Genomic DNA, 55,597 nt, shown 5'->3' with positions numbered 1-55,597 from the left:
GTCCTGGCCGCCTATCCGGCCGAAGTCCGGATCCCTGCAGCACTGGTGGCTGACGCCGTCGCTGCGTCCAGCGCCGAATCTCCCCGCATGCTGGTGGTGCTCGACGACGACCCCACCGGGACCCAGTCGGTTGCGGATCTGCCCGTCCTGACCCGCTGGGAAATCGAAGACTTCGTATGGGCCTTTGGACAGGCCAAGCCCGCTGTCTACGTCCTCACCAATACCCGCAGCCTGGACCCAGCCGAAGCGGCAGCCCGGAACGAGGAAGTGGTCCGCAATGCCCTCGCCGCCGCCGGGTCGGACGATTCCGGCCTGCGCCTAGGGTTCGTGAGCCGCAGTGACTCCACCCTCCGCGGCCACTACCCGCTGGAACCCGATGTCATCGCCGCCACCGTGGCCAAGGTCAGCGGAGAAGCCACCGACGGAGTGGTGCTCGTCCCGGCCTTCCCCGACGCCGGACGCGTGACCATCGGCGGCGTGCATTACATGCGCGGCACCGGGGAGGACGCCGGCAAGCTCACGCCGGTAGCCGAGACCGAATTCGCCAGGGACGCCACCTTCGGCTTCGCCAACTCGGACATGTCCAAGTATGTGGAGGAGAAGTCGCAGGGACGCTTTGCGGCAGATTCCGTCATTGTCCTGGACCTGAACATCATCCGCGCCTCCACCGATCCGCGGGCCACTGCGAACGCCATCGCGGATGCCATTGAACCCGCCACCAACTCCACCCCGATCGTGGCGGACATTGTTACCGAAAACGACCTCCGCGCCCTGTCCCTGGGCCTGGACGAAGCCGAACGGCGGGGCAAGAAGCTGCTTTACCGCGTAGGCCCGCCGTTTGGCCGTGCCCGGATCGGCCAGGAAATCCGCGCCGAGCTCAGTGGCGCCGAAGCCTACGCCGGCAACACCCCGTCCCTCGCCGGCGGACTGATCGTTGTTGGCTCCCACGTGGGGGTCACCACCCGGCAGCTGAAGGCCCTCACCGAGCAGCACAGCGCCGCGCACATCGCCGAGATCGACGTCGAGAAACTGCTGGCCGCCGAAACCGAAACAGCCGCGGACGCCTACTTGGACCAGACGGTGGACAGAGTCGTGGACGCACTCCGCACCCGCGACGTCATCGTCCACACCAGCCGGTTGCTGATCAAAACCGACAGCCCGGCCGAAAGCCTCCGGATCGCACGCACGGTGTCTTCCGCCGTCGTCGCGGTGGTGAACCGGACCCTGAAGACCTTCCCGCCGCGGTTCGTCATCGCCAAGGGCGGCATCACGTCCTCCGATGTTGCCGCCCACGGCCTGGAAATCCGCCACGCTATTGTCCGCGGACCCATGCTGCCGGGCATCGTCTCCCTCTGGGAACCGGTGGATGGGCCCGCCAAGGGCATCCCGTACATCGTCTTCGCCGGCAACGTGGGCGATGACCAGTCCCTCGCCGACGTCACCCGCAAACTCAGCAACACCTTCTAGCCCCCGCTTACGCCCGCCGGCTCCACCGATACCGCACACATTCAACGGAGAACACCATGACCAGCAACTACACCGTCACCGTCCTGGGCCTCGGAGCCATGGGACTGCCCATGGCCACGCGTCTCGCGTCCCAGCTGACCGTCCACGGCTTCGACATCGCCGAACCCCGCCTGAAGCTCGCCGAAGAAGCAGGCATCGCCACATTCGCCACCGCCCGCGAAGCTGCCAAGGGCGCCGACGCCGTGCTCCTGGCGGTCCGCAACGGTGAACAACTCAATGACGTCCTGTTCGGCGAGAACGGTGTGGCCTCGGTGCTGGAGCCGGGCGCCGTCGTGATCCTGGGCAGCACCGTCGGCACCGAAGCCATCCCGGCCACCGTCGCGCAGCTGGCCGAGTACGGCGTGGAACTGGTGGACGCACCGCTGTCCGGCGGCCCCAAGCGTGCCGGCGAAGGCGACCTGCTGATCGTTGTTGGCGCGTCCCCGGAAGCCCGCGAAAAAGCCGCCCCGGCCTTGGAACTCCTGGCCTCAACCCTGACCGTGGTGGGCGACAAGCCCGGCGATGGACAGGCCCTTAAGACCGTCAACCAGCTCCTCTGCGGCGTCCACATCGCTGCCGCCGCGGAGGCCATGGCCCTCGCCGACGCCCTCGGCCTGGACCAGGCCAAGACCCTCGCCGCCCTTGAAGCCGGCGCCGCAGGTTCCTTTATGCTCTCCAACCGCGGCCCCCGGATCCTGGAGGCCTACACCGAGGAAGGCGCCGAGGTCCTGTCCCGCCTGGACATCTTCGTCAAGGACATGGGCATCGTGGGCAAGGCCACGCGCGCCGCCGGCCTGGCTGCGCCGGTCGCTGCCGCTGCCGAACAGCTCTACCTTCTCGGCCAGGCCCAGGGCCTAGCCGCTTCCGACGACTCCGCCGTCATCAAGGTTGTTGCGCCCACCAAGCGCACCGCCTAGGCACCCAACTTCACAACCGCCAAAGTACCTCCCCTCAAGCCCGACGACGGCGGTCCCCCCTCCGCCGTCGTCGAACCTCCCAGCGTTCCCCCGACAGAAATAATTAGCGCCTGATCGCCCGTCTTCTGGAAGACTGGCTCGTCAAAGGAGACACCGTCATGAACCACCTGATGAACCCCCTGATACTGCGGGCGGCTGACGCCCCAGCTATCAAACCGGCAGTAGAGCTTGGCACCCCGCTGCTCCTCACCATCGCCGCCGTTGGCATCGCCATCCTGCTCGTGATGATCATCCGCTTCAAAATCCAGGCCTTCGTGGCGCTGCTGACCGTGAGCATCCTGGTGGCCGTGGCCGCACAGATCCCGCTCAAGGACGTCTTCACCGTTGTGGCCAATGGCGTGGGCGGCACCATGGGCAAAGTGGCCCTGCTGATCGCCCTCGGTGCGGTCCTGGGCCGGATGATCGAGGTCTCCGGCGGTGTCCAGTCCCTGGCTTCGCACTTCACCGAGAAGCTGGGTGCCAAGCGCGTGGCGGTGGCCCTCACCGCCGTCGGCTTCCTGGTGGCCATTCCCGTGTTCTTCGAGGTGGGCATCATCGTGCTGGTCCCCATCGTCTACGCCTTCGCCAAGATCGCCAACGTCCACCCCGTCAAGTTCGGCCTGCCGATGGCCGGCATCATGCTGGCCATCCATGTGGCCGTGCCTCCGCACCCGGGCATCGTCGCCGGTGCCGGTGTGTTCGGGGCCGACATCGGGCTCATTACCCTCATCTCGCTGCTGATCTGCATCCCGCTCGGCTTCCTGTCCTACTGGGTTGCCAGCATCATGAACCGCAAGGACTACGAGCTGCTGCCTTCGGTCAAAGCCCAGGTGGACGAGTTCGGTTCCGATTCCCTCGTGAAGGTTGGCCATGATGGCCCCGGCGCCGCGGCTATCGCCCCGCCGCGCCCGGCCCTGATCATCTTCCTCATCGCCGCGCCGATCGTGCAGATCCTGATCGGCACCATGGGTACCCTCACCATCCCCAAGGACAACTCCTGGTACGGCCTCGCGGCCTTCATCGGCAACCCGTTCTTCGCCCTCCTGGTGGCTGTTGCGCTGTCCTTCTTCCTGCTGGCTGTCCGCCGCAACTGGTCGCTGAAGGAGACCGGCGAAATCTTCGAAGGCGCGCTGCCTCCCATCGCCTCCATCCTGATGGTTGTCGCCGCCGGCGGCGTCTTCGGCGAAGTCCTCCGCACTTCCGGAATCGGCGCCGCGCTGTCCCAGACCCTTGACCACCTGGGCCTGCCGGTCATCGTGCTCGGCTTTGTCATCTCCCTCGCCCTGCGCGCAGCCCAGGGTTCGGCGACCGTCGCCATCGTCACCACCACCGGCCTGCTGACCTCCGCCGTGATGGAAGGCGGCTACTCCCCGGCGCAGATCGCCGTCATCGTGATCGCTATCGGCTTCGGCTCGCTCGGCCTGTCCCACGTGACCGACGCCGGCTTCTGGACCGTAGTGCGTTACTACGGACTCACCGTTTCCGACGGCCTGCGCACCTGGACCGTGCTCACCACCATCCTGGGACTGGCAGGCTTCCTCCTGACCTTCGTGGCCTGGATCCTGGTGGGGGGCCTGGGCGTCTAATGCGCACCCGACTCGACCATCTGGTCACCTCCGCCCTGCAGCGGCGATCGGCTGTCCCCGCGTTCACCTGCTACGACTTCACCACCGCCCTGGCTGTTGTGGGCGCGGCCGAAGACGCGGGCCACGGGGTCATCCTGCTGGTGGCCCCCAAGACCGCGGGCACGTCCAACGGCCTGCGCCTGATCACCGCGCTCCGCGGCTTGGCTGATGGTGCGTCCGTTCCGGTGGCGGTCCAACTGGACCACGCCTCGGACCTGTCGGTGATGGCCGACGCCGTCGCCGCGGGGGCGGATTCGGTCCTCGCGGACGGCTCCTCCCTTCCGTACGAGGACAACATTGCGCTGGTCCGGGCGGCACGCGCATTGGTGGGTGCCGACGTCGTGCTCGAAGCCGAACTCGGTGGCCTGGCCGGCGACGAGGACCGGGCCTTCGGCGCGGACGAAGCGGGCGTGGCTGTGGCTGGCCTGACGGACTCCGCCCAGGTGGAGGACTTTGTGGCCCGGACCGGCGCGCAATTGCTGGCCGTCGCCGTGGGTAACGTCCATGGCAAGTACAAGGGCGAGCCGCAGCTGCGCTGGGACGTCCTCCAGGACATCGCCGTGCGGACACACATCCCGCTGGTGCTCCACGGCGCCTCCGGCATTCCGGCGGGGGAGCTGGTGAAGGCCGCCGCCATGAACGTGGGCAAGGTGAACTTCAATACCGAACTCCGGACCGGCGTGCTGGCCACCCTGCAGGAGCAGTTGCCGGTGCACCGGGCCGACGGCGAGAACCTGCAGGGCCTGCTGGGCCACTGGAACTCCTCCGCCAGGGAGTTCGCGACGTCGGCGCTGGGCATGCTCAGCCGCTGAGAGTTCCTGCGGGGCCCCAGCCGTGTTTTGAGGGAACGGGAGGCTAGGATCATGCCATGATCCTGGCCTCCCTCCTTTTTGCGTTCATCGCCGCAGCCCTGCACGTCTACATCTTCACCATGGAATCCTTCACCTGGACCAAACCGGCCACCTGGAAGCGCTTCGGGCTTGCGTCCCAGGCCGACGCCGAGACCACCAGGCCGCTCGCGTACAACCAGGGTTTCTATAACCTGTTCCTGGCCATCGGCGCGTTCATCGGCATCGGCTGCGCAGCCTTCGCTGCCGAGGGGTCGGCGCAGTCCGTAGTGGGGTGGACCCTGGTCTTCAGCTGCTGCGGATCCATGCTGCTGGCCGCCGTGGTGCTCGCCTTGAGCGGGAAAAAGTACCTCCGTGCCGCCGCCATACAGGGCGCCACTCCGCTGCTCGCCGTCGTACTGGGACTTCTGGCCGTGGTTTCCTGACGCGCCGCCAGGCGCCGATCAGCCGCCAAGCTACCCATACAGGCGCAGAATGTAGGTAGTAGCAACTTCGGGAGTTTCAGGACCGGACGTGAGTGGTGTGAAGGAGCAGGGGGCATCCCCGCAACACGAGCCCGCGAACACGCGCGACCTCGGCATCGACCTCGTCCGCTTCTTCTGCCTGGCCCTGGTGGTGGTGGGCCACTGCATGATGGTCAGTCCGGTCCTGCACCGCGACGGCACCGTTACCACCGAGAACACCCTCGGGGAGCAGACCTGGTTCGTGCCCGTCATCTGGATCTTCATGGTGATGCCGCTGTTCTTCGTCACGGGCGGGACCACGGGCCTGCAGTCCTGGCGGCGGCTCAAGGCCCGGGGCGGCACCGGCTTCGAGTTCGCCCAGTCCCGCCTGCTCCGCCTGGTCCGGCCGGCGACCGCGTTGTTGGCCTGCATGTTCCTGGGGCTTTGGGCGGCACTGCTCCTGGGTGTGGACCCCCAGGTGATCCAGTTGATGACCGCCGGCGCGGGCATGCCGCTGTGGTTCCTGGCCGCCTATCTGGCTGCACAGCTGAACATTCCCCTGCTGGCCCGCTTCCATGACCGGGCGCCGTGGCTGACGCTGGTTGGCCTGACGGCCCTGGTGGTGGCGGTTGATTGCTTCCGCGGCGTCCTGCCTTCGCTGGCATATGCAAACTTGGTGTTCCTGTGGTGCGCCGTGCAGCAGTTGGGCTTCCTGATGGCGGACGGCCACTTCGCCAAGCTGTCCCGCTCCTCCCTGATGGGCCTGATCGTTGCGGCCAACCTGGTGCTGGGGGTCCTCACTGGACTGGGGCTTTATTCCGGAAACATGCTGGTGAACCTCAATCCACCCAACCTTTGCCTGCTCCTGCTGGGCGTAGCCCAGGCTGCCTTCCTTGAGATGGTCCGTCCCGGGCTCCACTGGGTGGCAGGGGTTCGCTGGGTGCGTGCCCTGGTGTCTGTTGCCGGGCGCCGGTCCATGACCGTCTACCTCTGGCACCTGCCCCTTCTCGTGGGCATGTCGGGCCTGCTCCTGCTTACCGACTTCCCCAAGCCGGCTGCGGGGACCGCCGCGTGGTGGTGGGCGCGGCCGCTGGTACTCCTGGGCGTCGTTACCCTGCTGCTTCCGGTCATGGGCGCCTTCGGCCGCCTTGAGGAACGTCCGACGGCGTCTGTCCACACGCGCGGCCGGCCCGCCGCAGCGGTGGTGACGGCCGCCGTCGTGGTCTTCATTCCGGTGGCCGACGCCGCGTTCAACGGCCTCACGCTGGGCCTCCTCGGCGGGGGAGCGGCGTGCTTCGCGCTCGCCGTGCTGCTGCTCGGCAGGATGCCGGAACGGGTGCCCGCCGGTGCGGCGGAGCGTGGCGGATTGTCCGGCGGATTAACCGGCGGATTGACCAGTGGGTCGTCCGATGGGTCGTCCGATGGGTCGTCCGGAGGGTTGTCCGGCGGGCAGCCGGGCGGGCCATTGCCAGCAGGGCCAAGTAGTGCCAGTGTCGAACCATGACGGAGAACATGATTTCCACCGAGGACGAATTCAGCCCCGACGTTTCGCTTGCACGGAACGACGCCCACCACTGCTATGAGCTGCGGGTCGGCGGGAAGGTAGCTGTGCAGTCCTTTTTCCGGGACCGGCCAGGGCACATTGACTTCACACACACGGAGACCGCAGAGGAGTTCAAAGGCCAGGGGCTTGGCAAAGTGCTGGCGCATTTCGCACTGGATGACGTGGTGGCCTCCGGCAAACGGATCATCCCGCATTGCCCGTTCATCGCCGGCTATCTCCGCCAGCATGAGGGTTACGAACAATACATCGACTGGCCCGAGGACGCTTAGCCACGGGACGTCAGGTGGCACGGCGCGTACTTGAGTTTGCGCCCGATCGATCCTGCGCTTAGTGGAAATGCGTGACCGGAGCCTCATGGGCGACTGCCGCCACCAACTGCTCGGCTATGGTGCGGAGCTTCTGGTTGCGGCTGCTGGAAGCCCTGACCAGAATGGCCATCGCCTCCTCCTGGGAACAGCGGTTCTGTCCCATGATGATTCCGGCCGCGAGGTCGATTGCCGTCCGGGACTCCATGGCCGCCCTGAGATCCGCCGCCAGCTGTTGGCCGGCGGCAACCCGGACAGCAAGCCGGAGCGAGCTCTGGGCATGGGCGGCAAAGAGCTCGGCATCTTCGATGGCGGCTGAGCCGAACGCGTTCACGTCCGGGGCGAAAATATTCAGGGCAGCCTTGGAATCACCGTCCAGAGTCAACGGAACGGCGAGCACACTGAGCTGGCCAAGCTGCGCGATGGCCTGGCCATACTCCGGCCAGCGCTTGTCATGCCGGGTGTCAGGGACAAGGACAGTGATGCCGGCGTTCATGGCATGGAGGCATGGTCCGGCGCCATGGTTGTGCTGGATTTCGTCCATCACCTTGGCCCGAGGGTCGCTCCAGGCAGCCGTGGTGGTCCGGTGCCGCCTGCTCAGCGTCACAGCGCAGACCACCGGAAGGTCCATGGACTCCGAAATGGCGCGGGCCGCGTAGTCGCACAGTTCGTGCAGGAATTCGTTCACGTCCCTGCTGTCGATGACGATGTTCTGGAGCTGTTCCACCACGGCGTCGTCGCCGTGACGGAGCGCCTTCAGCGCTGATGGGTCCATAGTCCAGTTTAGGCCCCGTCCGGCACTAAAGAACCGACACTATTGGGGCGTTGGCTACGGCTTGTCCACCCGACGCACCGTAATGGGGAGGCGCAATATTGTGACCTGCGCGACATCTTTGTAGAGTCGATGGTGGGCCATGCAGCCGGCCCCCGGCACCTATGCGGAGACCGCCATGAGCCACAAACTGTCCCATCACAAGCTTCGAATTGTTGTCCACGTTGATGTGGACCCGGGAAACATCAGCGTAGATGTTGGCGGCTGCCTGACACAGAGTAATTTTCCGGCACTGCTTCACCTGCTCCTCCGGGCGCAGCGCCTGGCCTCCGCCCCCGAGATAGCCCTGGATCTGCGGCATGCCATCCACCTGGATGCCAGTGTCCTGGCGCACCTTCGCCACATCGCCAGTCCGGGCTCGCATAAGTCAGGGCAGCATGCGGCCATTCATCACGCGATGGGGCTCGCCGCGGCTGCGGCCCTCGAAGAGGCCGATGACTTCCGCCTGACACTCCTGGAGCCGGTCTACCTGCCGGTGTGCCCCATCCACTCCGCAGCCGACAGTGCTGCGGCCCGGCGTGACGCCGCCAAGGCGGCCATGGTGGAGCATCCCAACCAGCCCACGGACCCCGCCCATCCGGTGCGCCCCTCCCGCGCCGCCTCGGCCAAGCGTTCCACGCGCGAACGTGCAGGCAAGGCCCTTCACGTCCACCTCTGAGCAAGGTGCCCGCCAGTTCGAGCGGGGAGTATTTTGCCCCTGTTGGCCAAGGTCTGCCAGTCAATGACGCACTCCGGTCCCTGAAAGTCCCTGGATTGGCGAGGTTTCGATAAATAGGTCACAAAAGTTTGACGAAAAGGCATGCCTAAGTAAGGCTTACCTTGCTAAAGACCCCCCCAACGTCGACTTAAGGATGACCACCGTGCCGCTGCTGCCCCGTGTTGATGAGATGTACGTGGACGAGAACCAGGTGAGCCACGCCCTGCCCGGACAGGATTTCGGCTCCCGCGTGGAGCTTGCCCTCGCTGCCACCAACCATCTGTTCAACAAGCGGAACTCCACGCGCTACGTGGCGCAGGTACTGCAGGGTGTCAATGCCGTGGCCACCAAACTGGACCGCACCACACGGCCGTTCACCGGCGTCGGACCTGCCGAAATGGAAGCCCGCATCGGCGCCGTCGACCTGGACCGGCCGCTCCCGGACACTGCCGCCGCCCTGGAGGAGCTGGAGTCCGTTTACCTTCGGGACGCCATCTACTTCCACGATGCGAAGTATGCTGCCCACCTGAACTGTCCCGTGGTGATCCCGGCGCTGGTAGGCGAAGCCATCCTTTCCGCGGTGAACTCCTCGATGGACACCTGGGACCAGAGCGCTGGCGCCACGATGATCGAGCGCAGGCTCATCGACTGGACGGCCGAGCGGCTGCAGCTGGGGGCTGCTGCCGACGGCGTGTTTACCTCCGGCGGCAGCCAGTCCAACCTGCAGGCCCTGCTGATCGCCCGCAACCACGCCGTTGCCGGCCTGCGCCAGGAGCCGGCCAACACCGGGCTCCGGCTGCCCGCGCTACTGGAGAAGCTGCGTATTTTCACGTCTGCCGACAGCCATTTCAGCATCCAGAAGTCAGCGTCGATGCTGGGCCTGGGGTTCGACGCCGTCACTTCCGTCGCATGCGCCGCGGACCACAAGATGGACCCCGCCGCCCTCGCCGAGGCCATGGCGGAAGCGCACGACGCCGGGCTGGTGCCGATGGCGGTGGTGGCCACCGCCGGGACCACTGATTTCGGTGCCGTGGATCCGCTCGCAGAACTCGCCGCGCTGGCCCGCGCCTACGGGGCCTGGTTCCACGTTGATGCTGCCTATGGCGGCGGGCTGATGGTCTCGAACCGCTACCGCCACCTGCTGGACGGGACGCGCCTGGCCGATTCCGTCACCGTGGACTTCCACAAGACGTTCTTCCAGCCGGTCAGCTCCAGCGCCCTGTTGGTCCGGGACCGCACCATGCTGCAGCACGTCACCTACTACGCGGACTACCTGAACCCCGAAAGCGCGGCCCTGGCCGAGATCCCCAACCAGGTGGACAAGAGCATCCAGACCACGCGCCGCTTTGACGCGCTCAAGCTCTGGCTGACCCTGCGCATCATGGGCGCGGACGCGATCGGCGCCCTGTTTGACGAAGCGATCGACCTCGCCACCCGGGTTGGCTCCGTCTTGGCGGCCGACGACGACTTTGAGCTCGCCGCCAACCCGCAGCTCAGCACGCTGGTCTTCCGGTACCGGCCGCTGGTGCCGGGCGCTGCCGCTGGTGCTGGTGCTGGTGCTGGTGCTGGCGGAGGGGAGCGGCTCTCCGAGGATGCTGCTGATGCCCTCAATCCGGCCATCCGCGCGGCAGTCTTCGCCTCGGGGCAGGCCGTGGTGGCCGGCACCAAGGTGGGCGGCAGACACTACCTGAAGTTCACGCTCCTCAACGCGGAGGCCACCCTGGGGGACATCTGCGAGATCGTCGAACTGCTTCGCGGCACGGGCGCGCAGCTATTGGCCAACGCTGCCACCAACACCAGCACTGCGGGAGCTTCCGCATGAGCGCCATTGACAACCCGCGTACTGACCCGCGCATCTACGACTTCGCCGGCATCGGCGTCGGACCTTTCAACCTTGGCCTCGCCGCCCTCAGCGAACCGGTGGACGGGCTGGATGGTGTCTTCCTGGAACAGCGCGAGTCCTTCGACTGGCACCCGGGGATGATGCTGGAGCCGGCCCACCTGCAGGTGCCGTTCATGGCGGACCTGGTAACGCTGGCCGATCCCACTTCGCCGTATTCTTTCCTGAACTTCCTCAAGCAGACCGGGCGGCTGTACCGGTTCTACATTCGCGAGAACTTCTATCCTCTGCGCGCCGAGTACAACCAGTACTGCCAGTGGGTGGCCGGCCAGCTGCGGTCCGTGCGTTTTAGCACGACTGTGCTGGATATAACGTACGACGGCGGCGTGTACAGGCTTTCGGTGCAAGGTCCGGACGGGCCTGAGGTGCTGCTGGCGCGGCGGCTGGTGCTCGGCACGGGCACCTCGCCGTACGTACCGTCGTCATGTGACGGAATAGTTTCAGCCGCGGCCAGGGAAGGCGGGGGACTTGTCCTCCACAACGCCGACTACCTGTTGAAGAAGAGTGAACTGCAGGCCAGGCGCAGCATCACCATCGTGGGCAGTGGCCAGAGCGCCGCGGAAATCTACTACGAGCTCCTGCAGGAGATCGATGTCCACGGCTACCAGCTGAACTGGGTCACCCGGTCCGGGCGGTTTTTCCCGCTGGAGTACACCAAGCTCACGCTGGAGATGACTTCGCCGGAATATGTGGATTATTTCCATGGGTTGCCGCAGGGCCAGCGCGACGGCCTCATCAAGAGCCAGAAGAACCTGTACAAGGGCATCAACTCCGAGCTGATCGACGCCATCTACGACCTCCTCTACACCAAGAGCCTTTCCGGCATGGTGGACACACAGCTACTGACCCATTCATCGCTGACGGGTGCGGCCTGGGATCCGGCCGCCGGCTCCCACACGTTGCACCTCAGGCACGAGGAACAGGGCGCCGAGTACGTGTTGGACAGCGAGGCCGTGGTCCTGGCCACCGGCTACACCTACAGGGAGCCGGGCTTCCTTGCCGGCATCCAGGACCGGATCGCCCGTGACTCCGCCGGCCGGTTCGCCGTGGCACGCAACTACAGCACCGGCGTCGAACCCGGCGAAATCTTTGTCCAGAATGCCGAGCTGCACACGCACGGCTTTGTCACCCCGGACCTGGGCATGGCCGCCTACCGGAACTCGTGCATCCTGCGCGAAATGACGGGCCGCGAGGTCTACCCGGTGGAGCGCAGCATCGCTTTCCAGCAGTTCGGCGCCCCGGCTAGCCTGCCCGAACCTGCCGGCGTGCCCGCAGCAGGCAAAGCAGGGGTGTCCGCATGAGATTCACGTTCCGCTGTGTTGACGCCGTCGCCGATGCACCCCTCCTGCACAGCTGGGTTACCCAGCCCTACGCATCGTTCTGGGGGATGCTGTCCTCCACAGTCGAGGGCGTTGTGGAGGAGTACTCGAAGATTCAGTCCAGCGGGCACCACCACGCCTTGCTGGGGCTCGACGCCGGTGTTCCCGCGTTCCTGATGGAGGAGTACCGTCCGTCGTCCTCGCCCCTGGCCGCCGCCTATGCCGTCCAGGAGGGCGACATCGGCATGCACCTGCTGGTGGCGCCGCCGTCGGGAGGTCCCACACCGGGGTATACCGCCTCCGTGATGGACGCCGTCCTGGACCGGCTGTTCCAGAAGCCCGGCGTGGAGCGCGTGGTGGTGGAGCCCGATGCCCGGAACACCAAAATCCACGTCCTCAATGAGCGGCTGGGCTTCCAACCGGCTGGCGTGGTGACGCTGCCGGACAAGGAAGCGCTCCTGAGCTTCTGCACCCGCCAGGACTACTCCGCTGCCCGCGCAGCGCTCCACAACCCCCAAGACCTTTCCGCCCCGATCCCCCAGGGAGCCACACTGTGACCACCATCGAGCTGGACAACGCCGCTGCCAGCGGCCCAACCGCTGATATCGGCCTCGCCGCACGAGAGGCCGCCTTTGGGCCCGAGGCAGTGAACACCGCCAACACCGTGCCGCACCTCGCTCCGCAGCGCTGGGCTGTGGCCAACCGACACCTTGTCCGGAAGGCACTCGCCGAATTCCTGCACGAACGCATCCTGGAGCCGCAGCGGCTGGGCGCCGGCTCCGGCTCCGGCGCCCGCCCTGCAGAACCGGCTGAGCCCGCGGCCTACGTGGTCCGCAGTGACGACGGTTCAACCTCCTACTCTTTCACCGCACGCGTCCTGGAGCTGGAGCACTGGTCGGTGGACGCCGCCTCCATTCGCTGCACCCGCAGTGGCGCGGACGCTGCCCCGGATGCGCTGCGCTTCATCACCGAGTTCAAGGACACCCTGGGGATCCGCGAGGAGATGCTCCCGGTCTACCTGGAGGAGATCAGCAGCACCCTCGCCGGCCACTCCTACAAGCAGTGGCTGGGACAGCCCTCGGCGCGGGAGCTGGTTGCCGGAGTCACTGGCGGAACCGATCCAGCAGCCGATTTCCAGGCTATCGAGCGCAGCATGACCGAAGGCCATCCGTGCTTCGTGGCCAACAATGGCCGGCTGGGCTTTGGCATCAGCGACTACCGGGCCTTTGCCCCTGAGACAGGGGCGCCCGTCCGGCTGGAATGGATCGGGGTCCACCGCAGCCAGGCGGTCTTCACGTCCAGCGCCGGGCTGGACTACCGCGTCCACCTGGAGGCCGAACTTGGCACAGGTGCCTTGCAGTCCTTCGACGCCGAATTCCGTGCCCAGGGCGTTGACCCCGCCGAGTATCTCCTGATGCCCGTGCATCCGTGGCAGTGGGAGAACAAGCTCACCGTCACGTTCGCTGCCGAGATCGCCCAGCAGCACATCATCCACCTGGGGACGGGAACTGACAGCTACCAGGCCCAGCAGTCCATCCGCACGTTTTTCAACACGAGCGCCCCGGAACAGAGTTACGTCAAGACCGCGATGTCCGTCCTGAATATGGGCTTCATGCGCGGGCTCTCACCGCAGTACATGAAGGCCACCCCCGCCATCAACGACTGGTTGCAGGACCTGATCTGTTCAGACGAGGCCCTGCAAAAGCGGGGCCTGGCCATGATCAGCGAGATCGCTGCCATTGGTTACCACAACAGCTACTACGAGGCCGCGTCCGCCAAGGGCTCGCCTTACCGGAAGATGCTGTCCGCACTGTGGAGGGAAAGTCCGCTCCCGCTGCTCGACGACGGCCAGCAGCTCGCCACCATGGCCTCGCTCCTGCACGTCGACTCCGGCGGCCGGCCCATGGTGTCTGCCCTGATCGAACGTTCAGGCTTGGAACCCGTCGAATGGCTGCGCCGTTACTTCGAGGCCTACCTCGTCCCGCTGGTCCACTGCCTCTATCAGTACGAACTCGCCTTTATGCCGCACGGCGAGAATGTGATCCTGGTGCTTGAGGACGGTGTGCCCATCCGGGCGGTCATGAAGGACATCGCCGAGGAAATCGTGGTGATGGGCGACCGGCTGGACCTCCCCGAGGAAGTGTCGCGGATCCGCGCGGACATCCCCGACGGCGAAAAAGTCCTGGCCATCTTCACCGACGTCTTCGACTGCATCTTCCGGTTCCTCGGTGCACTGCTGGTGGAGGACGGGAAGCTCAACGAGGAGGAGTTCTGGGGCACGGCCGCCCGCGTCATTCAGGACTACCAGGCCGAAAACCCCGAACTCGCGGACCAGTTCGCCCGCCACGACCTGTTCGCCGCCGACTTTGAACTGTCATGCCTGAACCGGCTGCAGCTGCGGAACAACCAGCAGATGCTTGACCTGGCCGACCCGTCCGGCGGGCTCCAGATGGCAGGCCGGCTCGCCAACCCGCTGGCTCGGTTCGCATAGCGTCGGATTCTGCACCATCATTCGAGGGCTTCGGCCGGCCCGCCCAGCATTTCCGGGCGGTGTCCGGGGCCAGGCGGGAATGATGGTGCAAAATCCGTCGGGATAGTCTCAAAGGATGGCGACGAAAACCACCACGGCCCTGATCACCGGAGCCAGCGCAGGCCTGGGCGCCGAATTCGCCCGGCAGTTGGCGGCCCAAGGCCACAACCTCGTGCTGGTGGCCCGGGATAGGGCCCGGCTCCAGGAAACAGCGGCAGGCCTGGAACGGCGGTACGGGATCAGGGCTGAGGTGTTGCCCGCGGACCTGACGGACGACGCCGGTGTGGCCGCCGTCGTCGGCCGCCTCACCGCCGTGGAAAGCCCGGTGGGCGTCCTGGTTAACAACGCGGGAACCGGCCTGCTGCACAAGTTCGAGGAGAGCCACATCTCGGCGGAGAAGCAGCATCTGAAGCTGCACGTGGAGTCCGCCATGGAACTGACCCACGCCGCGCTTCAGGGCATGCTCGAACGCGGTTCCGGCCGGATCATCAACGTATCCAGTATTGCCGCATTCCTCCCGCGCGGAACCTACGCGGCTGCGAAGGCGTGGCTGCTCAGCTTCAGCCGCTCGGCAAACGTGGCCTACGGACCGCGCGGTGTGAAGGTCACGGCGGTGTGCCCGGGCTTCACGCACACCGAGTTCCACGACCGGATGGGGGCGGACAAATCGGTGACGCCGGCCTGGACCTGGCTGACAGCCGAGCGGGTAGTGCGTGAAGGATTGGCGGACAACCTCCGCGGCAAGGCGGTGTCCATCCCGTCGAAACGCTATAAGGCCGTGGCTGTGGCGGCGCGGGTGCTGCCGGACAGGCTACTCACGGGCCCGGCGCGCAAGGCTAAATAGCGGAGCAACTCCGGCTGGTCGGGTCCTCACCGCCACCACCACCAGAATGCCTACAAGCGCGCCCACGAACGTTTCCACTCCGCGCTCCAGGATGAGCAGGGAGGGGTCGATAGGCGCTGCCAGCTGCGTCATCAGGAGGATCACCGGCGTGAAGGAGACCATGGCCAGGCCGTAGTGCCGCGCCATAAAAAGCTCAGTACTGAACTGGAATACGATCACCAGGATGGCCAGGACAGCCACTTGGTGGGCAACGAAAAGCGGTGCGAAGGACCAGGGCGCCGGAACAAGGACGACGGCGGTGACGGCCAGCCCGAGGAATGTCCCCACAATGCGGTGGATGCCGCGCCGGACCCGGCTCGGGAGGTCGGCACCGGCCAATGGGACGGCAGCAGCCGCCATGGCCCAATGCGGGTGCCCGCTGCCACTCATCACCCCGAGGGTTCCGGCCAGCCCGACTGCCAGCGTGTACCTGGCCGCATGGACGGCAGCCGCACGGCCGGCAGCACCGCGGAGGGAGACGACGTCCCGTGCGGCGCCCGCCTGCCAGGCCCGGCCGAGGACCCACCCGGCGAAGCCCACCATCATGGAGAAAGTTGCTGCTCCTGCCGCAATCAGCAGGGGGGCATACCAGGGGACCGCCAGGGGGACCGATGCGCAGGCGCCCAGGGCCAGGATGCCAAAGAATGGGCCGTTGGGTTTGAGCTTCACGCGGTCCGAATACACTGATCCGACTCCCGCGAGCACCGCCTCGACAGCCACCAACCACCAGGACTGGAGCTGGTTGACGGACAGGAAAACGCCTACGGCTACGCCGCTGAGGAGTACCAGGGCCGCTTGGGACTGGTGCCGAAGGCGCAGTTGGTGCGATTCGGACCGTCCATACATTCCCGTCAAGGCGCCGAAAACCGCGTAGATGATCAGGTCCGCACGGCCCAGGGCCAGGAGGAGGAGGGACGGGACGGCGACGCTCAGGGCAACGCGGAGCGCGGCCAGGTGGTCGTTGTTCGCGGGTTCCAGCCGGTGGAGGGCGCGAACCTGCCGGACTACGGACTTCACGGCACCCTCCTCTTGTTGTTTGCCTTGGACCGGCGGCATCTCAGAATTATCTCCCGGGGCACGGCTAAGGCCCGCCCCGCGTGCTTCCCCCAAGGAAAGCGCGCGGGACGGGCCTTTGAGCGGGCTGCAAAGACGGCGGCTACAAGACGGCCAGGAAAGGCCGGTTAGTGTTGCTGTGCTGAGATTGTTGCCTAGACTCCGGCCGTAACCTTGTCCGCCGAGGCATCGGTAATGTCCTGGGTTTCGAATGGCATGTCGTCCAGGTCGATCAGCGGGTTATCGTCCTGGGTGGCCACCAGTTCCCTGGCCTCAGCCTGGGTGTCCACGCTGGGCATGGAGCCGGGCAGCGGACGCTGGGCTGATTCCTTCAGGAAGTAAATCGCGACGGCGCCAATCAGGGAGGTGCCCATCAGGTAGTAGGCGGGCATCATGTCGTCACCGGTCGCGGTGATCAGAGCTGCCACGATGAACGGGGTGGTGCCCCCGAAGATGGCCACGGCGAAGTTGTAGGCAATGCCCATCGCGCCGTACCTGTTGGCTGTCGGGAACTGCGCCGGCAGCGCCGAGGCAAGGTTCGCAACATAGAACGTCACCGGGAAGGCGATCAGGGAAAGGCCGGCCAGTGTCGACCAGACCTCGCCGATGCCGATCAGCAGGAACGCCGGGGTTGCCAGCACCACGGTGCTGATGGCACCGATCCACAGCACAGGGCGGCGGCCGATCCGGTCAGACAGCTTTCCTGTCAGGGGAATGCAGAGGCTCATGATGACCAGCACGGGGATGGTCAGCAGCGTTCCGTGGACGGGGTCGTAGCCCTTGGATTCAGTGAGGTACGTCGGCATGTAGGACGTCAGGGCGTAGCCGGCGGTGTTGGCGGCGGCCACAAGGATCATGGCCACGATAAGCGAACGCCAGTAGGCCTTCACGATCCCAACAGGACCCTTAGCGGCGTCGACGTCAGCTGCGGCCGCGTGCTGGCCGAGGGATTCCTGGGCGTCCAGGGTTGCCTGGAACTGGGGGGATTCCTCGATCTTGTTCCGGAAGTAGATAGCGATCAGGCCCAGCGGACCAGCGATCAGGAACGGAATGCGCCAGCCCCATTCCTCCATGGCGGTCTGGCCAAGGGTCAGCTGCAGGACAGACACCAGCGCGGCACCCAGGGCGAAGCCAAGGTAGCTGCCCATGTCCAGGAAGCTTGCAAAGAACCCGCGGCGCTTATCCGGGGCGTATTCGCTCACAAACGTGGTGGCACCGGCGTATTCACCGCCGGTGGAGAAGCCCTGCACGAGCTTGAGGATCACCAGCAGCGCAGCGGCCCAGATGCCGATCTGCGCATAGCCGGGAAGCAGTCCGACGGCGAAGGTGCTCGCCGCCATGAGCATCAGTGTTGCGGCGAGTACTTTTTGCCGCCCCACCTTGTCGCCGAGCCAGCCGAAGACCACACCGCCGAGTGGACGGGCGATGAAGGTGGCGGCGAACGTTCCCAGCAGGAACAGCGTCTGGACGGACTTGTCGGCCTCGGGGAGGAAGACTGGCCCCATGGTGGTGATCAGGTAGCCAAATACGCCGACGTCGAACCATTCCATGGTGTTACCCACGATGGTTCCGCCGAGCGCCTTTTTCAGCATCGGCTGGTCTACGACGTTCACATCGGACTCTTTGAGCCGTCGACGTGTCAGAATCCTTGGTTTCCGCCCACTGGGTGGTGCGGGTGGCATTACATTGTTGGTTCCGCTGGCGCTGGTAGCGCCTGCTGAAGAGTCGGTCACGCTTCGGTCTATGGGCATTTGGGCGACTCCTATGGAGGTCATTTGCTTGCGACTTGTAGCTGCCCCGCTCTGGGCAGGCCTTCAATTTTACGCGAATTCTGTGGCAATTCAGAGTTCGATGCCGTAGGATCACCTGTTTCAGGGCATTTTCGGGGTTTGTCATCTGATTTCTTTTCGCCGCTCTCGCCGCGCCATCACTGGGAATCCGGCGGGTGCGTGCCATCGTTATGCAATCTTTTTCTTCAGCGCGGGTTTTTGGCTGCTTTTGATGGCCGATCCGCGACTAAAAGTGACGCCCGCCACGGCAATTCCGGAAGGTCCGGGCAAGTTTGGAATCCAGGGAGACCCGGCAATCCGGGGGTTCACAAGCCGGGCGCATGCTGCCTATTGTTGTGGCATGGGAATACTGATTTTTGAGTAGGCGGACGCCTGCGGCCCGGATCTCTGGCCCCGTCCACGCTGAACTCGCCAGACAAGCAAATCCTCCTCAGAAAGGTTCCACCCATGACTGAACAAAACGCTCCCGGCAACGACGCGTCTTCCGCGGCCCACGCCGACGAAATGGCAGAGCACGCCGACGCCAAAGGCATCCGTGCAGGTCTCACCGAAGCGCAACGGGCCATGCTGGCCAGTAAGTCCCGCGGCGGCGACGCCGGACTGCAAAGCGTCGGCAAGAGCCACAAACCGACCCATGCAAGTGGTAAGCAAGGGCCGGCCCAGAAGAAAGTCCGCTGGTAGCGCCGGCCCGGCAAGGCAAGTCAGACCCACTGTCGGTAACACTTCATTTCACTGCGGAAAGGAAGAAAATGGCTGAAAAACATGCTGGAACCAAGATCGAACCGGAGGTCGCGGACCATATCGCCGCGGCCATGGACACCCCAGCCATGCCAGGTCCGGCCACCATCGCCGTGACCACTGCCATGGCTGGGGAGAAGCGCTGGCCTGACGGAAACGGCAAGCGCCGGCATCCTAAGGAACACGGTTCAGCACCAGGGCGGATGGGCCACGAGGCCGCCGTCACGGCGGTGCACCGGACCAGCCGCCCGCAGATGCCGCACTCATCCTAGGGAAACGCATCTGACCTGACGACACGGAAAAGACTTGGGGACCCCCGAATTCGGGGGTCCCCAGGTCTTTTCCGTGTCCCAGGGTAAATTGACGCCTCGCCAGCAGCAGCGCCGACGCTAAACTTCCGTCACCACTTCGTCCACGTTTTTGTCCAGCCGCCAGCCGCGCCACACCGGATGCCTGAGCTTCCCAGAGCCCGTCCAGTCCCCAAACGTCACCTCACCGACCAGCCGTGGACTCACCCAACGGGCGTCCGAGGCGTCCTCGCGGGGCACGTCGTTGAACGGTGACGTCTTCCGGGCAAGATCGTCCATTTTCCGGCGGAGTTCCTCAAGTTCACGCAGGCTGAATCCGCTGCCAACCCGGCCCACGTATCGCAGTTTGTTGCCTTCCGGGATGCCGACGAGGAGTGACCCCACCGAACTCCGGCGCCCGCCCTTGCCCGGCCGCCAGCCGCCCACCACCACTTCCTGGGTCTGCTCCAGCTTGATCTTGATCCAGGTCCTGGTCCGCTGGCCGCTGACATACCGGCTGTCCGTCCGCTTAGCCATGACGCCCTCGAGCCCCAACTCCTGTGCGCTTTCGAGGATGTGCTCGATCCGGTCGTCCAGGACTGGGGAGAGCTCCACGGGGCAGGCCGATGGCTCGTGAAACTCCTCCAGCCACTGCCTCCTTTTGTCGAACGGAAGGCGGCGGAGGTCCTTCCCGCCGTCGAACAGGAGGTCAAAAAGCATCAAGCGGACCGGGATTGCGATACGCGCCCTGGCGACGTCGGCGGGCCGGGTCAGTTTCATGCGCCCCTGGAGCACGCCAAAGTCGGGTTTGCCGGAAGGCCCGACGGCGATGATCTCACCATCGGCGACGAATGGCCGGTCCGGCCAACAGGTCCTGTCGGTGAGCTCGGGATAGGTTGCGGAGACGTCGTTGCCATTGCGGCTGAAAATGCGGATCTTCTTTTCGTCCGCGACGATCACGGCGCGGACACCGTCCCATTTGAGCTCAAACTGCCAGTCGCTGCCGTGAAGATCTGCAGCGGCACCGGCAGTGGCCATCATGGGAGTGAAATCTTCAGCGCGGATCGCTGGTGGATGCTCCCCGTCTTCCTTCGCCGCGGGCTCCTCGGGCTCCTCCTCTTCCGCCGGTGCCTTCCGCGGATGGAAAGTGTGGTGGTCCTTGTCCATCAGATGGATCAGCCACTGCCCTTCGGAATCTTTGCCCTGCCCACGGCCGGTATGGATTAACGCGAACTTCTTGGTTCCACCCAGGCCCCCGCCTTCGGAACCGGTCAGGGTGGCGATGACCTCCCGGCCGTTGATCCATTTCTCGAGTTCGTAGGTTCCGTGGTCCCAGATGGTGACTTCCCCGGCGCCGTACTGCCCCTTCGGAATGGTGCCCTCAAACGTGGCGTAGTCCAGGGGATGGTCCTCGGTCTGGACCGCCAGGTGGTTTTTGCCGCCGGTCTCCGGAACGCCCTTGGGCAGGGCCCAGGACACCAGCACACCGTCGTACTCCAGTCGGAAGTCGAAGTGCAGCCTACTGGCGTGGTGCTCTTGGATCACAAAGGTGTTTCCGGTTCCCTCAGCGCCTGTGAAAGGTTCCGGCGTCGCGCTTGGATCGCGCATCGAACGGTACCGTTCCAAGCGGGGATGAGCGCCGCCGTCGTGCTGGTCTTCTACCGCGCTTCCCGGGTGCCCGGCCCCGGTTCCGGTGCCGAGCGCGGCGAAGGGGTCTTTGCCCGCCTTCACCCGCCGCATCACCGCTTTGTAATCCAGGTGCTGGAGGTTGGGGGAGCTGAGCTCCCGCCAGGTCCGCGGAGCAGCCACCGTGGGGGTGTGCCTGCCGCGGAGGGAGTACGGGACGATGGTGGTCTTGGCCGCGCTGTTCTGGCTCCAGTCCACCAGGACCTTGCCCTTGCGGAGGGTTTTCTTCATGTCGCTGACGGCGAGATCGGAATGGTCGGCCTCAAGGGCCCTGGCCAGTTCGTGGGCAAAGTCAGAAATCTGGTCCGAGGTCTGGGTTCCGTCCAGGCCGGCGTAGAGGTGGATGCCCTTGCTGCCACTCGTCACAGGGATGGGGTCCAGTCCGACGTCCTGCAGGATGGCCCGCGCCAGGAAGGCCACCTCAACGCATTCCTCCAGGCCAGCACCTTCGCCGGGATCCAGGTCCAAAACCAGGCGGTCCGGATTCAGCTGCTTGCCGTGGGAATCGACCTTCCACTGCGGCACGTGGATTTCCAACGAGTTGATCTGGCCGAACCACGCGAGGGTGGCGGGATCGTTGACCATGGGGTAGTAGATGGTCCGGTCCTTGTGCGTGATGGCGGCCCGGGGGAGCCAGCCTGGCGCCGAGTCCTCCAGGTTTTTCTGGAAGAACACTTCGCCGGGTTCCGCCGCGGTGCCCACGCCATTGACCCACCGCTTGCGGGTTGCCGGGCGGCTGGCTGCGGCCGGGATCAGGACGTGTGCCACGGCTGCGTAGTAGGCCAGGACATCGGCCTTGGTGGTGCCGGTCTCCGGATAGATGATTTTGTCCAGGTTGGTCAGGGTCAGTTCCCGCCCCGCCACCCTGACACGTTCCTTAGCACCGGCCAAGGGTCTTCACCTCCGGCCCTGTGTGCGGTTCACTTGAGGCATGAGAGCCATCTGGAAAGGTGCCATCGCGTTTGGCCTGGTCAACGTGCCCGTGAAGGTCTACAGCGCCACCGAGGACCACGACATCAGCCTCCACCAGGTCCACAACGCCGACGGCGGCAGGATCCGGTACCAGCGGCGCTGCGAGGTGTGCAGCAAGATCATTGATTATTCGGACATTGAGAAGGCATTTGAGGAGGGTGGCCGGACTGTTGTCCTGTCCAAGGACGAGCTCAAGTCCATTCCGGCGGAGAACAGCCACGAGATCGAGGTGGTCCAGTTTGTCCCGTCGGAGCAGCTGGAACCCATGATGTTCGAGAAGAGCTACTACTTGGAGCCGGACTCGAAATCGCCCAAGGCGTACGTCCTGTTGCGCCGGGCCCTTGAGGACACGGACCGGGTGGCCATTGTCCAGTTCGCCCTGCGCGAGAAAACCCGGCTGGGAGCTTTGCGCATCAAGGACGACGTACTGGTGCTGCAGTCGCTCCTGTGGCCCGATGAGGTCCGCGAAGCAAACTTCCCGGCCCTGGATGAATCCGTCCGCATCTCGGCCCAGGAACGCGAAATGTCCGCGGCGCTGGTGGAGTCCATGGCCGCCGATTTCGATCCGGACCATTTCACCGACGACTACCAGATCCAGCTCCGGACGCTGATCGAAGCCAAGTTGGAAAAGGGCGACTCCCTGGACACCGACGAGACCTTCGGAGTGGAGGCCGGCGAAGGCGGCAAGGGCGAGGTCATCGACCTGATGGAAGCCCTCAAGCGCAGCCTGGACCGGAAGCGAGGGGGCTCTGCGGCGCCCGCTGCCAGCGCCGGCGAGGACGAAGAGGCCGAGGAGGAGGCGGACACCGGAACCAAAGGTGCTGCCGCCAAGTCCACCGCCGCTAAATCGAGAGCAGCAAAGTCGGGTACATCCAGTACTGCGAAATCCGGCACGGCCGAATCCAGTACGGCGAAATCCACTGCCGCCAAAGCCGCCGGAACCAAGTCCACTGCAGCGAAATCGAGCACGGCTAAAACCAGCGCCACCAAGTCCACCACTAGGACTGCCAGCGCCAAGCCTGCGGCAAAGGCCACGACGACGCGGGCGCGTAAGGGTGCCTGATCCTGTAACGGCTAGGCGCGGCCGAGCAAGGGGCCCTGACGCTCCGGGCAGTCGAACGGCTGGTGCGGAGATGGCGGCCGCCTAGGAGTTCCGGAGCGCGGAGATAAGCTCGCTCTTCTTCTTGGCGGAGTAGCCTTTGAGGCCTATTTCTTTGGCCTTCGCTTTGAGCTGCGGAACGGTCCAGTCCTCGTAGTCGCCTGACTTTCCGCCTTTGCGGCCCACGGAAGAGCGGCCTTTCTTGGCTGCCGCGTTCGAAATGCGGGCCGCCTTCTGCTTGGACGCACCGTCCTCCCGCAGTTCCTCATACAGCTCGGGGTCCTTCAGGCTCGGGTTTTTCTTCCCTGGCATGTCATCCTCCTTCAAGCAGTGTGGGTAAGGCGTGCCCAGCAGTTGGTGGTCCCTCATCCTGGGATCGGACGTCGCAACCACTGTCTTCGCTGGTCAGGCTTCCACGCTATGTCCGGGTCCGCGCAAAAACAAGGAAACACTAAGGCTGCTTGCTTTATGGATCCGCACGCAGCTCCGGGCGCTTTACACCCCGGCCGGCTGCGGCCACAATGGGTCGCATCACAGCCTCCACTGTTTGCACAGCGTGCTGTCACTCAGAACCTGTCACAGGAGAGGGACACCGACATGAATGACACAACGGACGTCAAAGAGGCCGACCGTGCATTGAAGCAGAAGCACCGGGCCATGTGGGCCTCGGGAGACTACCCCGCACTAGCCAGCGAACTGATCCTGGACCTCGGCGCCATCCTGGTTGAGGCGTGTGGAGTCAAAGCCAGGCAGCGGGTCCTGGATGTTGCTGCCGGGGCAGGCAACGCTGCCATTCCTGCGGCCATGATGGGCGCCCATGTGGTTGCCGGTGACCTGACACCCGAACTGTTCGACGCTGGACGCCACCAGGCAGCCGACCGCGGCGCAGAGCTTGAATGGGTGGAAGCCGACGCGGAGGCCCTGCCGTTCGGGGACAACGAGTTTGATGTGGTGATGTCATGCCTGGGCGTGATGTTCGCACCTCACCACCAGGCCGGTGCGGATGAAATCGTGCGCGTATGCAAGCCCGGCGGCACCATCGGCCTGCTGAACTGGACGCCTGAAGGGTTCATCGGGAAGATGTTCGCCACCATGAAGCCGTTCGCACCCCCGCCGCCACCCGGGGCATCACCGCCGCCGCTCTGGGGAACAGAGGACCACGTGCGGGAGCTGTTCGGGGACAGGATCACTGACATCAAGGCGGAGAAGCGCACGGTGGTCATCCACAGCTTCCACCAGCCGGAGGATTTCCTGCGGTATTTCAAGTCCCACTACGGTCCCACCATTTCGGTGTACAAGTTCATCGCCGAGGACGAAGAAAAGGTCAAAGCCCTGGACCAGGCCCTCACGGAACTTGCCGACTCCTTCGGCGATGCCCATGGCGACGCCGCGTGGCAAATGGAATGGGAATACCTGCTGCTCACGGCAAGGAAGTCCAAATAATGCCAGGAAACCACGTGGCAACCTCCACAGTCACCATCGATGCGCCCGCGAGCCGCGTCTGGCACGTCATCACAGATCCGGCTGCCGTGAAGATTTTATGTTCGGCGCAGACCTGGTCACGGACTGGACCGTCGGTGGGCCCATCCTCTGGCGCGGAGAGTGGGAGGGCAAGCCTTACGAAGATAAGGGCTACATCCTCGAATTCGAACCTGGCCAGAAACTGGTCCACACGCATTTCAGCCCGCTCGGCGGTGAGCAGGACGCGCCTGAAAATTACCACACCCTGACGTGGACGCTGGAGGAGACGGACGGCAGGACGCAGCTCACGCTCTCGCAGGACAACAACGCCACCGAAGAGGCGGCCGAGCACTCCCAGGGCATGTGGGACATGCTCGTGGCGGACGTCAAGAAAATCACCGAACGCGGCTAACCCCGCCCAACTAGGTAGCAGCAGATGTCGTTATGGGCGCTCATAACGACATCAGCTGCTACCTAGTTGGGAAGTGGGACGCTTAAAAGCCAGCGGCCGCCGTCGTGCCCGTTCCCACAAGGGGAGGGGCACGACGGCGGCCGTCGGCACACTGCCAGTCGAACGACTCTGCTAGTCGAACAACGCGGCTACTTACGCGTCGTGATCCGTTTCCAGGATCTTCACGAGGCTCTCCAGGGCGTCGTCCGCGCCGGTGCCCTCGGCACGAAGCACCACAACATCGCCGTGGGAGGCACCCAGGCTCATCAGGGACAGGATGCTGGCGGCGTCCATCGCTTCGTCGGCCGGCTCGCCTTCACGGGCGATAGTGATGTCGAGGTCGTACTCGCCGGCGGCCTCTGCGAAGATCGCGGCGGGACGGGCGTGCAGGCCTACACGGCTGGCGACGGTTGCGGTGCGTTCTGGCATTTTTGCTCCTTTTGTCTTTCGGCGCCCTGTTGGATTGGCGCCGTTGTTACGTTGTGGTTGAAGCCGGGTCAGACCGTTACGGGAACGGACTCCACGGTAGCAGCGGGTTCGCGGACGGCCCAGCGCTTGAGTGCAATCACTGACAAGGCCGTCACCACGGTTCCTACCACGATCGCGACGACGAACATCAGGAAGTTGTCGATGGCGAAGAACACGAAGATGCCGCCGTGGGGGGCCTTGGATCCCACTGCTGCCGCCATGGAGATGGCGCCCGTGACGGCTCCGCCCAGCATGCTGGCGGGGATGACGCGGAGCGGGTCGGCAGCGGCGAACGGGATGGCCCCTTCGGAGATGAAGGAAGCTCCCAGCAGCCAGGCGGCCTTTCCGTTTTCGCGCTCAGCCAGGCTGAAGCGCTTCTTGTCCAGGACCGTCGATGCCAGAGCCATAGCCAGCGGCGGCACCATACCTGCAGCCATGACGGCTGCCATGATCTGCCACGGAGCCTGGTTGTCTACCGTGGCGGCACCCAGGCCGGCGACGGCGAACGCATACGCGACCTTGTTGACCGGGCCGCCGAGGTCGAAGCACATCATGAGGCCCAGGATGACTCCCAGGACGATGGCGCTTGCGCCGGTAAGGCCGGACAGCCACGCGTTCAGTCCATCGGTGAGGGACTTGATGGGCCCACCGAGGAAGAGGAACATCGCGCCTGATGCAACGATCGAGGCCAGCAACGGAATGATGACAACAGGCATCAGGCCGCGGAGCCAACGGGGCACGGCCCAGCTTCCAATCACGTGGGCGATGTAACCGGCGAGCAGGCCGCCAACGATGCCGCCGAGGAAGCCTGCACCCATGAATCCGGCTACGGCACCGGCAACGAAGCCGGGTGCAATACCTGGCCGGTCGGCGATGGCGTACGCGATGTAGCCGGCCAGCGCAGGGACCAGGAAGCCCATGGACAGGGCGCCGATCTTGAAGAGCACGGCACCGAGGTAGGCGCCGAGCGGGCCCCAAGCGTTATCAGGGAATTCGGTGGGCAGGTTGAAGAGGTTGTTGTCCACCACGATCGCGTCGGCGAAATCGGTGATCAGGTAGCCGCCCATCAGGAAGCCAAGGGCGATCAGCAGGCCGCCACCGGCGACGAACGGGATCATGTAGCTGACGCCCGTCAGCAGGGCTTTCTTCAGCTTCTGGCCGATGTGCTCACCCTTTTCGGTGGCCTCGTTCTCGGCCTGTTCCTCCGCCCCGAAGTGGGGGACGCGGCGCGCATTCGGATTATCGGCTGCAGCGAGTGCTTCCTGGACCATCTTGGCGGGCTCGTCGATGCCGCGCTTGACGGGTGCGTTGATCACGGGCTTGCCGGCGAAGCGCTCCTTGCCACGGACGTCCACGTCCACCGCGAAGATCACGGCGTCGGCGGCGGCGATGACCGCGGGGTCCAGCGGCTTGGCGCCGGAGGAGCCCTGGGTCTCAACCTGCAGGTCCACGCCCATTTCCTGGGCAGCAGCGACCAGCGAGTCGGCGGCCATGTAGGTGTGGGCGATGCCGGTGGGGCACGCGGTCACAGCGACGATGCGCTTGGGGCCTGCGGCTGCAGTGCCAGCAGTGCTGGTTGAGCCTGCCGGAACAGCTGCCGGCGGCGCGTCAGCGGGAACAGCACCTGCGTGGGCTGCCGGCTTGTCCGCCAGTGCGCCGTCCACGAGTTCAACGATTTCCTCACGGGAGGATGCATTGCGCAGGGCTGCCGTGAAGTCCTTCTTGATCAGGGAACGGGCAAGCTTGGACAGCAGCTTGAGGTGTTCCTGGTCTGCGCCCCCGGGGGCGGCGATGAAGAAAATCAGGTCCGCCGGGCCATCTTTGGCGCCGAAGTCCACTTTAGGGTTGAGGCGGGCCATGGCAAGGGTGGGAACGGTGACGGCCTCGGAGCGGCAGTGCGGGATGGCGATGCCGCCCGGGATGCCGGTGGCGGTCTTTTGTTCGCGGGCAAAGGCATCGGCAAAGAGGCCTTCGACTTCGGTGGCGCGGCCAGCGGCAGCTACTTTGCTGGCCAGGTGCCGGATCACGTCCTCGGGCGAGCTGCCCAGGTTCTGGTCGAGCTCGACCAGTTCTGTGGTGATGAGCTGAGTCACTGTCAATCCTTTCGAAGGGCCGTGATGGTTACGGCATCCGGGGTGGTTTGGTGGACTGCCGGGACAGTGGAACCCGGCAGGGAGGCGGCGGCGGCACCGTGTGCCACAGCCTGACGGAGGCAATCGGCCGGGGCGGCGCCCTGGCCGTGGGCGAGCAGGTAGCCGGCCAGCGACGAATCGCCTGCGCCGACCGTACTGACCGCGGCGACCGGCGGATGCGTGGCCAGCCACGCGCCGTCGGCCGTAACCAGGACAGCTCCCTTGGATCCGAGAGTTGCCAACACAGCACCCACACCGGAACGCACGACGGCGGCGGCGGCCGCTGCGGCGGCCTGCGGATCCGCTTCGAGTTCGTCTGCGGTTGACACCGTGGCGAAGCCGGCTGCTGCAGCCAGTTCCGCCAGTTCCTCGGCGTTGGGCTTAAGGAGGTCCGGCTTCCCGGACACACCGTCCTGCATCACATCGTCCGGCGAGGTGCCGGTAACGGCGGCCACGAGCGGCCCGCCAGAGGAGTCGACGGCGATGAGCGGCACGCCGCCGTCGGCCCCGGGACCGTCACCAGTGCCGGCGGAACTACGCAGACGCCGCGCGACGGTGGCGTAGAAGTCGGCCGGGAAGCCCGGCGGCAGGGAACCTGCCAGGACTACCCAGCTGGCGCCGCGGGCGCGCTCCAGGAGCAGCATGATCAGGGCTTCCTGCTCTTCTGCGCTCAGGACCGGCCCGGGCTCGTTGATCTTGGTGGTGACGCCGCCCGGTTCGGTGAGGGCCACGTTGGTGCGCAGTGGCTCGTCAATGGGCAGGGCGGCGAACGGGACGCCGTCGTGGTGCAGTCCGGCCAGGACGGGATCGCCGTCGCCGCCCGGGAGTACTGCGATGGTCTGCAGGCCCGAGGCGACCAGGGCCCGGGAAACATTGACGCCTTTGCCACCGGATTCCTGGCTGACCGAAACGGCGCGCTGGACCTCACCGCGTTCAAGCGGGCCGGGCAGGGCTACCGTGCGGTCCAGGCTGGGGTTGGCTGTGAAAGTGACGATCACGCGATCACCACGTCAACGCCGGCCTCTGTCAGGGCTGCCGCCAGTTCCGGGCTGGGCTCGCTGTCTGTAATCAAGGTGTCCAGATCTTTCAGGGAGGCGAACTGGACCAGTGTTTCTGCGTCCAGCTTGGAGGAATCGGCCAGCACCACAATGCGGCGTGCCGAATGGACGAAGGCTGCTTTGACGGCAGCTTCTTCAGGATCGGGAGTGCTGAGGCCAAAACTGGGGTGGATGCCGTTCGTGCCGATGAAGGCGACGTCCGGACGCAGCCGGTGGGCGGCATCCACTGTTGCCTGCCCTACAGCGGCCTGGGTGAGGCCGCGCACCCGGCCGCCGAGGATCTGGAGGGCGATTCCGGGCGTGCTGGAGAGCTTGGCGGCGATGGGTACGGCGTGGGTGATCACCACGAGCTCGGCTTCAGCTCCGGCCGCGGAAGGTTCGACGGCGGTGCGCCGGGAGAGCAATTCGGCCAGGACTTCGGTGGTGGAGCCGGCGTCGATCAGGATGCTTCCCGAGGAGGTTTGCGGAACCAAAGCCATGGCTGCTTCGGCGATGCGCCGCTTTTGGTCGGGGCGCTGGACCGAGCGTTCGTTGATGCTTTCTTCGGTGGTACTGAACCGGTCTGCCGCGACGGCACCGCCGTGGACGCGGCGAACTGTCCCGGCGTTTTCCAGGGTCGCGAGATCCCGGCGGACGGTTTCGGTGGTGATGCGGAAGCGCTCAGCCAGCAGGGTCACGCTGACCCGGCCGCTGCCGGCAACAAGCTCGGCAATCTTCTGCTGGCGCTCCTCGGCGAACACATACCCTCCGTTGCGTAAAGTCCTGCTGGATTTCTGAGTGACTGGCATCACATGATGTGGAATTACTTGACTTTATCTTTGTTTGTGTTGGTTTGTCAATGGAAACCCACATGAAACAAAGTACGCAGGAGCTTTTGTCCACTTCCAAGGAGTTAACCGGGACGGAAGTCCCCGCACCTGGACAAGATTTTTGGGGTCGCGGGGCAGTGAAAAGCCGGGCCGGACCGTTGTGGTCCGACCCGGCTCGTGGGGTTCATAGTGTGGCGCTTGCCGTCCGGAGGTTACAGGTTTCCGTCGCGGCTTTCGTTGCGCGTGATGCGTTCTCCCGTGTTGGGGTCCACTACCGAGCGGGTTTCGCTCACCCTCCGGCTGCGTCCGGGTGAGGCCAGGATCAGCGAGGCGATGAGCCCGATAACGCCTACCGCCATCAGGATGTACCCGATCAGTACCTGATCCACGAAGGGAATCAGCCCCGGTGCGATAGCCCAGGCCAGGATGGCGCCGATGGCGATGAGGAAGATTGAAGAACCGATTCTCATGACTTGCTCCTTATTGTCCGCGGATTGTGGGCGGTACTTCTGGAACTGCAGGACGTGTTCGTTTGTTTGCCAAGCAGAGCCAAGTTTTTTGCTAAGCATGCTGACTGTCTAGCGTCAGGCTACAGCGCGGTGTGCGCTGATTCAATGACCGGGCAGGGGTGCGGCGCCGGTGCGTCCGTGCGCCATTGCGCCGCAGGGCGGGCCTGCTGGTTAGGCTGATCCGATGGAAACAGTTGTGTGGTCCAAGCCGGAGGAGGAGCGGGCCGGCACGCCACTGCTCGTGATGATGCACGGCTACGGCACCGACGAATCCCGGATGGTGCGGCTGGTTGACTACCTGCCCTCGGCGTTCACTTGCGCGGCACTGCGGGCACCCATGATCATCGGCGACCACTATGGCTGGTTCCTGCTGGACTACTTCCTCGCCAACGACTTCGCCGATGTCATCAGCACCACGAACAAGGTCCACGACTGGATCAATGCAGTCAGGGGCCAGCACAGCAGCGTGAGCCTGATGGGGTACTCGCAGGGTATGGCGATGGCCAGTACCCTGCTCCGCCTGCACCCCAAGAGCTATGAAACCGTGGTGGGGTTGTCCGGCTTCGTACTGGACAACGACCTTTTGGCAATGACTGACTCCTTCGACACCCCGCCGCCCTTCTTCTGGGGAAGGGACAAGGCTGACCTGGTGATCAATGACGATGCCATCGCCCATACCGAGGAGTGGCTGAACGCCAACACCCTGCTTACAGCCAGGACCTATCCCGGCATGGGGCATGCGATGAGCAAGGCCGAGATGGTGGATGTCAGTGCCTTCCTGCGCCATTACGTCCTCAAATAGGCCCTGCCAAGCCATCACATGGCCGTGGATTACCTCCTCGCACGGGCGTGGCTGGGGTCCGAGAGTTTCGTCACACTCCACGGTGGGGAAAAAACAGTTGCGCGCTAAATTTGTAAGCGCTTACACTCGACTTCGGCCGTAGTTCAACGGCCCTGGAACTGGGCGGAAGGAGATCTGCGGCGTGCACCTGTTCAACGTGCCCGTTTGCGCTGCTAAGCTGCCCGCCAGTTGCTGGCCTGCCCGTCAGGCTGCCCCTCGGTTTGTCACGGGACCTCACGGCGTTCATGATGGAAGAAGGTATTCATCAGCGCCCCTCCGGCCAGCCGTGGCATTCAGGCCCACGCCCCCGCGCCGCGCTTGCTGATCACAGCGGACATCGTCGCCGCCCGCATCCCAAGCACTGCCATTCCATGCACCGCCATTCCATGCACTGCCTACGCCAGGCACCGCGCCCCGAGCCTGCCAGCCGTCTGAAAGGACACCGCACCGCGCATGACTGATCTTCTGACACAGCCCACTAGTTGGACCGGCGCCTCCGCCATTCTCTTTGACCTGGACGGAGTGCTGACCCCTACGGCCACTGTCCACGAGCAGGCCTGGCAGGAACTCTTTGAAGGCTACCTGGCGTCCCAACCGGAGGTAGCCGGCTACCGCGAGAGCGACTACTTCGACCACATCGACGGCAAACCGCGGTTCGACGGCGTCCGGGACTTCCTGGCATCCCGGGGCATTGTGCTTCCCGAGGGTCCCACTCACGACGATCCCACTCACGCCACGGTGCAGGGACTCGGCAACCGCAAGAACCAAATCTTCAACGACATTGTGAGCTCCGGCGTGGAACCGTTCGAGGGTTCAGTGCGTTTCATTGAGGCCGTGCTCGCCCAGGGTCTGAAGGTCGCCGTCGTTTCCTCTTCCCGGAACGCCCCGGCGGTCCTTAAGGCGGCTGGCTTGAGTGACCGCTTCCGGGTAGTGGTGGATGGTGTGGTGGCAGCCGCCGAAGGCTTGCCCGGCAAGCCCAGCCCCGCCACGTACGACTACGCGGCCCGGCTGCTGGATCTTCCCAGTGAGGAATGCGTTGTGGTGGAGGATGCAGTGTCCGGCGTACAGGCCGGCCACGCAGGATCTTTCCATTCCGTGATCGGGGTGGACCGCGGCGCCGGCAGGCAGACGTTGCTGGATGCCGGAGCCACCATGGTGGTCAGCGACCTCGAGGAACTCCTCTAGCCCACTGAACGCAGCCAGCCGGTGAGCCCGGCTGTTCCCCGACAGCCAGCTCCGCCGGTCCTCCCGCGCCACCCCGGCCCCCAAGCCGGCCCGCACAACCAAACCCTCAGTGCATGCCCGCAGCGGGCATGCGCAAAGCGCCCCCAAGCCGGATGAGACCCGGCTGCACAGCACAACGCCAAAAGGACCCCAACACCATGGCTCTTATCACCGCGGACCGCGAACGGTTCCCCAACACCCCCTGGCAGCTTGTGGAGACGCGCCACGAGCCGGGCAACGCGGGTACCCTGGAGACCCTTTTCGCGCTGGGAAACGGACACCTTGGCATTCGCGGCGCCCATTGGGCCGCCGCGGACGCTGACCTGCCGGGCAGCTTTATCAACGGCCTGCACGAAATCTGGGACATCAAGCATGCCGAGAACGCCTTCGGCTTCGCCCGGACCGGGCAGCGGATCATCTACATCCCCGATGCGAACAACTTCACGGTGATCATCGACGGCGAGCCACTTAGCCTGGCCGAGTCGGCAGTACTGGACTACCGGCGCTCGGTGGACTTCGCCACCGGTATCTATGAATGCCGCATCACGTGGCTGTGCCGCTCCGGGGCCACGGTCACCACCACCGAGCGCCGGGCAGTGGGCTTCGCCTCCCGCGGCAGTCTGGGCATCTCCCTGGAAGTCTCGGCAGACCGGGACGTGTCCGCGGACGTCACGTCCTCGGTCATCAACCGCCAGGACCAGCCGGTGGAGGACCACTCCGAGCACGACCCGCGCCGCGCCGGCCGCCACGCAGGCCGTGTCCTGCTGCCGTTGCGGCTCGAGGGCGGCGACGGCTCGCTCCGCCTCTCCTGGGAAGCGGCGGAATCCAAGCAGCGCGTGGGGATCGCCGTGGACCACTGGACCTCCGCCGGCCACCAGCCGTTCGATACCCTGGTTGACCAGGACGATAGCAGCGTCCGGTACGTCCTGGCCGTCGGCGCCGATGAGCCGTTCCGGCTTGAGAAAATCGTCAGCTACGCCGCCGGCCGTGGCGTCCAGGACTCCGGACGGGACGCGGCGGAAGTCGCCGAAGAGGGCTTGCGCTCAGTGGAGGACATCTTTGCTGAAAGCCGCGAGCACTACAGCGACTACTGGGCCACCTCCGACATCGTGGTGGGTGGCCAGTCCGAACTGCAGCAGGCCATCCGCTGGAACCTGTTCCAGCTGGCCCAGGCCACCGCGCGCGCCGACGTCGCGGGCATCCCCGCGAAGGGAGTCAGCGGCTCCGGCTACGAGGGCCACTACTTCTGGGACCAGGAGGTCTACCTCCTGCCCTACCTGACCTACACCAACCCCGAGGGTGCCCGCCAGGTCCTCGAATTCCGTCACGAGATGCTCCCCACGGCCAGGATCCGCGCCAAGGAGCTCAGCGTCGACGGGGCACTGTTCCCGTGGCGCACCATCAACGGGCTCGAAGCCAGCGCCTACTACGCGGCAGGCACCGCGCAGTTCCACATTGCGGCGGCCATCGCGTTCGCCACCAACCGGTACGTCTGGGCCAGCGGCGATGCGTCCTTCCGCGACGGAATGGGTGCCGAACTCCTGATCGAGACAGCCCGCATGTGGATCTCCCTGGGCTTCTTCGGCAAGGACGGACTCTTCCACATCCATGGCGTCACCGGTCCGGACGAGTACACGGCCGTGGTCAACGACAACCTCTACACCAACGTCATGGCGCGCTTCAACCTGCGCGCCGCCGCGGCCTTGGACCACACCGAAATCAGCGACGACGAACGCCAGCTCTGGGCAGCCGCGGCTGACCGCATGCAGCTTCCGTTCGACGAGCGGATGGAAGTCCACTCCCAGGACAACGACTTCATGACCCTGGAGCCCTGGGACTGGACCACCCCCCGGTCCAAATACCCGCTGCTGCTGCACTTCCACCCGCTGGTGATCTACCGCCACCAGGTCCTCAAACAGGCCGACACCGTCCTGGCCATGTTCCTGCAATGGCAGGACTTCACGGCCGAGGAAAAGCGCCGGGCGTTCGATTTCTATGACCCCATCACTACCGGCGACTCCACCCTCTCCGCCTGCGTCCAAGGCATCATGGCCGCCGAAGTGGGCTACCCCAAGGCAGCGCTGGAGCACTTCACCAATGCGGTGTTCATCGACCTGGACGACACCCACGGCAACACGATCGACGGCGTGCACATCGCGTCCACCGGCGGCGTATGGAGCTCGCTGGTCTGCGGCTTTGCAGGCCTCCGCGACCAAGGCCCTGTGCCGTACTTTGATCCGCGCCTGCCCGCTGAATGGGAAAGCCTCGCTTTCCACCTCAAGCTCCAGGGCCGCCTGCTGCAGGTGCAGCTCGACGCCGGCTCCCTCACCATCACAGTGTCCGAGGGCCAACCGCTCGACGTCGACGTCCGCGGCGAACTGTTCAGCGTAGGCGCGGAACCGGTCCGCGTGGCGCTCGCGCCCGTCCAGGTTCCCGAGCCCACGGTCTTCCCCAGTGGACCGCCGACGGCGAGCGTCCCCGTGGTGCGCGCCCGCGCGTAGCTGTCAATACACCTTGCCGGCGCTCCCGCCCGAGCCGCGGCGTTGAGTACTTAGGCGACCGCGCCTATTTAGGTGCCTGGAGCCAGGAGCCTGGAGCCAGGAGCCAAGAGGCGGCAGAGACTGACACTGTGCACGTCAGTCTCCTGCCGCCGTCGTGCGTTCCACTTCGGGGACCCGGTCCAGCGGGTGATCCAGCTCATCCTGGGGCATCTTCGCGACGATGGACGCGACCACCGCCACGATGGGGCAGACGCCGCCCGCCACCAGGAAGATCAGCCAGATGGGGAGGACTTCCGCGGCGGGCCCGGCCAGTGCCATCGACACCGGCATCAGGGCGAGCGACACAAAGAAGTCAAGGCTGGAGACCCTGCCGAGCAAGTGGGGCGGGACGCGCCGCTGAAGCAGCGTGCCCCAAATGACCATGCCCACGCTGCCTGTGGCACCAAAGACGAACAGTGCCGCGCCCAGGGCCCAGAAGTTGTCCATGATTCCGACGGCGGCCAGAGGCAGCGAGCCCACGCCCCAGGACGCCATCATCACCGTGAGATACCGCCGGGGCAGCCGCAGAGACGCAGTCACCAGCGATGCCGCCGCACCGCCGACGCCCATGATGGCGAGCAGGAAACCGAACATGCTGGAGTCGCCGCCCAGTTGGTCGCGGACCACAAATGGGAGCAGCACTTCGATGGGGCCGATGAGGAAGAGTACTGAAATGCAGGCCCAGAGCAGGGTCCAGAGCAGCCAGGGGGTCCGCAGGGTGTAGGTGATGCCTTCTCGGAGGTCGTGGAAGAAGGATGACTTGGCCCGCTGTTTCCCGGTCATTCCGCTGTTGCGTGGGCCGGCTTCGGATCCGTTAGCGGGTGCGTCCAAAGCATGCTGGCCCAGGAAGTTCAGGATGATGAAGGCCATCAGGTGGCAGGCTGCGACACCCGCGACCGCATGCGTGGGCGACAGTGCGGCCACCAGGACGCCGGCGAGGGCGGGCCCGGCCGCTTGCTGGAGGGTGGGACGCATGGTCCCCTCCATTCCATTTGCCGCGAGCAGGTCCTCGGGCGGCAGGATCCGGGGCAGGATAGCCGAGTAGGCGGGGAAGAAGAATGCCGCGCCGACACCCAGCACAAAGGCGCCCACTGCAAGGTGCCAGATCTCCAGCCAGCCGGCGATGGACAGGGCGGAGATGCCAGCGATAACGGCCAGGTTGGCGCCCTCCACGGCGATAATCAGGAGCCTCTGGGGGAAACGGTCAGCCGCGATGCCTCCCGCGAGCACAAACGCGACCAGGCCCACGCTGCCGCCAGTGGCAACGAGAGAGAGCTCCAGAGGGCCGCCGCCGAGGTGGATCACCTGGTAAACCATCGCGACAGCCCACATCCCGGATCCGAAGACGGAGATGGCAAGGGCTGCGATCAGGACCCGGTACTCACGGTGCGCAAAGGGCCGCAGGGCTTTGGGGGTGGGCATAGGGTAAGTCTAGGCTTTGGCGGGATATCGGGGGGTACTGGAATGCAGCCTGGAGGGTTAGATCAACAGCCGGCGCATCGGGGCGGGCCGCAGCGCGGGCAGGGGCAGCGGCTCGCGGTGGTCACCGGCGCCGGCCGGGGTTTCGGTGCGGTGCTCGCCCGGGAGCTTTCGGCAGCGGGATGGCTTGTGCTGGCGGTGGTGCGGCAGGCCTCCCGTGCGCCAGCGTTGGACGGGCTGGCGGCGCTGGACGGGCTGCCGGGGGTTCAGGTGGTGATCCACGATGTCAGGTCTGATGACCTGTCCGCTGTGGTGGACGCGGTGCGCGGGCGGCCGGTGGACGTCCTCATTAATAACGCGGCCCAGGGGGCGGCACACCAGCGACTCGGTGGCGTGGATGCGGCAGGTGTCATGAACGCCGTCGACGTGAATGCGGCCGGGCCCCTGCGCATGGTGCAGGCGCTCCTGCCGCAACTGCTCTCCTCTGCTGACCCGGTCATTGTGAACATCACGTCCCGCCTGGGCTCCGTGTCGGCCCAGGCACGCGGAGACTTCGCAGGCCTTTCCACAAGTTACGCGTACCGGGTGTCCAAGGCAGCCCAGAACATGGTGACGGTGTCGCTGGCGCAGGATCTTCAGGGGCGGGTCCGGTGCTGGGCTGTCCACCCCGGCAAGCTCGCCACCGGGATGGGCCAGGCCGACGCCGTCAAGCCCCCGCGTGTTGCGGCGCGGGAGTTGCTGGAACTGCTTGAGTCAAACGAACGCCGATCGCCGAGATTCGTCTCGCTCGGTGCTCCCGATTTGGACTGGTGAACGTTGGAAAGCACTCCTGGCGGGGCGTGGCGGCGCAGCCTGGCATTCGTAGGCGCCAACCATGGCCTTGCCCTGCATCCGGTGAATGCCAATGGCGAACAGGTTCCGGGCGAAGCAGCCAGCTGTTTTGCCTCCTTCTGGATGGCGGAATGGTCGCGCTGGGGCACCGGTAAGGCGCTGATCATTGCGACTCTGCAGGGATGGCGCAGTTACGGAAGCAACGAATACTTCGCCGCCACGCTCGCCACTGAGCTGACCCGGTACTTCCCAGAGGCAGCCAGGTTCCCGCTGAGCGGGATCTCGCACACCCAGGACGAGTTCGACGTCGATCTGGACCTTGAGCACGGATTCCGCGCCACCGGCCGCAAGGCTGAGCTGGAGCTTTCAGGGGTCCTGGACCGCAGGCACTTTTCCCAGCCCGATTTCCAGCTCGGGTCCAACTCCGGGGCCCTCAGCAATGTTTATCTGCCATGCAGCAGCGGCCGGCTGGCCGAATTCGGGGTGGAGTGGCCCGGCGCGCCGAGCGTCTACGCTGGACCGCGGGGGCCGTCGTCGTCCGGGTATATGGCCGTGGCCGAATCCTGGGTGATGTAGGGGACCAACAGGGGTTGGCCTAGTGTTAAGCAACCTTAGTATTTAGGTACGGCAGCGAAGGCTGCCGCGGACGAAAGCAGAGGTGACCATGGCCAAGCGCAGCAATCCCGCCGTGCGGATCGCACAGGAAACCGCCCACAACGCGGTGTTCGACGCCGAAGGAAAGCCGAAACCAGGCGTGCACAACGTGCTTCTGAGGGCGGTGGAGATCCAGCGGCCACTGGTGTTGGCCTACATCCGCCGAGTGCAGCGCAAACAGCCCCACGCGTCCGCGGCACAGCTGGCCGTCCGGATTGAACGCGACTACCTCGCGGCGGTCACCGGCGGCGGCGCGATCGTGGGCGCGACGGCCGTTGTGCCCGGAGTCGGAACTGTCGCTTCGCTTGGACTTTCTGCTGCCGCTACTGTCGGTTTCCTCGAGGCCACAGCCCTCTACGCGACGTCGCTTGCGGAACTTCACGGCATCCGCCTGACCAACCCGGAAAAGGCCAGCACCATGGTCATGGCCATCATGCTGGGCGAAGAGGGGACGGCACTGCTCGGCACGCTAAGCGGCCAGGCGATGGGCAGGGGTGCGAGTCCCACCAAGGCGTGGGGGAACGTGCTCTCGAAGTCCATCCCGGGCTCCGGTTTCGGCGCCGTCCGAAGCAGGATCCAGAAGGCGTTCCTGAAGAGCCTGCTGAAGCGCCAAGGCACGGCCTTGTTCGGCCGGGCGCTGCCATTCGGCATCGGTGCCGTGGTAGGCGGAGCAGGAAACCTGATGATGGGGCGGGCCGTGGTGGCGAATGCCAAGGAGGCTTTCGGGCCGATGCCGGATACGATTCCAGGGGAGCTCAAAGCCACCGGCGCGGGCCCGGACAACCTCACTCTGGAAGGCAACAACCTTGGACCTCAACGCTGATCTTGGCGAATCATTCGGCTCCTGGAACATGGGGGACGACGCCGCGATGTTCCGCCTGGTCACCAGCGCCAACGTTGCCTGCGGCTTCCACGCCGGAGACCCTGTCACCATGCTGGACAGCTGCCGCGCCGCCTTCGAACTGGACGTCACCGTGGGCGCCCATGTTGGCTACCGGGACCTGGCAGGCTTCGGCCGACGCTCCTTGGACATGTCCTTTGACGAGCTTTTCGGTGACGTCCTCTACCAACTGGGCGCCTTGGACGGGGTTGCGCACGCCGTCGGGGCGTCGGTGGATTACGTGAAGCCGCACGGCGCCCTCTACAACCGCCTCGTACACGATGAAGAGCAGGCATCGGCCGTGGTTGCTGCCATTCAGGCCTATGACCCCGGGCTGCCCATTCTGGGCCTGCCGGGCTCGCAACTGCTGATCCAGGCCAAGGACGCTGGCCACCCTGTTTTTGTGGAAGCCTTCGTGGACCGCGCGTACCAGGCCGACGGCACGCTGGTGCCGCGCTCGCAGGCTGGTGCCGTGCTGCACGACGTCGACTCGATCGTTGAGCGCGCGGTGCGCCTTGCCGTAAAAGGCGAGGTGGTGGCCGTGGACGGGACAGTAGTTCAGGTCCGGCCCGACTCACTCTGCATCCATGGCGACACTCCAGGCGCAGTCGAAATGGCCGCAGGCGTCCGCGCAGGCCTCGAAGCCGCTGGTGTGCAGTTGGAGTCGTTCGCGTAATTAGGGGCTTCCGCCGGGGCTACTTGCCGCAGCACTTCCTCGGGCATTAGCCCTCAGGCAAGAGATGTTCGGGCGGGACGTCCCAGCGCAGGGCATCACCGTGCCGGGCGCCTACGGGCAGGACATCTCGACGCAGGACGTCTCAACGCAGGGCATCTCCGGGCAGGACACCTGCAGGCACGGCGGGGCTGTGTCCTTGGTCCGGGATCGGGCCGAGGATCTGGGCAGGTAGCCAGGGTGGTTCCCAGTCTTGGTGTTCGCTTTGGTAGTGGCGTCCGGTGGGTGAGGTCCAGCCGGGTGGTTTGTCGATGCTGGCTTCGGTGGGTGTCCAGGCGGTGGTGTGTTTTAGCCGGTGGTGTTTGGGGCAGGGCTGGCCGAGGTTGGTGATGCCGGTGGTGCCGCCGTCGGCCCAGGCCAGGAGGTGGTCTGCTTCGTTGTCCAGGGATTGGTTGTTGCAGCCGGGGAAGGGGCATTTGCCGTCCCGCATCCGGAGCCATTGGCGCATCGCGGCGGGGATCCGGTAGCTTTGGCGGCCGATCTCCAGGGGTGCCCCGTTGCGGGGGTCGGTGAGGACGCGGTGGAATGAGCCGGCGCCGTCGGCGACCAGGTTGCGGGCCATCGATGCCGGGATCGGCCCGTAACCGTCCAGCAGTGCTGGTTCGTCCGTGAGGCCCATCAGCGCGAACACCGGCACGGTCACGAGGACCTGCGCCGCCGGCGACGGGACCCGGCCCGTCGACTCATCGGCGGGGCCGCCGTCAGCCGTTGTTTCATCGCCCGCGGCGCCGCTGAGGAGCAGTTGGGCGGCGATGTCGGCGCGGAGCTGGGTCATGGTGCGGGTCTCGGCCGGGCCCTGGAGGGTGCGGGCGGTGGCGGTGATGCCGTTCCAGATCCCGGCCGCCCGGTCCGCGGGCAGGTAAGCCGAAAGCCAGGCCATGCCGTCCCGGTCCGGGACGTACTCCAGCCGCCGGTCCAACACACTCCTGGCATGGCGCTTTTCAATACTCACCGGATGATGGCGTTCCCGCCAGGTCCTGGCCTTGTGCCGGAACCGGGACGGGACCAGCTCCCCGGCCGGGCACTCCCGGGCCCGGTCCGGAACGTCCGGGCCCAGGAAACGGGCCTCCAACGCCGCCGCCCCGGCCGCATCCAGGCCGGTGGTTTCATCGACCATGACCTTCGCGTGCTGCCACGACAGATCCCCGGACTGCAGCGCGGCCAGCGTCAGCGGCAGGGCAGTGGTCAGCTCATGGGCCTGCGCCAACAACGCCGAAGCCGAGCGCTCACTCACCGTCAGAGCACACGCGACCTCGGACACCACACCCATCTCCTGGGCCGTGTGTTCCCCAGGGCTCCTGACCGGGCCGTCCAGGGCCGCAGCCTTTCCCGCATACGCGGCGGCCAGGCGCACCCTGAACGCCGCCACCATCGCGTCCACCCGGACCGAACCGCCCAGCCCGTCCAGGCAAGCATCGGCCTGCCCCCGCAAAGGATCACCACCCCCGGAATCCGTCTGGGAACCCGTCCTGGAACCCCGGCCACCCAGCCCCCGGCGCACAAAGGCAGCAAACTCCGCAGCAGCAGCCTCGAAAGCCTCCACCGCCTCGTCAACACCCGGGATCCCCATACCCCCATCATCCAGCGACCCGCCAACAAAAACAGCCCAGCACATCACTTATGTGGATAACCTCCGACCCCGCTACCCGGACCTCGAGACGGGTTTCCGGCTGGGCCAGAGAACCGGGTCAGCCGAAGACCAAATGCGCCGCGCTGAAGATGGCGAGCCCGGCCAAGGAACCCACCACGGTGCCGTTGATCCGGATGAACTGCAGGTCTTTGCCCACCTGGAGTTCGATCTTCTGCGATGTTTCTTCGGCATCCCAGCGCGCCACGGTATCGGTGATCACGCCCGCAATGTCCGAACGGTACGTCCGGACCAGGTAGCCCGCCGCATCGCCGATCCAGGCATTGACCTTCCCGGCCAGTTCGGCGTCGTTGACCAAGCGCGAGCCGAAGTCACGGACGGCTGCCTTGAACTTCACCGTCAGTTCGCTGTCCGGATCGTCCACGGCCGTGAGCAGCGCGTTCTTCACTGTGCCCCAGGTCCGGGAGGCCAGTTCGCGGACCTCCGGATCTCCGAGGACCTGCGCTTTGATGTCCTCCGCCCGCGCGATCATTGCGGGATCATGCTGGAGGTCCTGCGCGAGGTCGTTGAGGTACTTGTCGATCGACTGGCGCACCTGGTGGTTGGGATCGGACTGAACGGCACGGGTGAATTTGAGGATCTCCACATAAACCTTGTCTCCCACGAGCCCGTCCACAAACTGCGGAACCCAGGTGGGCGAACGGTCCGAGACGAGCCGGGTGACGGTTTCGTGGTTGTCGTCCACCCAGTCGGCGGCACGGTCCACCAGCAGGTCCACCAGTTTGTGGTGGTGGCCGTCGGCGAAGATCCGCTCCGCCATCCGTCCCACGGGGGGTCCCCACGGCGGTGCCAGCAAATGCTTGCGCACCATTCCCTCGATAACCGCCTGGACGTCGTCGTCGTTCAACACCTTGAAGGCGCCGCGGATGACAGCGGCACCCTCCTTGGCAACACGCTCCGCGCCGCCGGGAGAGGCGAGCCATTCGCCGGCCCTCCGGGCAATGTTCACGCTCGCAAGCTTTTCCTGCACTACCTGCTCGGAGAGGAAATTGGTCTCCACGAACTCACCCAACGACGCCCCGATCTGGTCCTTGCGCCGGGGAATAATGGCCGTATGCGGGATCTTGATCCCCATCGGGTATTTGAACAGCGCCGTAACGGCGAACCAGTCTGCCAGCGCACCCACCATGCCGCCTTCGGCAGCAGCCCGGACGTACTGCAGCCACGGGTACTCCTTCTGCAAAGCGAAGGCGAACACGAAAATAACAGCCATGGCGATGAGCAGGCCCAGTGCCAGAAGCTTCATTTTCCGCAGCGCTGCCGCCTTTTCGGCGTCACCGGCGCTGAGTTGATGGCCGACGATGGCGGCGCCCCCTTGGGCGGGCACGTCGGGCCGGGTGGGGTTCTGCCGGGTAATTGGCTCAGAGTTCACCTGCATGTGCCAAGCCTAGTCCCGCATACGATCCCCGGGTCGGCTACCGTGTCAGCATGGCCACCGACGAGTCAGTACCCCACCGGCCCCTGGTCTTTGCCCACCGGGGCGCCAGTGCCGCCTTTGCCGAACACACCCGCGCTGCGTACCTCCAGGCATTGGCCGACGGCGCCGACGGCGTTGAGTGCGACGTCCACCTCACGCGGGACCAACACGTGGTCCTGCTCCACGATGCGAATCTGGACCGCACCTCCGACGGCACCGGGCCGGTTGCGGACCGCACGCTCCAGGAGCTGAGGCTCCTGGATTTCTCGTCGTGGAAGGGCGTGCGGATTCCCGAGAAATACGGAGCCCGGTCAGAACAGTTCCTCACCTTGGCTGAGCTATTGGGTATCCTCCGCGCCGCTGGGCGGCCCGTGGGCCTGGCCCTAGAGTTGAAGCACCCGAGCCCTTACCAGCTCAAGCTGGAAGACCGCGTCCTGAGCGTTCTTCGGAGTGAAGGCTGGGACCCTGGGACCTCATCGGTGGACAACGTGCGGGTGACGTTCATGAGCTTCAGCCCGGATTCGGTGAAGCACCTGCTCCGCACGGTTCCCGCAGAGTTCATCTGCCAGTTGGTGGACGAAATTGATGTTGATGAAATCCGTGAGGAGTTAGGCCTGGGTGTACTGACCGGCAGCGCCATCGCCAATGTTATGAAGGCCGCGCAGCTGGAAGGCGAACGCATCCTGGATGACTGCGAAGTGAGGCTGGCCGGGCCGGGCATCGATTATGTCCGCCATCATGCCCGCACCGTGCAGCGCTGGCTGGAATCCGGCCGACGCTTCCGGGTATGGACGGTGGATTCCGAACGGGACGTGGCGCTTTGCCAAGGATTGGGCATCCACGAGATCACCACGAACATGCCCGCGCGGGTGTTGGCCCAGCTTTAGGCGGGCGGGTGATGGCCAGCTGAAGCTGCCAACGGGTTCGGCCGCCGATCTGTTTAGTCGCCGGCCCACGCGTCCCACGCCGCGGTTCATACGCCCGACGGGGCTGTGGTTGAGTGGAACCATGCCTTTTCACTGGCCCGGCGCCGTTCATCGGTCCAGCACCGCCACCCATGCACTCTCTGCAGCAGCCCTGAGCGCGCTGCTCATGGCTAGCGCCATGAAACACTTCCGCGATCCCGGCTTCTTTCGCCAGGTGGTTCCGGATTATCTCTGCCGCGACGACGGCGACACCCCGGCTGCCGGCGCACCGCCCGCCGCACGGCCACTCGCCGTGATGACGCGGGAGGAGTGGATCGCGCTCAGCGGCCTCGTGGAGGCGGGCGCCGCCGTCGGCCTTCTCATCCCCGCAACGCGACGCACCACGGCCACCGGCGTCGCGGCTCTCTTCGGCGTGTTCGTGGCTGGCCACGTGGACGCCATCCGGCGCGCCTGCCGCCCGGAGGGTTCATCAGCCCAGCGCGCAGTGCACATGGCCCGTTTGCCCACGCAGATGCCGCTGATCCTGTGGGCCTGGAGCCTGCGGAACGCCGGACGGCGGCCCAGTTGAGGAAACTCCTGGCATCCCCGGCAGTCCGGGTGGGGCTGTCCATCAGCATCGCTACGGGACTCTACGGAGTTTCCTTTGGCGCCCTGTCTGTCACGTCGGGCCTGGACTTCTGGCAGACCATGGCGCTGAGCCTCCTGCTGTTCAGCGGAGGTTCCCAGTTCGCGTTCATAGGAGTAGTGGCTGGCGGCGGATCCGGCGTTGCGGCTATGAGCGCAGCCACCCTGCTGGGGATGCGCAACGGTATTTACGGTATGCAGCTCAACGCGCTCCTCCACCCGTCGGGCTGGCGCAAATATGTGGCAGCGCAGCTCACCATCGACGAGTCGACAGCCACCAGCACCGGCCAGACCGATCCTGCTGAGCAGTTACGGGGCTTCTGGGCGGCAGGGATCGGCATCTATGTCCTGTGGAATCTGTTCACAGCCGTGGGCGCCCTTGCCGGGGCGGGGCTCGGCGATCCAAAGCAATGGGGGTTGGATGGAGCGGCCGTCGCAGCTTTCCTGGCCCTCCTGTGGCCGCGGTTGAAAGGCCGGGAGCCGGTAGCAATCGCGGTCGTCTGTGCCCTGGCGACCGTCCTCGCGGTGCCGTTCGTGCCGGCCGGGGTGCCCATCCTGGTCGCTGCCGTGGTTGCGGCCGTGATCGGCTGGTTCAGTCACGGCCGCAGCGACGAGGGCCTGGAACCCGACGTAGATCCGTACGCGGAGCATCATCACAGCCACCACGGCGGTCACCACTCCGTGGGCCCTACTGGCCCGGCTGGCCCGGCTGGCCGTACCGGCCCGGCTGGCCCTACCGGCCCGACGAAGGCGGACGCGTGAACCTTTGGACTTGGCTGCTGCTGGCGTGTGCCCTTGCCTATGCGTGGAAGCTGGTGGGCTACTTTGTGCCTGCGAGGCTCCTGAAAGATCCCCGCATGTCGCGCGTGGCAGGCACCATGACGATCGGCCTGCTCGCTTCACTGACGGTGGTCAATGCAGTAGCGTCCGGGCAAAACCTGGCGGCCGATGCCAGGCTGGGAGCGCTCGTGGCGGCAGCGGTTGCACTGGCCTTCCGGGCACCGTTCCTGCTGGTGGTGCTGGTCGGTGCCGGGGCTGCCGCCGGCCTTCGGCTCATTGGCTGGAACTGACGCGCGCCTCGCGTTGCGCCTGCCTATGGTGACGCGGAACACAGCGGCGGTACTATGGGCTTGGCTATGCAGTTGGCCATGGACCTTTCTTGTTTAAGCGGTGACCATGGAAAATCCACTGTATATAGCCGGCAACAGATCCGGGACGCCACCCAAAGTGGCGTCCAGACGACGTGCGGGCTTGCCCGCGAAGAGGTTCTTTTCGCGCTTCAGGTCGTTATCAGATGTTCCTGCCTCGGACCTGAAAATGCTCTCTGAGCGCATCACCATGGCGTTGGATTTGGGGCATGCACCCGATATCTCGGCCCTGCGTGCAGCCCTGCGCCACGAACTGCGCAACCGCGAGTCAGCGCTTAACGATTGACCCTTTCGGGATGGATGTATGGTCCACTGAAGAGGGGCCGCCATCCAGCCAGGCGGCCCGAAGGAGGAACATCATGAACGATCAGCCGCAAGCTACGGCCCAGGATGATGGTGCCGAAGCCGCGACCACCGGTAACCATCCCAAGGTGCGACCGGCCTACATTGACTCCAGCGGTTCCGAGGCCACCCGGGAACTTCGCGACAAAGCGCGCCGCCGGCGGGAAGCCGAGGAAAAGCTCCAGCAGCACCTGCGTGAAGCTAAGGAACATACTCCCCATTCCGACACACACCCTCAGACTTCGCCCGAAGACGAAAGCAAGAAGGACGAAAGCAAGAAGGACGAACGCAAGAAGGACGATAGCTAGAGGAATCGGGGATTAGCGCCGTGCCCGCGGTGTCCGCGCTGACCCGCGGGCCGGCAGTGTGTGCACTACTGTGCAGTCAGGCTACGCCGTGGGCCGCGCCATCGACCGAGCCGGCCCGTCGGCCGCATTCTTCAACGGCGAGTTCGTACCAGACCTGGGCGCCGAATTCCGGGGTGGCCGTGTCGAGGTTCTGGAACAGTGCGTCCAGGAGGTTTGCCAGTTCCTCGGCGGAAAGGTGCGGAAGTACATCTTCCGGTCCGCGGGGGTCATTGATGAAATGGGACAGCTGTGAACTGTTCATCGTGGCGTGATTTCGTCGGATCGGGTACGCAGGAAACTGTTCATGGGTCGCTCCATCTGGGAATTCAGAGGCTGGCTGCGTAACCCCACTTGAGTCTATTCCAACGACTGGATGCCCACAATGGGCCGCCTACGGCGCTCTTTACTGACGGCGCGCGCTGAGCGGCCCGCTGCCCGCCTAGCTGAACCGGCGTCCCGGGAGGTATTCGCCGGACAGCCGGTCGCCGGTCAGTTGGGCTGCGGGCAAGGGAACGTGTGCAGGAAGAGGCCGATGCGGCCGTTCGGAGCGGATTGCGTCCTCGACGAGGGCCACGGGGCGGCGCCAGGCATCGGAACCAGGCTCCATCGTGTCCACGACGCCGATCAGCATGGCGAGCAGCCGGAAGATGTCCGTCATGGAGATGTCAGGGCGCAGCGTGCCCTGACCCTGCCCGCGTCCGAGCAGGATGCCGATGGAATCGATAAGGGAGCCGGTGATGCCCGTCAGGAGCTGTCGCCGCCCGGCTACGGCGCCGAGCAGGTTCGCATCGGTGCTGGCTGCGGCCATGATCGCCTCGATGACCCGGAACAGTCCGGCGGCTGCATCAATGTCCGCCAGGGCGTCGTCGATCACGGGATCCACTGTCAGCCTGAGCTGGCGGTTAAGGGCGGCCAGTACCAGTTCTTCCTTGTCCGCGAAGTTGCGGAAGAGGGTTGCCGGTCCGACGCCGGCCGTGGTGGCGATGGTCTGCAGCGGCACTTCCGGACCGAATTCCTGGAAGCATTGCCGGGCCGCCGTAATGATCTTGTCCACGTTGCGCGCTGCGTCTGCGCGGAGTGGTTTTCGGGCGACTGCGATGCTCATGCGATCAGGTTAGCAATGGAGCCCAGAGCGATCACCGTTACTGGAGGGTAGGCGGTTATGTGACGTGGACGGGGCAGCGGGAGCCTCCTCGCCGTCCCGCTGCCGTGGCAGACTGGCTGTATGTTGCTTGCATTCTCTGTTGCTCCGTCCGGCACGCCGGTTGGCGGTTCCCGCCCCACCGACGCCTCAGTGCACGACGCCGTTGCCGCCGCGGTGAAAATCGTCCGGGAGTCGGGGCTTCCCAACCAGACGGATTCCATGTTCACCACCATCGAGGGTGAATGGGATGAAGTCTTTGACGTGGTGAAAAGGGCCACCGAGGCCGTTGGGCAGTTCGGCAGCAGGGTCTCCCTGGTCATCAAGGCGGACATCCGGCCCGGCTATTCAGGGGAACTTACCGCCAAGGTGAACCGGCTGGAAGGCGCGCTCGCAAAGGACGCGTGAGCCCTTGGCTCCCCACCAGGCTGTCAGTCAGTGGCCATCCAGTTCGTGGACGGCGTGGTCCAAGAGGTCGCGTTGAACGGGCCGGAGCATGTAAGACCTGTTCAAGTAGGCGTCGATTTCCAGCTCACCTGCGTCGCCGCCGATGCTGAAGTAATGCAACCACAGTGACTCAAGGGTCAGGCCGGCCTGGCGGTATGCCTCAGCCGTCCGTTCCCGCTGCTCCTCGGCAGTCTCGTCAACGTTCATGGCCGTTCGTGGTCAGGTTCTGCGGGGCGGTCAAGCACGTTGAGTGCGACTGCGAAGAGCGGAGCTCCTTCCTGGCGTGACTGGTCAGTCAGGGCACGCAGCGCGGCGCGCTCGTCCAGGTTCAGACGCTCCATCAGCACCCCCTTCGCCATGTCGATCACGCTCCGGCTGTGCAGGGATTTTTTGAGGTCAGCGCTGAGTTGCTCGGCGCTGTCATGCGCCTGGATGTTGGCAAGCAAAACGGCCGCGGGGGTGGCGAGGAGTTCGAGGAGGTGCTCGCTGCCGGCGTCGAAGGCGTTGGGGTGGCTGCCGTAGACCTTCAGGGCGCCGATGGCTTGGGCCGGTCCCGTTCCGTTGCCTCCGGGGAGGAGGAGGGGGACACTTAGGCAGGACACCAGGCCACGCTGAGCGCTCGCTTCGCTCCATTTGGGCCAGCGCGTTTCGGTGGCGGCGTTATCCACCCGGATGGTTATGGCTCCTGCCCACGCCGCGAGGCACGGGCCCTGGCCGAGTTCGTACTGCAACTGGTCCGCTTCTTCCACGAGTGTGCTGGTGGAAGCCCGGCTGGTGGGACGGCCCTGGGCATCAATGAGGGTGGCCCCGGCCCCGACGCTGCCGGGGATGCTTTCAAACGCGGCCTGGGCAATCTTTGCGATCGCTGGCCCTGCAACGTGTTCGGTGAGCAACAGGCCGGAAACGCGCGCGAAGACCGCCTGAAGTTCGCCGGTCACGGACTCTCTGCGCATTACGGGTGGTCTCCTGCTTGCCGTTGGTCCGGCAGGAGGAATACGAGCGCTGCCGCTGGTTCCAGCATAGACCGCATGGCTTGGCCTACTGTGAGGCGGCCGGGATGGCCGCGCCCCTGACGATGTCCAGGGCCAGCGCCGGAAGCCTCACCCTTCCTGGTCCTGGCGGCTTCCTCCAGGAGGGTAATGGCGGCTTCACGGCTTGAGCGCGTGTGCGCCATGACCAGGGCGAGGGCCGCGTCCATGGTGGCGCGGGAACGAAGGGCGGCCCGTAATTCTTCCGGATAGGTCGGCTGTTGAAGCGGAGGATGAACCAGCAGGGCGAGGCGAAGCGGACGGGAGAGGGACTGGGCGTACCACTCGATGGCGGCTTGTGTGTCGGGCCCGAACGCAGCGTCCCGGTGTGCATAGCAGTTCAGCGCGGCCGAAGCTTCCCCGCCGGCGTCGATGGGCACTGCCAACACCGACCTGACGCCCGTACTCCTGGTGGCTTCAAAGTAGCGGTTCCATCGGTGGTCCGTGCGGAGATCGTCCACTTGCACCGTATGCCCGGTGCGCAAGGCACTGAGGCAAGGACCGTCGTCGAGCTCGTACTGCCGCTCATCCAAAAGGCGGGCCTGCGCATCACTGCTGGCCACAGTGAAGGGCTTCCCGTTGCGCTGAACCGAGATGGCGCACAGGATAGGTGCGTCCGTGCCCAGCAATGTGGCTGAGTAAAGCGTGAGGTCCAGGAGGAACGATTCGAAGTCCTGGCTTTCCAGCAGCAGGTCCTGAAGATCTTCCACCGATGATGCGGATGTATGTTCTGAGGCCATGCCGAGCCTCGATTCTGGGTGGTCCCGAACCCTGAGGTGCCGGGAGTGGCTGCGGTGGGCCACAGCCTAGGGCGCTCCCGAACTGGCGTTCTGGAGCCGAAGCCCCGTTTCGACGGGATGCTTGCGCACGAATCCTTGGATTGCGCTCTCATTTCGAGCCTACGCTCAATGGACCGCACAAGATACAGCCCCGCCCCGGACGCGGGGAGGCATGTCTGGACCCGCGCCCGCCCCCATGCCAGACTGTGGCCATGTTCGAGCACAAGCCCCAGCCAGGCTGGATTGCAGTCGAAGATTTCCTGACCGACACGGTGGTCCATCCCAACGGATCCTTGCAGCGGGCGGTGCAATCCGCCGTCGACGCCGGGATGCCCCCGATTGAGGTAACCCCCAACGCCGGGAAGCTGCTTAAGCTCCTGGTACAGGTGTCCGGCGCGCGCCGCGTTTTGGAGATCGGCACGCTGGCAGGTTTCAGCACTATCTGGATGGCCCAGGGACTTCCCGACGACGGCCGGCTGGTCACGTGCGAATACCTCACCAAACATGCGGAGGTGGCCAGGGCGAACCTGGACGCCGCCGGCGTGGGCCACAAGGTGGAAATCCGCATCGGCCCCGCGCTGGATTCCTTGGCCGCATTGGAGGCTGAAGGCCAGGAGCCATTCGATTTTGTCTTCATTGACGCGGACAAGGAGAACGATTCCAACTACCTTGAGTGGGCAGTCCGGCTGGGCCGTCCGGGCACCACGGTAGTCCTGGACAACGCCGTGTGGGAAGGGGCCGTGCTGGAGACGTCCCTGGACCCGGTGAACGCGCCAGGGATCGTAGGCGCCCTGGAACTGATGGGCAACCACCCGCGGCTTGATGCCACCGTGATCCAGACCGTCGGCTCCAAGGGATGGGACGGCTTCGCGCTCGCAGTGGTTCGCTGACAGCCGTGCTCCGAAGCGGGTTGTCCGGCAGAAAGCGCTGTCCGAAGAATTGCTAAGTATGCTTAGAATGAGTTTCCGTCCGGATCCCCGGCCGGTACGTAACCCTTGCAGCGGAGGAAATGATGAAAGCGTCACCCACTCTGGCCAGTAACCTTCAGTTGGTTCTCACGGACCTGATCGAACTGCACATGCAGGGCAAGCAGGCGCACTGGAACATCGTGGGAACGAACTTCCGGGACCTCCACCTGCAGCTGGACGAAATCATCGCCGCAGCCCGCCAGTTCGCGGACGAGGCAGCAGAAAGGATGCGTGCCCTGCACGCCCTTCCGGACGGGCGGAGCCAAACAGTCTCCGCTGACACGCGGCTGGATGAGTTCCCCGCCGGGCTGACGTCCACCAAAGACGCCGTGAAACTGGTTACGGCCAGGCTGGAAAGGACTGTCAAGACTGCGCGGGATGTACATGACGAAGTGGATGAGGAGGACCCCACCAGCGCGGACCTGCTCCACGCCATCATCGAACGCCTGGAGCAGCTTGCCTGGATGGTGAACGCCGAGACGATGACGCCCTCAGCCGCAGTCACCGAGGCAGCCGACAAATAGGCTTCGGCAGGCTCGCGCCCATGAAGGAATCCAGCACGCGGACCGACCCCGCGGGGGCCCGCCGTCCGCGGGCCGTCACGTTCCCACCGGGTCCCCGCGAACGAGGACGGGGCGGATCCCGTGCGGAAGCGCAGGGGCCGGTTCCGCCAACTGCAGGCCCGCACCCGGGCCTGGACCGGTTGCTCGATGCCGTGGCCTCTGCGGTGGGGGACGTGCCGGCACTTCTGTCGCTCGCCCGGGACGCAGGACGGACATGGCCCCAGCCCGGACAGGGCAACACCGCGGCGCTTTGGGAACTGCTGGCCTCCGTCACCGCAGTGGACGTTGCTGCCGGCCGGATCTTCGAGCCACACCTCGACGCGCTGGCCATCCTTGCCCAGTCAGGCAGGGATCTGCGCCCGGTGGAAGGCGCCTGGGGTGTGTTTGCCGCCGAGGGCCCAGGCGCCAGGTTGGAGGCCAAAGCAGGAGACGCCGGCGTCCTCCTGGACGGTTCAAAACCGTGGTGCTCCCTGGCGCCGCTGCTGGACCACGCAGTGATTACCGCGCACACGGATGCGGGTGGCAGAGCGGCCTTTGCCGTGGACCTGCACCATCCCGGAGTGACGTGTGACGAGCCAGCGTGGATAGCCCGCGGACTTCAGGAGATCCCCAGCGGGACAGTGCACTTCAACCAGGTGCCGGCGGAGCAGTTGGGCGGCGATGGCTGGTACTTCAGCCGTCCTGGCTTTGCCTGGGGCGGCATGGGCGTGGCCGCGTGCTGGCTGGGCGGAGCAGTAGCCGTGTCCAGGGATTACCGGGACTCCCTGCGCGCCGCCGCGGGCAGAGGACGTGAACCGGACCAGATTGCCTTCGCCAGCCTGGGCGAGATTGACCGCATCCTGACGTCCGCCCTCCAGTACCTGGCGCGGACAGCAGCATTGATTGACGACGGCGGACTCGCGGGCGGCGGTCAACCCGCCTCCGCCAATGAACACCTCCAGTCCGGCGGTGATCAGCGCCCGGGCGCGGAACGGAGCCCGTGGAGCGAAGCCCTGCGCGTCCGCGGTACCGTGGCGGCCGCCGTCGAACGCGTCCTGGCCCTTGTCAGCCGTGACCGGGGACCGGCACCACTTGCTTTCGACGAACCCTACGCCAAGCGGATGGCCGATCTGGCCCTCTACGTGCGCCAGCACCACGCCCAGCGGGACGACGCGCAGCTCGGGGCGCTGACCTTGAAAGGGGAGCCGCCATGGTGAGCTTTTCGCACACCGACAAGGGCACGGACGAGGCCGCCTGGGCTGCCAGCGGATTGGCGGACCTCGCCGGGCTGCCGCTGGGGCGGGATGAACTGGCAGGCCTGAGGTTCGTGGTCCTGGCGGCCCATCCCGATGACGAGACGCTGGGGGCCGGGGGCCTGCTGGCGCAGCTGCACAGCCTCGGGGCCGACGTCGAAGTTTTGTTGTTCACCGCGGGGGAGGGCTCGCATCCCGACTCCGAAACGGTTTCCCCGGGCCAGTTGGGAACTACCCGCGTCAACGAGTTTGCCGCGGCCCTGGCGGCGTTGGGCCACGCCGGAAACTGGCGCTTCCTGGGGCTTCCGGACAGCGGTTTGGAGCGGCATCGGGATGCGATGACGGCGGGGATCCGGGACGCAACGCGTGACCACCCCGGCCCGGCGGACCAGCTGGTGATTGTGGCCCCCTATCGCGGCGACGGCCACGCAGACCACGATGCCCTGGGAACGGCCGCGGCAGAGGTGGCGCGCGACGGCGGCCACGGACTGCTGGAATACCCCATCTGGTACTGGTTGTGGGCGGCGCCGTCGCACCCTGCGTGGGAGTCCTGGTTCCGCCTGCCGCTGGACCCGGCAACACACGCGGCCAAGGCTGCGGCGATGCACGCCCACGCAAGCCAGGTCCTCCCGCTGTCGCCCCTCCCGGGGGACGAAGCGTTACTGAGCGCAGAATTCCTCCGGCACTTTGACCGCCCCTTTGAAGCCTTCGCGTGGACGCCGGCGGCAGCAAATATCCGCGAAACCCGTGGTGCCACAACCCGTCCGGCCACCCCTCACAGCAGTGCCGATGCCGAACGGATCTTCGATGAGGTCCATTCGGCTTCCGAGGATCCGTGGCAGTACACCACCAGCTGGTACGAGCGCCGGAAGCGCGCGTTGACCCTGGCTGCCCTGCCCCAGGAACACTACCGGTCCGGGCTGGAGGTGGGCTGCTCGATCGGCACGCTCACCGTTGACCTCGCGGACCGCTGTGCCAGCCTCCTGGCCGTTGATGCCAGCAGCACCGCCTTGGAGCGTGCCGCCGGGCGGCTGGCTCCATATCCCGGCGTGAGGACCCGGCAGCTCACTCTTCCCCGGGAGTGGTCAGAGGGCACCTATGACCTGATAGTGGTTTCGGAGGTGGGATACTATCTGTCTCCGGCCGAGTTCGGGCTGCTCCTGGAACGTATCGAGGCCTCCATGGCGCCAGGCGGCACCCTCGTGATGTGCCACTGGAGGCACCCCGTCTCCGGCTGGGAGCTCGACGGCGATACCGTCCACACGCTGGCCCGGAACCGATTGGCGTGGCCCGCCGCCGGCCTATACCGGGAGCCCGACTTTGTGCTGGAGATCCTGGTGGCTCCCGAATCCCTGGCATCGCCTGACCGTCCCGCTGCTTTGCCCGGGGAGCAGTGAAATGGAGCGTATCGGGCAGGTTGCGGTGGTGGTGCCGGTCCACAACGAGGAGTACTACCTGGCCCGGGCTCTCAGCGGGGTCCGGGCGGCAGCCAACGCGCTGAAGCCGGACAGGCCGCACGTTGGCGTCGAGATCATAGTGGTCCTGGACAGCTGCACCGATGGCTCCCGCGGGATCGCCCTGCGGTTCGCGGCAGCCGATTCGAGGTTCAGGGTGCTGGAGGTGGACTTCCGGAGCGTTGGGAAAAGCCGTCGGGCAGGCATTGAGGCTCTGCTGGCTACCCGGCCGTCACCCGGAAGTCTATGGTTGGCCAACACGGACGCCGATTCCATCGTTCCGGTGAACTGGCTGCAGCGCCAAGTGGAGCTGGCGGACGCCGGTACGGATGCCGTACTCGGCTCGGTGGAGCCGGACCCGGACGGCATGGACCCTGAGATCCTGCGGCGCTGGCACGCCCGGCATCCCGTTGAGGAGCACCATGCCCACGTCTACGGGGCAAGTTTCGGCGTGCGGGCCTCGGCCTACGAACTGGCGGGAGGGTTCCCGCGCCAGCGATCACACGAGGACCGCGGGCTGGTGCAGAAGCTGCGCCGCCACGGGTTCAGGGTAAGGGCAACTGACAGCATCCGGGTGCTGACATCGGGCCGCCTCCATGCCCGGGCGCCGCACGGTTTTGGCGCCTATCTGTTGGCGCTGGGCCTGGAACCGGCAGTAGCCGCGGAAGGATAGCCGGGCCATAAAACAGCCGGGCCGGGCCAGCAGGCTTTTGCCTGCCGCCCCGGCCCGTGGGTCAGGTGTTGAAAGAGTCAGTCCTTCTTGAAGGCGTCCTTGACCTTCTCGCCGGCCTGCTTCAGGTCCGCCTTGGACTGGTCCATCTGTCCTTCGGCCTCGAGGCGCTCGTCGTCTGTCGCCTTGCCTGCGGCCTCTTTGGCCTTTCCGCCCATCTTCTCGGCGGTGTTCTCAATCTTGTCATCCAAACCCATGGTGATTCTCCCTACGGCTTGTTGCGGCGGCGGAATGTCGCCGGTGATTCTTCAATGGTAGCCAGCGATGGCATTGGTCAACAGGGCCAGCGACGGCGGGAAGTCGGGAAGCAATCCCAACGGAAAGGATCAAGGGGGCCGACGGCGACTGGGGGGACTGGCCTCGGTCTCAGAAGAGGCCAACTCACCGCCGACCCCGCCTTATACCCGGGCCAGGGATGGCCTGGGAAACCTGGGCAGGATCTGCTTCTTCGATTTTCCTCCAAGATGGGGGCCCTGCCTAGCCCTGCCGATTAGCGTCCCCGTCGCGGGCGTCACCACTGTGACGCTCGCGGAGTTCGCGGCCGTGCTGGATGTCTTCCTCCTCCTGCTTCTGCAGTTTTTCGCTCTTTTTCGTGTCGCGCGGAGGCAGCTGGATGGTCTCCTCAGCCTCGATGCCGGCCTGGAGCTGGCGACCGCGTTCCATCTCGGCGTCGAACTCCGCGCCGAACAGCAGCGACATGTTCAGAATCCAGAGCCACAGGAGCATCACGATCACGCCGCCCAGCGCCCCGTATGTCTTGTTGTAGTTGCCGAAATTGGCCACGTAGAAGGCGAAGCCCAATGACGCAAGAATGAAAATTACCAGCGCGATCAGCGACCCGATGCTCATCCATCGGAATTTGGGCTGCTTCACGTTTGGGGTGGCGTAGTACAGGACGGCGATGATCACGATGACAAGCGCGACGATTACCGGCCACTTCGCAATGTTCCACACCGCGAGGAAGGCGCCGCTCAGCCCGATGGCACCTCCAACGGCTTCCGAGACCGGTCCGCTCAGGACCAACATGCCGGCCAGCAGGGCGACGATGACTACCGCAAGCAGGGTGACTGCCAGCATTGTTCCGCGCAGTTTGAGGAAGGCCCGGCCCTCGTCCACCTCGTAGACGCGGTTCATGGCCCGGCCGAACGCACCTACATATCCGGAAGCCGACCATAAAGCGGTTGCCAGGCCGAGGAACAGTGTGAGGCCTGCCGCCGGAGAAGCTGCAAGTTCCTCAACAGGGCCGCTCACCGTGTTGACAGTGTCCTCGGGGGCGATGCCCCGGACGATCTCCAACAGCACCGCCGTCGTCTTTTCCGGATCGCCGAAGATACCCACCAAGGAGACGAGTGCCAGGAGCGCAGGAAACAGGGACAACACGGCGTAATAGGTGAGGGCAGCGGCGAGGTCGGGGCATTGATCCTTCGAGAACTCCCGCAAGGTCTTTTTGGCGATGTACTTCCAGGATGGCTTGTTGACGTCCGTGGGACTGTCCGGCTTGCGGGGATCGTCCGGTGCCGGGGCCTTGGACGCTTTGGCGGTGCTGGTTTCGGGGGCATCATGGGTTGCCATGGGAGTCCTCTCTCGCGGTGAAAACTCGAGGTGAAAAGCAGACAGGCCGGCGCCGCCGGGGGAGGCGGGTTGCCGGCCTGTCTGCTGGGTGGGGGTTAGGGGTTTTGGACGTGGTCCTTGGCCTCTGTTGCTTTGTCTTTGACGTCGGCGGCGGCGTATTGGCCTTCGGTTTTGACGTGTTCGGCGGC

The 55,597-nt window shown here is 65.5% G+C and carries 56 protein-coding genes (1 of these 56 cut by a window edge); 36 read left to right on the top strand and 20 right to left on the bottom strand.

Annotated elements, in window-relative coordinates; all coding sequences use genetic code 11:
* From ACFC25_RS05470 to ACFC25_RS05440, 7 genes are all read left to right on the top strand, one after another.
* Window positions 1-1,467, top strand: the 3' portion of a protein-coding gene (locus tag ACFC25_RS05470) for a four-carbon acid sugar kinase family protein (RefSeq protein ID WP_376044397.1). 18 nt of this gene lie to the left of the window's left edge; 1,467 of the gene's 1,485 nt are visible here — the last part of the coding sequence; the start codon falls outside the window, past its left edge; it ends in the stop codon at window positions 1,465-1,467.
* A gap of 56 nt (window positions 1,468-1,523) precedes the next feature.
* Window positions 1,524-2,423, top strand: coding sequence for an NAD(P)-dependent oxidoreductase (locus ACFC25_RS05465; protein WP_337350733.1), 900 nt, complete (start codon window positions 1,524-1,526; stop codon window positions 2,421-2,423).
* A gap of 158 nt (window positions 2,424-2,581) precedes the next feature.
* Window positions 2,582-4,048 carry a GntP family transporter gene (locus tag ACFC25_RS05460; RefSeq protein ID WP_337345556.1) on the top strand — a complete coding sequence of 489 codons (1,467 nt, stop codon included), beginning with the start codon at window positions 2,582-2,584 and terminating at the stop codon, window positions 4,046-4,048.
* Window positions 4,048-4,899: a class II fructose-bisphosphate aldolase gene (locus ACFC25_RS05455; RefSeq protein WP_376044396.1), complete on the top strand. Its 852-nt coding sequence runs from the start codon at window positions 4,048-4,050 to the stop codon at window positions 4,897-4,899. Before ACFC25_RS05460 ends, ACFC25_RS05455 begins: the two co-directional genes overlap by 1 nt.
* 56 nt (window positions 4,900-4,955) lie before the next feature.
* Entirely contained in the window at window positions 4,956-5,360 is a 405-nt protein-coding gene (locus ACFC25_RS05450; protein WP_376044395.1) for a DUF1304 domain-containing protein, read from the top strand.
* Window positions 5,361-5,448: 88 nt separating this feature from the next.
* Window positions 5,449-6,882, top strand: coding sequence for an acyltransferase (locus tag ACFC25_RS05445; RefSeq protein WP_376044394.1), 1,434 nt, complete (start codon window positions 5,449-5,451; stop codon window positions 6,880-6,882).
* Window positions 6,879-7,211: a GNAT family N-acetyltransferase gene (locus ACFC25_RS05440; protein WP_337350736.1), complete on the top strand. Its 333-nt coding sequence runs from the start codon at window positions 6,879-6,881 to the stop codon at window positions 7,209-7,211. Before ACFC25_RS05445 ends, ACFC25_RS05440 begins: the two co-directional genes overlap by 4 nt.
* Window positions 7,212-7,269: 58 nt before the next feature.
* Here the strand turns inward: ACFC25_RS05440 and ACFC25_RS05435 are convergent, their stop codons facing one another.
* Window positions 7,270-8,022 carry a GAF and ANTAR domain-containing protein gene (locus ACFC25_RS05435; protein ID WP_376044393.1) on the bottom strand — a complete coding sequence of 251 codons (753 nt, stop codon included), beginning with the start codon at window positions 8,020-8,022 and terminating at the stop codon, window positions 7,270-7,272.
* Between the two features lie 175 nt (window positions 8,023-8,197).
* Between ACFC25_RS05435 and ACFC25_RS05430 the strand changes: the two genes are divergently transcribed.
* The 6 genes from ACFC25_RS05430 (at window position 8,198) to ACFC25_RS05405 (ending at window position 15,369) form a co-directional block, all read left to right on the top strand.
* A complete protein-coding gene (locus ACFC25_RS05430) occupies window positions 8,198-8,737 on the top strand; it encodes a hypothetical protein (protein WP_376044392.1) in 540 nt (179 codons plus the stop codon).
* Window positions 8,738-8,966: 229 nt separating this feature from the next.
* On the top strand, window positions 8,967-10,598 hold the full coding sequence (locus tag ACFC25_RS05425) for a pyridoxal phosphate-dependent decarboxylase family protein (protein ID WP_376044545.1): 1,632 nt from the start codon (window positions 8,967-8,969) through the stop codon (window positions 10,596-10,598).
* Window positions 10,595-11,977 carry a lysine N(6)-hydroxylase/L-ornithine N(5)-oxygenase family protein gene (locus ACFC25_RS05420; protein WP_376044391.1) on the top strand — a complete coding sequence of 461 codons (1,383 nt, stop codon included), beginning with the start codon at window positions 10,595-10,597 and terminating at the stop codon, window positions 11,975-11,977. The genes ACFC25_RS05425 and ACFC25_RS05420 overlap by 4 nt, the downstream gene beginning before the upstream one ends.
* Window positions 11,974-12,552, top strand: coding sequence for a GNAT family N-acetyltransferase (locus ACFC25_RS05415; RefSeq protein ID WP_376044390.1), 579 nt, complete (start codon window positions 11,974-11,976; stop codon window positions 12,550-12,552). Before ACFC25_RS05420 ends, ACFC25_RS05415 begins: the two co-directional genes overlap by 4 nt.
* A gap of 89 nt (window positions 12,553-12,641) precedes the next feature.
* A complete protein-coding gene (locus ACFC25_RS05410; protein WP_376044544.1) occupies window positions 12,642-14,486 on the top strand; it encodes an IucA/IucC family protein in 1,845 nt (614 codons plus the stop codon).
* Between the two features lie 115 nt (window positions 14,487-14,601).
* A complete protein-coding gene (locus ACFC25_RS05405; protein ID WP_376044389.1) occupies window positions 14,602-15,369 on the top strand; it encodes an SDR family NAD(P)-dependent oxidoreductase in 768 nt (255 codons plus the stop codon).
* On the opposite strand, the gene ACFC25_RS05400 is transcribed toward ACFC25_RS05405, so the two are convergent.
* Together ACFC25_RS05400 and ACFC25_RS05395 are read right to left on the bottom strand one after the other, a co-directional pair.
* Window positions 15,337-16,425 carry an FUSC family protein gene (locus tag ACFC25_RS05400; RefSeq protein ID WP_376044388.1) on the bottom strand — a complete coding sequence of 363 codons (1,089 nt, stop codon included), beginning with the start codon at window positions 16,423-16,425 and terminating at the stop codon, window positions 15,337-15,339. The genes ACFC25_RS05405 and ACFC25_RS05400 overlap by 33 nt on opposite strands.
* Before the next feature lie 191 nt (window positions 16,426-16,616).
* Window positions 16,617-18,212: an MFS transporter gene (locus tag ACFC25_RS05395; RefSeq protein WP_337345566.1), complete on the bottom strand. Its 1,596-nt coding sequence runs from the start codon at window positions 18,210-18,212 to the stop codon at window positions 16,617-16,619.
* Window positions 18,213-18,698: 486 nt separating this feature from the next.
* Between ACFC25_RS05395 and ACFC25_RS05390 the strand changes: the two genes are divergently transcribed.
* Together ACFC25_RS05390 and ACFC25_RS05385 are read left to right on the top strand one after the other, a co-directional pair.
* Window positions 18,699-18,932, top strand: coding sequence for a hypothetical protein (locus ACFC25_RS05390; RefSeq protein ID WP_376044387.1), 234 nt, complete (start codon window positions 18,699-18,701; stop codon window positions 18,930-18,932).
* A 68-nt stretch (window positions 18,933-19,000) separates the two neighbouring features.
* Complete coding sequence (locus ACFC25_RS05385) at window positions 19,001-19,261, top strand: hypothetical protein (RefSeq protein ID WP_337345568.1); 261 nt, start codon at window positions 19,001-19,003, stop codon at window positions 19,259-19,261.
* 117 nt (window positions 19,262-19,378) lie between these two features.
* Here ACFC25_RS05385 and ACFC25_RS05380 read toward each other — a convergent pair whose 3' ends face one another.
* Window positions 19,379-21,853, bottom strand: a complete 2,475-nt coding sequence (locus ACFC25_RS05380; RefSeq protein ID WP_376044386.1) for an ATP-dependent DNA ligase — start codon at window positions 21,851-21,853, stop codon at window positions 19,379-19,381.
* Between the two features lie 40 nt (window positions 21,854-21,893).
* Between ACFC25_RS05380 and ACFC25_RS05375 the strand changes: the two genes are divergently transcribed.
* Window positions 21,894-22,997: a Ku protein gene (locus ACFC25_RS05375; protein ID WP_376044385.1), complete on the top strand. Its 1,104-nt coding sequence runs from the start codon at window positions 21,894-21,896 to the stop codon at window positions 22,995-22,997.
* 81 nt (window positions 22,998-23,078) lie between these two features.
* Here ACFC25_RS05375 and ACFC25_RS05370 read toward each other — a convergent pair whose 3' ends face one another.
* Window positions 23,079-23,345 (bottom strand): Rho termination factor N-terminal domain-containing protein, encoded by a 267-nt coding sequence (locus ACFC25_RS05370; RefSeq protein ID WP_337345571.1) that lies wholly within the window; start codon window positions 23,343-23,345, stop codon window positions 23,079-23,081.
* A gap of 285 nt (window positions 23,346-23,630) precedes the next feature.
* Here ACFC25_RS05370 and ACFC25_RS05365 point away from each other — a divergent pair, with 285 nt between their 5' ends.
* The gene (locus ACFC25_RS05365) at window positions 23,631-24,476 is read left to right on the top strand and encodes a class I SAM-dependent methyltransferase (protein ID WP_376044384.1); all 846 of its coding nucleotides are present in this window, start codon (window positions 23,631-23,633) and stop codon (window positions 24,474-24,476) included.
* A gap of 97 nt (window positions 24,477-24,573) precedes the next feature.
* The gene (locus tag ACFC25_RS05360; protein ID WP_376044383.1) at window positions 24,574-24,906 is read left to right on the top strand and encodes an SRPBCC domain-containing protein; all 333 of its coding nucleotides are present in this window, start codon (window positions 24,574-24,576) and stop codon (window positions 24,904-24,906) included.
* Window positions 24,907-25,098: 192 nt separating this feature from the next.
* On the opposite strand, the gene ACFC25_RS05355 is transcribed toward ACFC25_RS05360, so the two are convergent.
* The 5 genes from ACFC25_RS05355 to ACFC25_RS05335 form a co-directional block, all read right to left on the bottom strand.
* Complete coding sequence (locus tag ACFC25_RS05355; protein ID WP_131133329.1) at window positions 25,099-25,374, bottom strand: HPr family phosphocarrier protein; 276 nt, start codon at window positions 25,372-25,374, stop codon at window positions 25,099-25,101.
* A gap of 68 nt (window positions 25,375-25,442) precedes the next feature.
* On the bottom strand, window positions 25,443-27,506 hold the full coding sequence (locus ACFC25_RS05350) for a fructose-specific PTS transporter subunit EIIC (protein WP_376044382.1): 2,064 nt from the start codon (window positions 27,504-27,506) through the stop codon (window positions 25,443-25,445).
* A gap of 2 nt (window positions 27,507-27,508) precedes the next feature.
* Window positions 27,509-28,543 carry a 1-phosphofructokinase family hexose kinase gene (locus tag ACFC25_RS05345; RefSeq protein ID WP_376044381.1) on the bottom strand — a complete coding sequence of 345 codons (1,035 nt, stop codon included), beginning with the start codon at window positions 28,541-28,543 and terminating at the stop codon, window positions 27,509-27,511.
* Window positions 28,540-29,343 (bottom strand): DeoR/GlpR family DNA-binding transcription regulator, encoded by an 804-nt coding sequence (locus tag ACFC25_RS05340; protein WP_337345626.1) that lies wholly within the window; start codon window positions 29,341-29,343, stop codon window positions 28,540-28,542. Before ACFC25_RS05340 ends, ACFC25_RS05345 begins: the two co-directional genes overlap by 4 nt.
* A gap of 281 nt (window positions 29,344-29,624) precedes the next feature.
* Entirely contained in the window at window positions 29,625-29,882 is a 258-nt protein-coding gene (locus ACFC25_RS05335) for a DUF6458 family protein (RefSeq protein WP_337345576.1), read from the bottom strand.
* Between the two features lie 223 nt (window positions 29,883-30,105).
* Here ACFC25_RS05335 and ACFC25_RS05330 point away from each other — a divergent pair, with 223 nt between their 5' ends.
* From ACFC25_RS05330 to ACFC25_RS05320, 3 genes are all read left to right on the top strand, one after another.
* Complete coding sequence (locus ACFC25_RS05330) at window positions 30,106-30,723, top strand: phospholipase (RefSeq protein WP_337345577.1); 618 nt, start codon at window positions 30,106-30,108, stop codon at window positions 30,721-30,723.
* Between the two features lie 492 nt (window positions 30,724-31,215).
* The gene (locus tag ACFC25_RS05325) at window positions 31,216-31,947 is read left to right on the top strand and encodes an HAD family hydrolase (RefSeq protein ID WP_376044380.1); all 732 of its coding nucleotides are present in this window, start codon (window positions 31,216-31,218) and stop codon (window positions 31,945-31,947) included.
* A 197-nt stretch (window positions 31,948-32,144) separates the two neighbouring features.
* Entirely contained in the window at window positions 32,145-34,487 is a 2,343-nt protein-coding gene (locus ACFC25_RS05320; RefSeq protein ID WP_337345579.1) for a glycosyl hydrolase family 65 protein, read from the top strand.
* Between the two features lie 135 nt (window positions 34,488-34,622).
* On the opposite strand, the gene ACFC25_RS05315 is transcribed toward ACFC25_RS05320, so the two are convergent.
* On the bottom strand, window positions 34,623-35,948 hold the full coding sequence (locus ACFC25_RS05315; RefSeq protein WP_376044379.1) for an MFS transporter: 1,326 nt from the start codon (window positions 35,946-35,948) through the stop codon (window positions 34,623-34,625).
* A gap of 117 nt (window positions 35,949-36,065) precedes the next feature.
* Here ACFC25_RS05315 and ACFC25_RS05310 point away from each other — a divergent pair, with 117 nt between their 5' ends.
* The 4 genes from ACFC25_RS05310 to ACFC25_RS05295 all read left to right on the top strand — a co-directional run bounded on the left by ACFC25_RS05310 (window position 36,066) and on the right by ACFC25_RS05295 (window position 38,986).
* Window positions 36,066-36,758 carry an SDR family NAD(P)-dependent oxidoreductase gene (locus ACFC25_RS05310; protein WP_376044378.1) on the top strand — a complete coding sequence of 231 codons (693 nt, stop codon included), beginning with the start codon at window positions 36,066-36,068 and terminating at the stop codon, window positions 36,756-36,758.
* Window positions 36,759-36,761: 3 nt separating this feature from the next.
* Complete coding sequence (locus ACFC25_RS05305) at window positions 36,762-37,352, top strand: hypothetical protein (protein ID WP_337345582.1); 591 nt, start codon at window positions 36,762-36,764, stop codon at window positions 37,350-37,352.
* Window positions 37,353-37,440: 88 nt separating this feature from the next.
* A complete protein-coding gene (locus ACFC25_RS05300; protein WP_337345583.1) occupies window positions 37,441-38,253 on the top strand; it encodes a hypothetical protein in 813 nt (270 codons plus the stop codon).
* Window positions 38,237-38,986: a 5-oxoprolinase subunit PxpA gene (locus tag ACFC25_RS05295; protein WP_337345584.1), complete on the top strand. Its 750-nt coding sequence runs from the start codon at window positions 38,237-38,239 to the stop codon at window positions 38,984-38,986. Before ACFC25_RS05300 ends, ACFC25_RS05295 begins: the two co-directional genes overlap by 17 nt.
* A 142-nt stretch (window positions 38,987-39,128) precedes the next feature.
* Here ACFC25_RS05295 and ACFC25_RS05290 read toward each other — a convergent pair whose 3' ends face one another.
* Window positions 39,129-40,613: a DUF222 domain-containing protein gene (locus ACFC25_RS05290; RefSeq protein WP_376044377.1), complete on the bottom strand. Its 1,485-nt coding sequence runs from the start codon at window positions 40,611-40,613 to the stop codon at window positions 39,129-39,131.
* A 118-nt stretch (window positions 40,614-40,731) separates the two neighbouring features.
* A complete protein-coding gene (locus ACFC25_RS05285; RefSeq protein WP_376044376.1) occupies window positions 40,732-42,069 on the bottom strand; it encodes a DUF445 domain-containing protein in 1,338 nt (445 codons plus the stop codon).
* A gap of 50 nt (window positions 42,070-42,119) precedes the next feature.
* On the opposite strand from ACFC25_RS05285, the gene ACFC25_RS05280 reads away from it, so the two are divergent.
* The 5 genes from ACFC25_RS05280 to ACFC25_RS05260 all read left to right on the top strand — a co-directional run bounded on the left by ACFC25_RS05280 (window position 42,120) and on the right by ACFC25_RS05260 (window position 45,456).
* Entirely contained in the window at window positions 42,120-42,995 is an 876-nt protein-coding gene (locus tag ACFC25_RS05280) for a glycerophosphodiester phosphodiesterase (RefSeq protein WP_376044375.1), read from the top strand.
* Between the two features lie 121 nt (window positions 42,996-43,116).
* Window positions 43,117-43,602 carry a hypothetical protein gene (locus ACFC25_RS05275; protein ID WP_376044374.1) on the top strand — a complete coding sequence of 162 codons (486 nt, stop codon included), beginning with the start codon at window positions 43,117-43,119 and terminating at the stop codon, window positions 43,600-43,602.
* Window positions 43,599-44,420 (top strand): AzlC family ABC transporter permease, encoded by an 822-nt coding sequence (locus tag ACFC25_RS05270; RefSeq protein WP_376044373.1) that lies wholly within the window; start codon window positions 43,599-43,601, stop codon window positions 44,418-44,420. The genes ACFC25_RS05275 and ACFC25_RS05270 overlap by 4 nt, the downstream gene beginning before the upstream one ends.
* Entirely contained in the window at window positions 44,417-44,728 is a 312-nt protein-coding gene (locus ACFC25_RS05265; RefSeq protein WP_337350759.1) for an AzlD domain-containing protein, read from the top strand. The genes ACFC25_RS05270 and ACFC25_RS05265 overlap by 4 nt, the downstream gene beginning before the upstream one ends.
* Before the next feature lie 437 nt (window positions 44,729-45,165).
* On the top strand, window positions 45,166-45,456 hold the full coding sequence (locus ACFC25_RS05260; RefSeq protein WP_376044372.1) for a hypothetical protein: 291 nt from the start codon (window positions 45,166-45,168) through the stop codon (window positions 45,454-45,456).
* Between the two features lie 76 nt (window positions 45,457-45,532).
* On the opposite strand, the gene ACFC25_RS05255 is transcribed toward ACFC25_RS05260, so the two are convergent.
* The gene (locus ACFC25_RS05255; RefSeq protein ID WP_337345592.1) at window positions 45,533-45,757 is read right to left on the bottom strand and encodes a hypothetical protein; all 225 of its coding nucleotides are present in this window, start codon (window positions 45,755-45,757) and stop codon (window positions 45,533-45,535) included.
* Window positions 45,758-45,934: 177 nt separating this feature from the next.
* Window positions 45,935-46,600 carry a TetR/AcrR family transcriptional regulator gene (locus ACFC25_RS05250; RefSeq protein WP_376044371.1) on the bottom strand — a complete coding sequence of 222 codons (666 nt, stop codon included), beginning with the start codon at window positions 46,598-46,600 and terminating at the stop codon, window positions 45,935-45,937.
* Window positions 46,601-46,720: 120 nt separating this feature from the next.
* On the opposite strand from ACFC25_RS05250, the gene ACFC25_RS05245 reads away from it, so the two are divergent.
* A complete protein-coding gene (locus tag ACFC25_RS05245) occupies window positions 46,721-47,044 on the top strand; it encodes a thiamine-binding protein (RefSeq protein ID WP_337345594.1) in 324 nt (107 codons plus the stop codon).
* A gap of 27 nt (window positions 47,045-47,071) precedes the next feature.
* On the opposite strand, the gene ACFC25_RS05240 is transcribed toward ACFC25_RS05245, so the two are convergent.
* Genes ACFC25_RS05240 through ACFC25_RS05230 form a run of 3 tightly spaced genes read right to left on the bottom strand, consistent with a single transcriptional unit; the run spans window position 47,072 to window position 48,851 of the window.
* The gene (locus ACFC25_RS05240; RefSeq protein WP_376044370.1) at window positions 47,072-47,290 is read right to left on the bottom strand and encodes a hypothetical protein; all 219 of its coding nucleotides are present in this window, start codon (window positions 47,288-47,290) and stop codon (window positions 47,072-47,074) included.
* Entirely contained in the window at window positions 47,287-48,036 is a 750-nt protein-coding gene (locus ACFC25_RS05235; RefSeq protein ID WP_376044369.1) for an ANTAR domain-containing protein, read from the bottom strand. Before ACFC25_RS05235 ends, ACFC25_RS05240 begins: the two co-directional genes overlap by 4 nt.
* Window positions 48,036-48,851, bottom strand: coding sequence for a GAF and ANTAR domain-containing protein (locus ACFC25_RS05230; protein ID WP_376044368.1), 816 nt, complete (start codon window positions 48,849-48,851; stop codon window positions 48,036-48,038). Before ACFC25_RS05230 ends, ACFC25_RS05235 begins: the two co-directional genes overlap by 1 nt.
* 251 nt (window positions 48,852-49,102) lie before the next feature.
* On the opposite strand from ACFC25_RS05230, the gene ACFC25_RS05225 reads away from it, so the two are divergent.
* The 5 genes from ACFC25_RS05225 to ACFC25_RS05205 all read left to right on the top strand — a co-directional run bounded on the left by ACFC25_RS05225 (window position 49,103) and on the right by ACFC25_RS05205 (window position 53,780).
* Window positions 49,103-49,780: an O-methyltransferase gene (locus ACFC25_RS05225; RefSeq protein WP_337350763.1), complete on the top strand. Its 678-nt coding sequence runs from the start codon at window positions 49,103-49,105 to the stop codon at window positions 49,778-49,780.
* Between the two features lie 122 nt (window positions 49,781-49,902).
* Entirely contained in the window at window positions 49,903-50,382 is a 480-nt protein-coding gene (locus ACFC25_RS05220; RefSeq protein ID WP_337350780.1) for a DNA starvation/stationary phase protection protein, read from the top strand.
* 20 nt (window positions 50,383-50,402) lie between these two features.
* Window positions 50,403-51,617, top strand: coding sequence for a hypothetical protein (locus ACFC25_RS05215; RefSeq protein ID WP_376044367.1), 1,215 nt, complete (start codon window positions 50,403-50,405; stop codon window positions 51,615-51,617).
* Window positions 51,611-53,050 carry a PIG-L family deacetylase gene (locus ACFC25_RS05210; RefSeq protein WP_376044366.1) on the top strand — a complete coding sequence of 480 codons (1,440 nt, stop codon included), beginning with the start codon at window positions 51,611-51,613 and terminating at the stop codon, window positions 53,048-53,050. The genes ACFC25_RS05215 and ACFC25_RS05210 overlap by 7 nt, the downstream gene beginning before the upstream one ends.
* 1 nt (window position 53,051) lies before the next feature.
* On the top strand, window positions 53,052-53,780 hold the full coding sequence (locus ACFC25_RS05205) for a glycosyltransferase (RefSeq protein ID WP_376044365.1): 729 nt from the start codon (window positions 53,052-53,054) through the stop codon (window positions 53,778-53,780).
* 77 nt (window positions 53,781-53,857) lie between these two features.
* Here the strand turns inward: ACFC25_RS05205 and ACFC25_RS05200 are convergent, their stop codons facing one another.
* Both ACFC25_RS05200 and ACFC25_RS05195 read right to left on the bottom strand, forming a co-directional pair.
* On the bottom strand, window positions 53,858-54,034 hold the full coding sequence (locus ACFC25_RS05200) for a CsbD family protein (RefSeq protein WP_337345603.1): 177 nt from the start codon (window positions 54,032-54,034) through the stop codon (window positions 53,858-53,860).
* Window positions 54,035-54,314: 280 nt separating this feature from the next.
* Window positions 54,315-55,409, bottom strand: a complete 1,095-nt coding sequence (locus ACFC25_RS05195; RefSeq protein WP_337345604.1) for a YihY/virulence factor BrkB family protein — start codon at window positions 55,407-55,409, stop codon at window positions 54,315-54,317.
* Window positions 55,410-55,597 lie beyond the last annotated feature (188 nt).

Source organism: Pseudarthrobacter sp. NPDC055928, assembly GCF_042270935.1.
Classification (GTDB): domain Bacteria; phylum Actinomycetota; class Actinomycetes; order Actinomycetales; family Micrococcaceae; genus Arthrobacter.
This window is presented reverse-complemented; position numbering and strand designations above follow the sequence as displayed.

Bases quoted from the DNA above. Each gene is read 5' to 3' on its own strand.
- ACFC25_RS05465 (WP_337350733.1), top strand. From the start codon at position 1,524: ATGACCAGCAACTACACCGTCACCGTCCTGGGCCTCGGAGCCATGGGA.
- ACFC25_RS05460 (WP_337345556.1), top strand. From the start codon at position 2,582: ATGAACCACCTGATGAACCCCCTGATACTGCGGGCGGCTGACGCCCCA.
- ACFC25_RS05455 (WP_376044396.1), top strand. From the start codon at position 4,048: ATGCGCACCCGACTCGACCATCTGGTCACCTCCGCCCTGCAGCGGCGA.
- ACFC25_RS05450 (WP_376044395.1), top strand. From the start codon at position 4,956: ATGATCCTGGCCTCCCTCCTTTTTGCGTTCATCGCCGCAGCCCTGCAC.
- ACFC25_RS05440 (WP_337350736.1), top strand. From the start codon at position 6,879: ATGACGGAGAACATGATTTCCACCGAGGACGAATTCAGCCCCGACGTT.
- ACFC25_RS05435 (WP_376044393.1), bottom strand. From the start codon at position 8,022: ATGGACCCATCAGCGCTGAAGGCGCTCCGTCACGGCGACGACGCCGTG.
- ACFC25_RS05430 (WP_376044392.1), top strand. From the start codon at position 8,198: ATGAGCCACAAACTGTCCCATCACAAGCTTCGAATTGTTGTCCACGTT.
- ACFC25_RS05425 (WP_376044545.1), top strand. From the start codon at position 8,967: ATGTACGTGGACGAGAACCAGGTGAGCCACGCCCTGCCCGGACAGGAT.
- ACFC25_RS05420 (WP_376044391.1), top strand. From the start codon at position 10,595: ATGAGCGCCATTGACAACCCGCGTACTGACCCGCGCATCTACGACTTC.
- ACFC25_RS05415 (WP_376044390.1), top strand. From the start codon at position 11,974: ATGAGATTCACGTTCCGCTGTGTTGACGCCGTCGCCGATGCACCCCTC.
- ACFC25_RS05405 (WP_376044389.1), top strand. From the start codon at position 14,602: ATGGCGACGAAAACCACCACGGCCCTGATCACCGGAGCCAGCGCAGGC.
- ACFC25_RS05395 (WP_337345566.1), bottom strand. From the start codon at position 18,212: ATGCCCATAGACCGAAGCGTGACCGACTCTTCAGCAGGCGCTACCAGC.
- ACFC25_RS05390 (WP_376044387.1), top strand. From the start codon at position 18,699: ATGACTGAACAAAACGCTCCCGGCAACGACGCGTCTTCCGCGGCCCAC.
- ACFC25_RS05385 (WP_337345568.1), top strand. From the start codon at position 19,001: ATGGCTGAAAAACATGCTGGAACCAAGATCGAACCGGAGGTCGCGGAC.
- ACFC25_RS05375 (WP_376044385.1), top strand. From the start codon at position 21,894: ATGAGAGCCATCTGGAAAGGTGCCATCGCGTTTGGCCTGGTCAACGTG.
- ACFC25_RS05370 (WP_337345571.1), bottom strand. From the start codon at position 23,345: ATGCCAGGGAAGAAAAACCCGAGCCTGAAGGACCCCGAGCTGTATGAG.
- ACFC25_RS05365 (WP_376044384.1), top strand. From the start codon at position 23,631: ATGAATGACACAACGGACGTCAAAGAGGCCGACCGTGCATTGAAGCAG.
- ACFC25_RS05360 (WP_376044383.1), top strand. From the start codon at position 24,574: ATGTTCGGCGCAGACCTGGTCACGGACTGGACCGTCGGTGGGCCCATC.
- ACFC25_RS05355 (WP_131133329.1), bottom strand. From the start codon at position 25,374: ATGCCAGAACGCACCGCAACCGTCGCCAGCCGTGTAGGCCTGCACGCC.
- ACFC25_RS05335 (WP_337345576.1), bottom strand. From the start codon at position 29,882: ATGAGAATCGGTTCTTCAATCTTCCTCATCGCCATCGGCGCCATCCTG.
- ACFC25_RS05330 (WP_337345577.1), top strand. From the start codon at position 30,106: ATGGAAACAGTTGTGTGGTCCAAGCCGGAGGAGGAGCGGGCCGGCACG.
- ACFC25_RS05325 (WP_376044380.1), top strand. From the start codon at position 31,216: ATGACTGATCTTCTGACACAGCCCACTAGTTGGACCGGCGCCTCCGCC.
- ACFC25_RS05320 (WP_337345579.1), top strand. From the start codon at position 32,145: ATGGCTCTTATCACCGCGGACCGCGAACGGTTCCCCAACACCCCCTGG.
- ACFC25_RS05315 (WP_376044379.1), bottom strand. From the start codon at position 35,948: ATGCCCACCCCCAAAGCCCTGCGGCCCTTTGCGCACCGTGAGTACCGG.
- ACFC25_RS05300 (WP_337345583.1), top strand. From the start codon at position 37,441: ATGGCCAAGCGCAGCAATCCCGCCGTGCGGATCGCACAGGAAACCGCC.
- ACFC25_RS05290 (WP_376044377.1), bottom strand. From the start codon at position 40,613: ATGGGGATCCCGGGTGTTGACGAGGCGGTGGAGGCTTTCGAGGCTGCT.
- ACFC25_RS05285 (WP_376044376.1), bottom strand. From the start codon at position 42,069: ATGCAGGTGAACTCTGAGCCAATTACCCGGCAGAACCCCACCCGGCCC.
- ACFC25_RS05280 (WP_376044375.1), top strand. From the start codon at position 42,120: ATGGCCACCGACGAGTCAGTACCCCACCGGCCCCTGGTCTTTGCCCAC.
- ACFC25_RS05275 (WP_376044374.1), top strand. From the start codon at position 43,117: ATGCCTTTTCACTGGCCCGGCGCCGTTCATCGGTCCAGCACCGCCACC.
- ACFC25_RS05260 (WP_376044372.1), top strand. From the start codon at position 45,166: ATGAACGATCAGCCGCAAGCTACGGCCCAGGATGATGGTGCCGAAGCC.
- ACFC25_RS05255 (WP_337345592.1), bottom strand. From the start codon at position 45,757: ATGAACAGTTCACAGCTGTCCCATTTCATCAATGACCCCCGCGGACCG.
- ACFC25_RS05250 (WP_376044371.1), bottom strand. From the start codon at position 46,600: ATGAGCATCGCAGTCGCCCGAAAACCACTCCGCGCAGACGCAGCGCGC.
- ACFC25_RS05245 (WP_337345594.1), top strand. From the start codon at position 46,721: ATGTTGCTTGCATTCTCTGTTGCTCCGTCCGGCACGCCGGTTGGCGGT.
- ACFC25_RS05240 (WP_376044370.1), bottom strand. From the start codon at position 47,290: ATGAACGTTGACGAGACTGCCGAGGAGCAGCGGGAACGGACGGCTGAG.
- ACFC25_RS05235 (WP_376044369.1), bottom strand. From the start codon at position 48,036: ATGCGCAGAGAGTCCGTGACCGGCGAACTTCAGGCGGTCTTCGCGCGC.
- ACFC25_RS05230 (WP_376044368.1), bottom strand. From the start codon at position 48,851: ATGGCCTCAGAACATACATCCGCATCATCGGTGGAAGATCTTCAGGAC.
- ACFC25_RS05225 (WP_337350763.1), top strand. From the start codon at position 49,103: ATGTTCGAGCACAAGCCCCAGCCAGGCTGGATTGCAGTCGAAGATTTC.
- ACFC25_RS05220 (WP_337350780.1), top strand. From the start codon at position 49,903: ATGAAAGCGTCACCCACTCTGGCCAGTAACCTTCAGTTGGTTCTCACG.
- ACFC25_RS05215 (WP_376044367.1), top strand. From the start codon at position 50,403: ATGAAGGAATCCAGCACGCGGACCGACCCCGCGGGGGCCCGCCGTCCG.
- ACFC25_RS05210 (WP_376044366.1), top strand. From the start codon at position 51,611: ATGGTGAGCTTTTCGCACACCGACAAGGGCACGGACGAGGCCGCCTGG.
- ACFC25_RS05205 (WP_376044365.1), top strand. From the start codon at position 53,052: ATGGAGCGTATCGGGCAGGTTGCGGTGGTGGTGCCGGTCCACAACGAG.
- ACFC25_RS05200 (WP_337345603.1), bottom strand. From the start codon at position 54,034: ATGGGTTTGGATGACAAGATTGAGAACACCGCCGAGAAGATGGGCGGA.
- ACFC25_RS05195 (WP_337345604.1), bottom strand. From the start codon at position 55,409: ATGGCAACCCATGATGCCCCCGAAACCAGCACCGCCAAAGCGTCCAAG.